Consider the following 57,671-nt stretch of genomic DNA (forward strand, 5'->3'; position numbering starts at 1 on the left):
CTCAGCATGTCCCTGGATTGCGACGCTGAACGTGGCCGGGAATGACCTCTCGACCCTGGACGTAGCCGGCCGCACGGAATTACGCGACCTCTTCTGCTACGAGAACCGCCTCACGCAGCTCGACCTCTCCGGGTGCGAGTGGCTTTACCTGGTCAACTGCGGAACGAACCTATTGACCGAACTCCATGTCACCGGATGCAGTCGTCTTACGGATCTCTATTGTTACGACAATTGTCTCGAACAACTCGACCTCGAACCGCTCACCGCAATCCTCGAAGGACTCTACTGTCCGGGCAACCGCCTTACGGAACTCGACCTGAAGGATTTCCGGCAACTCACCCAGCTGGATTGCTCGGACAACGCCTTACAAAGGATCGACCTGACGGGCTGTTCAACCCTGCAGGTCTTCGCATGCCCCCGGAACGAACTTCAGGCACTCGACCTCACCACGTGCGAAATGCTCTCCCAGCTGGACTGCACGTCGAACCGGCTGACGGAACTCGACCTGACGAATGCCCCCTCGCTGTGGAAGCTCTATTGCCGGGACAATCCGATTCTGGCGGAGATCCCCGAGGCGTTCGACCGTCTGCAGGTATTCGAGCACGATGCCCGTTACGAATACCGTATCGAGACGGACCCGACGACTGGCGAGGAGCGCACCACAGCTACCGACATGGGCCGCGGTTGGTGGTATCCCGGCGAACCGGAGAAAGGGGCTCACGAACGTTAATGAGCAGTCCCGGATAAATTGACAATATCGGGGAACAGCCGTTCTGTCGGTTGATTCAATCAATAAGAGCTACTTGTGTACAAACTTATAGTCATAATACTGAAAATCGAAATTCTCATCAAGATCCCACGAATGCCCGTACAGTTGGAGATAGGTGTTGTCGGCACCCGGCAAGACCTCTACAAGACCATACTCTGCCAGTAGGGCACGTAACTTCGGAAGCGTAAGTGTTGGAAGCATCCGGTCAATAGCAGCGGAGAGGACGGCTTGTTGCTGATCGTCGATCTGCAAATGAACCGTGGTAATGCTTGGAGGCACAACCACCTTCGCCGATTCGAATTTCAGCTTATCTTTCGGATGCTCCTCAAAATACGTTTCAATCCGAGCCAATTGCTCTTTGGATACCGGAGAACATAACGACACATCACAAGAGTCGAACGCGATACCGAACTTGAAGGTCGAACCGAATGCTTTCTGCAAGACCGCATAGTATCCCTGCCAGTCCCCCTTGTGAACCGATCCCACTTCGAAGGGCGAAAACTTTGGATGCAGTTCTTTGACCATCCAATAACCCGTTCTGTATTGAGTAACCCAATCTCCGACCTTAATGTTTCCCATAACGTCTGTCAATCTAAAATTTCTACAAAAATAACATTCCGGAACGTTTCCCGGCGCGAGACAGGATTTCCGCCACCAATCACTTACTCGGCCTGTGCCGGGTAAGTAGTTTGCCCGAACTATGACACTATTCCGGTTGTCTACATGGACGGTGTAACGAGCGGATAAATTACGTTCACGGCAACCACTAATGCCGCAATAACTGTCCAATAGATCACTATCGCCCATTTCCAGTAACGGGGCCGTTCCCGAAGTTCCTGACGGACTTCCTTGCATATTTTCTTATCGTCAAAAAATCCCAAAGGGATGGCCGACAGCAGCACCGCCAGACCCACCAGACCGTAGATGACAATCTTTTGCGGCACATTTACCAGATGTACATACCCGTCATACTCCCTTGCCGCCAGGAAAGTGCCGGCTAACAGGAAAAATTCCGGGAGGATACTCAGGAAGTAGATTCCGGTTGCTAATGCCTTGTGCTTCCTCTTATTGTTCCATTCCGTGAAGTGCGCATAGGGAATTTTATGCAACATCACCAGTACGCGGAAAGAACGGCTGAATATGTTCGTTTCTTCTGTCATTTGAGTATTTCAGTTATCCATTTCGGTATGGTTGCTAATAAAACCATTTCGGGAATACCCAGCAAATAGAGGGAGAAAAAGAACAGGTTACGCCGGAAGGGACTGAACTTGCAGCCCGCATAATGCTGCATAACCGCTTTCCGTCGGGAAGGCGGGTATATTTTGCCGAACAGACGTTCTGTCATGAAGACAGAAATGGAAAACACGATTACAAGAATGGCTCCAAACACCTCGAATGCCAAGTCATGAAGGAAATAACCGGCTATGGTCAGAACCGGTATGAATATAAAAAATACGATACAGGCCCACAGCATATCACTTCCTCGGGGTTGTTTGAAATTGACCTTGTGATAATTCTCCCATGTTATTTCTCCCAACCAGAACAGATAGTCGAAGAAATAGTAACGACGTTGCCGTTCTTGCTCATTATATTCCTGCTTTTTCATTCAAATGTATATCGTATGAATTATGTTCAGTAGCCAACCAAGAATCTTTTCAAGAAAGTTGAGCCGCTCGTTATGCATTTATTCTTCGCCATTTATGAAGAAATATTTTTGTAATTTGCTGTGTTGAGGATGTTTACTGCCGATGAAACCGTTTTTTCTCCATTCAGACACCTCGCTTTAATGGATTCGAACTTATTCAGTACGCACGAAAAGATAAAGGACGAGTGCAAGCATCACAACAAGGAATACTCCAAGTACCAGACGATAGGTTTTCGGGCCCAATAGATCCAACAAGAAATTACCCCTGTAACTACCTGGTCGTGAATAGGTCCATTTCCAACCACAGATAACACCAATGAGCCAGAATAGCAACACGGCAGCGGCTATCAGATAGCCATAGTGAGGATTCTCGGGCATAATACCCGAGAGCAACTCATTCGGGTAATTTGATGTCTGGCTCATATCAATTTGAGTTTGGTCTTCTCAAAAATAGTAAAATTCCAACTCAGATTCTTACATTACACATCCAAAAGACGGATATAGTAATTTTATCAGTTTTGCTTTGTCTTCATAAATCAAGCAGGACTGGAAAACAAACGATAGCCGCCAGACCCCATCAAAAACAGCGCACCGGTTTGCGCCCCAGTTCCAGCCCGCAGAGGACGTCGAGCGAGCTGGGGCAGCCGTCCGAGCGGAGGGCGTAAACACTCTCCTCAGCCATCGCAGCAATAGTATAGTTGCGGGTCTGGGCGGTCTGCTAACCGGTGCGGCGGGCGTTGCGGACGGCAAAGATCAGGATGCGCTGCTCGGCTAGGGCCTCTTCGACAGCGGGAGGGTAGCGACGGTAGAGAGCTCGTCCCAAGGCCCAGATTACCGGGTGGCGGGCTTTCAGCAGGAGTTCAAAGACGGATTTTTCGAGCGGCGACTGGAAACCGCTGATTACGACGCGATCGGTTGCGCAACACGCCTTGGCCCAGCGCATGGCCTGCTCCTCGACGGCCGGAGAGACGACGCGCGAGGCAAAGAAGGCGACCTTCCGACGATCGAGCAGGGCGGGATTTCCGGTGTAATCGTAATCGAAAGCCATAAAAAACGTGGGTTGCCGCATTGACTTACCACGCATTCAGGCCTTCGCTGCCCCCAACAGAAATAAGCAACACGGACAGCCCACGCGAAACGTGTATCGTGCACATAGCAAGCCAAAGGCCTGCGGGCACAATACATGCGTCCACGAGGCGTCCAGTTACATCTCTTTCTATTGGTCAAAGTTGCGAAGTTTGAATGCGAAAGAAAACGTAACGAAACGTTCGTAAATATGTCCGGCTCCGTCCGCAGAGGCACGGAACCAATTACAAAAATAGGAAATTAAATCGGAAAACTGCCAACGGCTGCCGATTTTTGCGGTGAAATCTCATTGACTTGTGAGTCATGGAGGCTCTTTTTTCAGTCTGATATAATCCTTCCGGGAGTTTGGTATTGATTGAGTTCCGGTCGAAAAACGACCTTGGCATAAAGATGTGCTGATTCTGGGACGGAACCGTTGAAGATCGACTTAATGAAGGGGTGCGAGTATCAGAATCAGCGTGTAAATTTGGCGGAAACAGAAATACATCTTATTTTTGCATTCGAGATGCGTTCTTTCCAGCTATGCAGAATCGAGTGATTCAAAGAATGTCGCTCGTCTCCAAATCGTTAGTTCTCAACCGGCTGACTTCTGTAAATATCTATCATTCAGCAAGTACTTCTGATGCCAATGCCTTGCGCAATGCGTAGTCAGATGCTTGGGAATCTGGCAGATATCTGCTATCTCCTTTAGGTAGGCGTTCATCTTCGTATTCGACGGGACAGGCAGCAGCTTGCCCCGCGCCCGACAGTTGGCATCGTCGCGGTACTTCTCCAGCAGGGCCGCTGCCTGCGGAAGTACCGGAACACGGCTCATCACCGCAGTCTTCTCCCGCGGTTTATGGATCCACAGTTGTCCCTCCTCGTCCGTTGTGAAGTGTTCCCGCCGCAGGTGGTCGACATCCGTGAAGGCCAATCCCGTCAGCGCGCAGAAGCAGAAGACGTCCCGAATCCGGTCCAGACGCTCGTTGGGCATCGGCCGCTTCAACAGCAGATCCAGTTCCGCCTTCGTCAGCGGCACCTTGACATTCGTCTTGTCGATCTTCATCTTGTAGTAGCGAAAAGGATTCTTCTCGATCCATTCGTTGCGGATGGCATAGAGCAGAAAGTTTTTCAAACAGCAGAGCAGATTGACCGCTCCGTTGTTGTGGCAGTTGCAGGCCGTCTGCATGTAGGTATTCAATCCATCGACGTAGGCATAATCGACCGCCTCCAGCGGAAGGTCCTCCTTGCCGTACATCTGCCGGATATATTCGGTCATGTAGCGCAGCAGGCGGTGGTACTTGTTGGCCGTGAGCTGCGTGATGCGGGTGCCGACCTCCTGCTGGCGTTTCTCGCAGTATTTGCCGAACTCCGCCAGCACCATCCTACTCGATGAGGCGGAGCCCAGCAGCTGTTTGACGGCAAAGCAGGTCGGTGTCCTGTTCTCCTGGATCAGCCGATCGTAGGCGGCAAGGATCGAGGCCCGGTAGCTGGCGATGATGCGGTTGATCTGCTGGTCGACCTCATCCTTGTAGAGCGAGCGTTCGAGGCGCTGGTTCCAACGTTTGGGCTCGATCTGGCACTGCGTGTAGACTTCGGTCGACTGGCCGGTCGTGGTGATGCGGGCATAGATCGGGGCCTTGCCCTTTTTCGTGATTTTGGTCTTCTTGCAGAAGAAGACGACGCTGAAGGTGGTTCGTGGCAACATGGCTGTTTGGTTTTTGAGTAAATAAAACGTCTTCAGCACCGGAATGTTGCAGAGTAAAATAATGCAAATCAGCGAAATAGAGCTAAATCGTGACCTGTTTTCGGTCCGAGCAAAAAAGGTCACGATGAAGGCGTGAAATACTTGCTGCCTTTTGCGTCAACAGGAGTAGGGAAATACAAGAAAAAGCCTCGTATATCGCTGATATACAAGGCTTTTTGCTTTCTATCGGGGTTTCTTTCTGCCCCCTCTGGAGCGGAAAACGGGACTCGGACCCGCGACCTCAACCTTGGCAAGGTTGCGCTCTACCAACTGAGCTATTTCCGCATTGCATGATGGCTTATTGCGAGTGCAAAGATAGCTAAAAATTCTGAATCTCCAAATTTTTCCTCCTTATTCTGAAATTTTTTTACAATCCCCGACCCGAAAACCATCCCCAAACATCCGTCCAAACCGTAAATCCTTCTCCACGGACCGACCATTCGTCCATACTCCGAGCCCTTTCGTCGAAAGAATCGCGCGATTCGTCTATTTAAATTGTGCGCACAGGAAGTCTTGCGTAGCTTTGCAGCAAAGAAAAAATCAATGAAACGAATCGTACTGACATATTGCACCGTATTGCTGGGGATTCTCGCAGCTGCGGCTCAAACCGAGGCTCCGGCCGGGACCCGAACGCCAGAAGCGGCCCCGATGTCCCGGCAGGTTCCGGAAATTCCGGGAAATCAAACACCCGGAACAGCCCCGACACCCGGGGAGATCGCCGATAGGACCCGGGACACCGCAACCCTCGCAAAGACCTGGACACTGAACGAATGCCTGCGGTATGCGCTGGAGAACAATATCCAACTGCGCCAGAGCCGCAACGACTACCTCTCGGGACTCGAAGACACGAAAGAGGCCAAAGCGGCGATGCTGCCGTCGCTGACCGCCTCAACGACCCAGGGATTCACGAACTACCCCTCGACGAACGTCTCCGACCGCAACACCTACACCGGGACCTACGGCATCGACGCCGGGCTGACCCTCTACGAGGGCGGCAAACTCCGCACGGCGGTCAAACAGCAGCAGGTGCAGAACCGGATCGACAAACTGTCGGTCGCAGAGGCCGAAAACGACATCCGCATCGCCATCGTACAGGCCTACATGCAGGCACTCTATGCCGCGGAAGCCGTGACGGTTGCCGACAATACGGCCGCAGTATCCCGGGCGCAGCGCGACCGTGCCGCGGAGTTGTGGAAAGCCGGCTCGATCAGCCGGGTCGATCTCGCGCAGCTCGAAAGCCAACTCGCGAGCGATCTCTACCAGGCCACCACGGCCCGGACGTCGCTCGACAACTACCGGCTCCAGCTCAAACAGCTGCTGGAGCTCGACATAACGGAGGAGATGAACCTTGCCACGCCTGTCATCCAAGAGAGTGAGGTGTTGTCAGCCCTTCCTGCCAAAGCCGCAATCTATGCAACGGCACTGGAGGCCATGCCCGAGATCAAGCGGGGCGAACTGGCCGTAGAATCGACGGAACTGGGCATCCGACAGGCTCAGGCAGGGTTCTATCCCTCCGTTTCCCTGACCGCCGGGATCGGAACGGGACACATGTCCAACGGCGGATACGAAAGCGGCAGCCAGATCTGGAACCGCTTCAACGAGAATGTGGGACTTACGCTGAGCGTCCCGATCTTCTCCAATCGCCGCAACCGCACGGCGGTGAACAAGGCGCGGCTCGAAGCCGAGAACAGCCGCCTTACGTGGCAGGATCTGCAGAAAACGCTGCTGCAGGAGGTGGAGTCGGCCTATCTGGATGCCCTGTCAGCGCAGGCGCAGTACCGGGCCGCGGCGGAGAAGGAGCGTTATGCCCGGGAGAGTTTCGACCTCACGCAGGAGCAGTTCAACATCGGGGCGAAGAACACCGTCGAACTGATCACGGCCCAGAACGAATGGTCGTCGGCACGGCAGGAGGTGCTGCAGGCGAAATACATGGCGCTGCTGAACATCGAGCTGCTGAACATCTACCAGGGGCGCGACACGACTACGATCAACTAAAATCTGAAACATAAGATGAAACGGAAGAAAATCCTGATCACGGCGGCGGTCGTCGTGGCAGCCGCAGGATTGTGGCTGCTGCTGCGGCCCGCGAAGGAGGCGGAGATCACGCTGGAGACCACACCGACGAGCCGCATCACGATCCGCAATTCGGTGACGGCGACCGGGACCGTGGAACCCGTCACGGAGGTCGAGGTCGGTACGCAGGTCTCGGGGATCATCGACAAGCTCTACGTCGACTACAACGACGTGGTGAAGGCCGGGCAGCTGATTGCCGAGATGGACAAGGTGACGCTCCAGGCCGAACTGGAGTCGGCGCAGGCCGAGCTGGCGAACTGCAAGGCCGAATACGACTATCAGTCGAAGAACTACGCACGGACCAAGTCGCTCTACGAAAAGGAGCTGGTCAGCGACCAGGAGTACGACGATGCCGTCTACCTTTACGAGAAGTCGCGGGCTGCCTACGACCAGGCGCAGGCGGCGATGGTCAAGGTCGAGCGCAACCTGGGCTATGCGACCATCACGTCGCCGATCGACGGCGTGGTGATCAGCCGGGCCGTGGAGGAGGGCCAGACCGTGGCGGCGGGATTCGAGACCCCGACGCTCTTCACCATCGCCAACGACCTGACGCAGATGCAGGTCGTTGCGGACGTCGACGAGGCCGACATCGGGCAGGTGGCCGACGGACAGCGCGTGGAGTTCACCGTGGATGCCTATCCGGACGACACGTTCGAGGGGACGGTGGAGCAGGTGCGGCTCGAAGCCACGACCGAATCGAGTGTCGTGACCTACGAGGTGGTCATCACGGCCTACAATCCCGAATTGAAGCTCAAACCGGGCCTGACGGCCAACGTGACGATCTTCACGCTGGAGAAAGACAACGCACAGGCTATTCCGACCAAGGCGCTGCGGTTCGTACCCGATGCGGAGCTGCTGGGTGAGCTGGAGTTGACGCTCGCACCGTCGGCCGCAACCCAGGCGGGCAAACGCGAGGTATGGGTCTTGCACGGCCGGGAGTTGCAGCCGCGCCTCGTCACGACGGGAGCCACGAGCGGCGATCTGACCGAGATCATCGAAGGGCTCTCCGACAGCGATACGGTAGCCGTGGGGCTGACCGCCGCGAGCAGCGAGCCGCAGGCCGCCACGATGGAACGCAGTCCCTTCATGCCGTCGCCTCCGGGCGGAAACGACAAAAAGAAGTAGGCCATGGAGCGGGAAGTGATCCGGCTGGAGAATATCCGGCGTGATTTCCGGGTCGGCGACGAGACGGTCCATGCCCTGCGCGGGGTGTCGTTCACGATCCACGAAGGGGAGTTCGTGACGATCATGGGGACGTCCGGCTCCGGGAAATCGACCCTTCTGAACACCCTGGGATGCCTCGACACACCGACAGCGGGGGAGTATTACCTCGACGGCGTTTCGGTGCGCACGATGGACAAGAACCAGCGGGCGACGCTGCGCAACCGCAAGATCGGCTTCGTCTTCCAGAACTACAACCTGCTGCCGAAGACCACGGCCATCGAGAACGTCGAGCTGCCGTTGATGTACAATCCGCAGTGCACGGCCTCGGAGCGGCGGCGCCGGGCCATCGAGGCACTGGAGGCCGTAGGTCTGGGCGACCGCCTGCTGCACAGGAGCAACCAGATGTCCGGAGGTCAGATGCAGCGCGTGGCCATCGCCCGGGCGCTGGTCAACGACCCGGCGGTGATCCTCGCGGACGAGGCTACGGGCAATCTCGACACGCGGACGAGCTTCGAGGTGCTGGTCCTCTTCCAGCAACTCCATGCCGCGGGGCGCACGATCATCTTCGTGACGCACAACCCCGAGATCGCACAGTACAGCAGCCGCAACATCACGCTGCGTGACGGACACATCACGGGCGATACGCGCAACGAACACATTTTGAGTGCGGCCGAGGCGTTGTCTCGGCTGCCCCGACAGGAGGATTAGACCATGAATTTCGCAAACCTTTTCAAGATTGCCGTCAAGGCGCTGAGCAACAACAAGCTGCGTGGATTCCTGACAATGCTGGGCATCATCATCGGCGTGGCGTCGGTCATCACGATGCTGGCCATCGGACAGGGTTCGAAGCGCAGCATCCAGGCCGAAATCAGCGAGATGGGTTCGAACATGATCATGATCCACCCGGGCGGCGACCGCCGGGGCGGCGTTCAGCTGAGCGCCGACGACATGGAGTCGCTCAAACTGCAGGACCTCGAAGACATCCAGACCAAGACGCGCTACGTGACCTACGTCTCGCCGTCGGTCAACAGCGCCGGACAGGCCATTTACGGGGCCAACAACACCCCGACGACGGTCTACGGCGTGAATCTCGACTACCTGGAGATCCGCCGCTACCGGGTCGACGACGGCGACACCTTCAGCGAACAGGACATCAAGACCGCGGCCAAGGTCTGCCTCATCGGGAAGAGTGTTGTCGACGAACTCTTCCCCGACGGCGAGAAACCCGTCGGGAAGGTGATCCGTTTCGGGACGATTCCGTTCCGCATCGTGGGGGTGCTCGAAAGCAAGGGCTACAACAGCATGGGCATGGACCAGGACGACCTGATCATCGCCCCCTACACGACGGTCCAGAAGCGCATCCTGGCCATTACCCACCTGCAGGAGATCGTCTGCTCGGCGCTGACCGAGGCCTACACCGACCAGGCCATCGACGAGATTACGGCGATCCTGCGCGAGAACCACCGGCTCAAGGAGTCCGATGACGACGATTTCTCGATCCGTTCGCAGCAGGAGATGGCCTCGATGCTGACCTCGACGACCGACATGATGACCGTGCTGCTGGCTGCCGTGGCGGGGATTTCGCTGCTCGTGGGCGGCATCGGGATCATGAACATCATGTACGTCTCGGTAACCGAACGGACACGTGAAATAGGCCTGCGCATGTCGATCGGCGCCAAGGGGATCGACATCCTGGCACAGTTCCTCATCGAGTCGATCCTGATCAGCGTCACGGGCGGCGTGATCGGGGTGCTGGTCGGGGTCGGAGCGGCCATTGCGGTGAACGTCTTCGCGGCCTTCCCGATCTACATCCAGCCGTGGAGTGTCTTCCTGTCGTTTGCGGTCTGCACCCTGACGGGGGTTTTCTTCGGATGGTATCCGGCACAGAAAGCCGCGATGCTCGACCCCATCGAAGCCATCCGCTACGAATGAAAGGGGAGGGGCTTTGGGGGGTCGGCGAAAAGCCCCGCACAAACCGGCCGGCACGATGAAAAAAGCCGGAGGCCACCAACGCAAAAACCTCCCTAACAAAAAGGGATTCCGCGTTTCGACCCCATATTTTTTATATCTTTGCAGTATGACCGCATCGCAATCGAAACATACAAGCTGGCTGATTCATGTCACGGTATGGGCAGTAATCTTCGGAATGCCGCTCTTTGTCATCAACCCGGACCGACCGCTGATGACGTGGTCCCAGTACCTCCATTTTCTGATTGTCCCGATCTCCTTCATGGTGGTCTTCTACACCAACTATTTCCGGCTCATCGACCGTTATCTCACCACCCGACGATTCGGACGTTTCACGGGTTACAACCTCCTGCTGATCGGAACCGTCATGCTCAGCGTACACGTGATCTTCAGATATATCCTGCCGCCCAACACCACTCATCCACCCATGGAGCGCCCGGTGCAGGATACCGTGCGCTTCTTCTCCAGCAACGCCTTGCTCTACCTGCTGGTGACGGGAGTCAGTGTAGCCATCCGAATGACGAGCGGCTGGTACCGCGCCGAAGCGGCCCGCCAGGAGCTCGAACACAACCGCACACAGGCCGAACTGCAGAATCTCAAAAGCCAGTTGAACCCCCATTTTCTGTTCAATACGCTCAACAACATCTACTCGCTCATCCAGCTCGACACCGAGCGTGCCCAACAGGCGGTCCACGACCTGAGCCGCATGTTGCGTTATGTGCTCTACGAGAGCAGCCGACCCGAAGTCCCGCTCGCGGCGGAAATCCGTTTCCTGAGCGACTACATCGAACTGATGCGCATTCGCCAGCCGCGCCACGTGCAGGTTTTCGTGACGCTGCCCGACGCTCCGTCGCAACGGCCCATCGCACCGCTGCTGTTCATCTCGCTGGTGGAGAACGCCTTCAAGCACGGGGTCGACAACGACCGGCCCTCCTGCGTGAGCATCGACATCCACGAAACCGACGAGCAGCTGGTCTGCCGGATCAGGAACAGCTACTTCCCCAAATCGGCCGACTCGGACCGAAGCGGTTCGGGCATCGGGCTTTCGAACCTCACCCGACGCCTGGAGATGATCTATCCCGGGCGCTACATCTTCGAACATGGACAAAGCGGAGACTCCTATACGGCGCTGCTCTGCATCAAACTTACCGACGCATGAAACTACGCTGCCTGGTAATCGACGACGAGCCGCTGGCCGTGGAATTGATGGAAGGATACGTGCGCAAGACGCCGTTTCTGGAGTTGGCGGGTTCCTATGAGAGCGGCACGGCGGCCTTTACGGCGCTGCGCGAACACCCGGTGGACCTGCTTTTCTGCGACATCCAGATGCCGGGACTGAACGGCATGGAACTCTCGCGGATGCTCCCCGAGGCGACGCGGGTGATCTTCACCACGGCCTTCAGCCAGTATGCCGTCGAGGGGTTCCGGGTCCAGGCGGTGGATTACCTGCTCAAGCCGATCAGCTACACGGACTTCCTCTCGGCGGCGAACAAGGCGCTCCAGTGGTTCGAACTCAAGCGCCGGGCCGTGGAGGCCGGGCGCACGACCGCCCCCCCGAAAGGGGATGAACGGAAGCCGGGCAAGGCGCCCCGGAGCATCTTCGTGAAGACGGAATACCGCCTGCAGCAGATCGATCTGGAGCGCATTCTCTACATCGAGGGGTTGAAGGACTACGTGAAGATCCACGTCGAGGGCGAAGCGCACCCGGTCGTGTCGCTGTTGAGCCTCAAGGCCCTGGAGGAGCAGTTGCCGACCGACCGTTTCATCCGGGTGCACCGCTCCTACATCGTGCAGCCGTCGAAGATCCACACGATCGAACGCAACCGGATTGTTTTCGGGTCGGAGCGCATTCCCGTTTCGGAGAACTGCCGGCAGCCCTTCTACGATTTTCTGGCACGCCACGCGCTGCTTCCGGCGGGCTTTTCGGACAAGGAGTAGGGTGGCCGCATCCGGAGCCATGGCCGCACCGTGACCGAGCGTGATCGGAAGCGATGATCGGAAAAAAGAGCGGAAAACCGGAAATTTTTTGCCCGAACCCATCATATTCGGCCGAAAAATCCGTTTCTTATAGAAAAATTAGTACTTTTGTACCCCGAACCGGAAACATACCAGGCAAACATTCCGGAATTTTTGATTGGAACATGGAATTTTCACGCGAGAAAATCGTCCGGCAGGCAGCTCGTGCCGGGCGCCGTACCTTTGAGCTTGGCAAGGAAGCCGGAGGACGTATCCGCCGTTTTTCCAAACGGACCTGGGGCATTCTGGGTGTTTGCGCCATCCTGGTAACCGGAGGAGTCTGGTGGTTCTTCCGCCCGGAGCCTCCGAAACCCGTCTATCCCGTCGTGGAGGTCGAACCCGTCGGGACGGACGACATCGAAATCTACGGCGAATACGTCGGCCGCATCCGTGCCCAGCAATTCGTCGAGATCCGTGCCCGGGTGGAGGGCTTCCTCGAAAGGATGCTCTTCGAAGAGGGTACCTACGTCCGCCGCGGACAGCCCCTTTTCATCATCGACCCCAAGGTCTACCAGGCCCGCGTCAACAAGTCCAGGGCTCAGTTGAACAAGGACAGGGCCCTGGCCCAGAAGGCCGAACGCGACCTGCAGCGCATCCGCCCGCTCTACGAACAGAATGCCGCCAGCCAGCTCGACCTGGACAATGCCGTCGCCTCCTATGAAAGCGCCACGGCCGCCGTGGCGATGAGCGAAGCGGACCTCACGCAGGCCGAAACCGCCCTGAGCTACACGACCGTCAGTTCGCCCATTTCGGGCTATATCTCCGAGCGCAACGTCGATATCGGGACGCTCGTCAGCCCGAACGGCAAGTCGCTGCTGGCCACCGTGGTCAAGAGCGACACCGTGCGTGTGGACTTCAGCATGACGGGCCTCGACTACCTGAAGAGCAAGGCCCGGAACGTCAACCTCGGACAGAAGGACACCACCCGCAAGTGGAACCCCTACATCACCATCACGCTGCCCGACAATACGCCCTATCCGCTGCGGGGACTGGTGGATTTCGCCGACCCGCAGGTCGATCCCGAAACGGGAACCTTCTCCGTGCGGGCCGAGATGGCCAACCCCGACCGGATCCTGCTCCCGGGACAGTTCACCAAGGTGCGCCTGCTGCTCGACGTGCGCGAGCACGCCACGGTGATCCCGACAAAGGCCGTGATCATCGAGAAGGGCGGGGCCTACATCTTCGTGATCCGGCCCGACAGCGTGGCCGAGCGCCGCATGATCGAACTCGGGCCCGAAGTCGGCAACCGGGTGATCATCGAGCGCGGCGCCGTCCCGGGCGAGAAGATCGTCGTCGAGGGCTTCCACAAGCTCACCCACGGCGACAAGGTCGAACCCGTCACGGCTCCCGTGCCGCAACCGGCCGCCGCAACCGAATCGGAAAACCCCGAAAAGTGACCCGCCCATGAAATCGGATTTCTTTATCGACCGGCCGATATTTTCGACCGTTCTCTCGATCGTCATCGTCATCGTGGGCCTTCTGGGGTTGGTGCTGCTTCCCGTGGACCAGTACCCGCAGATCGTGCCCCCGGTGGTGAAGATCTCGGCTTCCTACCCGGGCGCGAGCGCCCAGACCGTGACGCAGGCCGTCGCCACACCCATTGAACAGGAGCTGAACGGTACGCCCGGAATGCTCTACATGGAATCCACGAACTCCAACTCGGGCAGTTTCTCGGCCACGGTGACCTTCGACATCTCGACGGATGCCGACCTGGCGGCCGTGGAGATCCAGAACCGCGTGAAGCAGGCCGAATCGCGCCTGCCGGCCGAGGTGGTGCAGAACGGCATCTCGGTGGAGAAGCAGGCATCGAGCCGCCTGATGACCGTCACGCTGCTGTCGAACGACCCGAAGTTCGACGAAATCTACCTTTCGAACTACGCCACACTCAACGTGCTGGACATGCTGCGGCGCGTGCCGGGCGTGGGCAGCGTCTCGAATGTCGGCAGCCGCTACTACGCCATGCAGATCTGGGTGCAGCCCGACCGTCTGGCCAACCTCGGGCTCACGGTCCAGGACCTGCAGAAGGCCCTCAAGGACCAGAACCGCGAATCGGCCGCCGGCGTGCTGGGCCAGCAGCCCATCACGGACCTCGACGTCACTACGCCGATCATCGCCCAGGGGCGCCTCTCGTCGGTGAGCGAATTCGAGGAGATCGTCATCCGCGCCAACCCCGACGGGTCGCTCATCCGCCTGCGCGACGTGGCCCGCGTCTCGCTCGAAGCCGCCTCGTACAACACCGAGAGCGGCATCAACGGCGGGAATGCCGCGGTGATGAACATCAACATGCTCCCGGGAGCCAACGCCATGGAGGTGGCCCAGCGCGTCAAGCAGACCATGAAGGAGATCAGCCGCAACTTCCCCGAAGGCATCTCCTACGAAATCCCCTTCGACATGACGGCCTACATCTCGCAGTCGATCAAGGAGGTCTACCATACGCTCATCGAGGCGCTCCTGCTGGTGATCCTCGTCGTGTTCCTCTCGCTGCAGAACTGGCGCGCGACGCTCATCCCGACGATCGCCGTGCCGATCTCGCTGATCGGTACGTTCGGCGTGATGCTCGTCTTCGGTTTCTCGCTCAACATGATGACGCTGCTGGGTCTGATCCTCGCGATCGGTATCGTGGTCGACGACGCCATCGTGGTCGTGGAGGCCGTCGAGCGCACGATGGACGAAGAGGGGCTGTCGCCCTACGAGGCTACCAAGAAGGCCATGAGCGGCCTGGGCAGCGCCATCATCGCCACGTCGCTCGTGCTGTGCGCCGTGTTCGTCCCGGTGAGCTTCCTCTCGGGCATTACCGGACAGCTCTACCGGCAGTTCACCATCACGATCGCCGTTTCGGTGCTGATCTCGACCTTCGTGGCCCTGACACTCTCCCCGGCGCTGTGCGCCCTGATCCTGCGGCCCGATTCAGGCAAGAAGAAAAACCGCATCTTCCGCCGCATCAACTTCTGGCTGGCCCGCGGCAACAAGTTCTACGAGAAGATGATCCGCAGCGGCGTGCGCCACTCGAAACGGATGCTCGCACTCTTCGGCATGACGCTCGTGGCGCTGTGGCTGCTCAACAAGGTCGTACCGCAGAGCTTCATGCCCCAGGAGGACCAGGGCTACTTCACCGTGGAACTGGAGCTCCCCGAGGGGGCGACGCTCGAACGCACGCGCCGCGTCACGGACCGCGCCATGGAGTACCTGATGTCGCTGCCCGACGTGGAGTATGTGCTCAACGTCACGGGGTCGAGCCCGCGCGTGGGCACGAACCAGTCGCGGAGCCAGATGACCGTGATCCTCAAGCCGTGGGAGGAGCGCAAGAGCTCCGACATCCGCGAGGTGATGGCCGCCGTGCGCCGGGAGCTGAACCGCTACCCGGAGAGCAAGGCCTATCTGTCGACGCCGCCGGTGATCCCGGGCCTCGGGGCTTCGGGCGGTTTCGAGATGGTGCTCGAAGCCCGCGGCGACGCCTCCTACAACGACCTCCAAAGAGCCGTCGACACGCTGATGCACTACGCCTCACAGCGCAAGGAGCTCACGGGGCTCTCGTCGTCGATCCAGAACGACATCCCGCAGCTCTATTTCGACGTGGACCGCGACAAGGCCCAGATGCTGGGCGTCCCGATGTCCGACATCTTCTCGACGGTGAAGACCTTCACGGGCTCGGTCTACGTCAACGACTTCAACATGTTCAACCGCATCTACCGGGTCTACATCCAGGCCGAGGCACCGTACCGCGCCCAGCGTGAGAACCTCGGGCTGTTCTTCGTGCGGGGCGCCGACAAGGCCATGATTCCGATCACGGCTCTCGGCACCACCTCCTACACGACGGGCCCGGGAACGATCCGGCGCTTCAACATGTTCAACTCGGCCACGATCTCGGGCGAAGCGGCCCAGGGTTACAGCTCGGGACAGGCCATGGCCATCCTCGAACAGATCGCCCGCCGCCACCTGCCCTCGACGATCGGTGTCGAGTGGAGCGGCCTTTCCTACCAGGAGAAGCACGTCAGCGGACAGACGGGCTATGTGCTGGGCCTGGCCTTCCTGTTCGTCTTCCTGTTCCTCGCGGCGCAGTACGAGAGCTGGCTGATTCCCGTTTCGGTGATCCTCTCGCTGCCCATCGCGGGCATCGGCGCCTACCTCGGAAACTGGGCCTGCGGGTTGGAGAACAACATCTACTTCCAGATCGGTCTGGTGATGCTCGTGGGTCTGGTGGCCAAGAACGCCATCCTGATCGTGGAGTTCGCCAAGGACGAGATCGAAAAGGGCCGCGATACGTTGTCGGCCGTGATTCAGGCCGCACACCTGCGTTTCCGCCCGATCGTGATGACCTCGCTGGCCTTCATCCTCGGCATGTTGCCGCTGGTCTTCGCCAGCGGCCCCGGCTCGGCCAGCCGTCAGGGAATCGGTACGGGCGTCTTCTTCGGAATGCTCGTGGCCATCACCGTGGGCATCGTCTTCGTGCCGCTGTTCTTCGTCTGGGTCTACAAAGTAAAAGAAAAATGGTCAAAACGATGAAACGCGCCACCATCATATATATCCTGTCGTGCGGCGTGCTGCTCCTCACGGCGGGGAGCTGCTCGGTCCAGAAGCGGTGCAAGGCCCCGGAACTGGACCTGCCTTCGGAGATCGTCGCCGGAGCGAACGACTCGCTCTCGATCAGCGACCGCAACTGGTGGGAGATCTACGCCGACACGACGCTCTGCCGCCTGATCGACCGCACGCTCGAACGCAACCGCAACCTGCTTTCGGCCGAAGCGCGCGTGCGCCAGCTCGAAGAGCTCTACCGCGTGAGCAAGGCGGCCCGGCTGCCGTCGATCGACGGATCGGCCTACGCGAACCGCGAAACGAACGACTACGCCGATTCGAAATACTCGAACGATCCGGAAATCGGCATCAAGGCACGCCTGAGCTGGGAGGCCGACCTGTGGGGGAGCCTGCGGTGGGCCAAGCGCAAGGGCGGGGCCGAATACCTCGCCTCGGTCGAGGGGGCCCGGGCGCTGCAGATGGCGCTGGTGGCCGAGGTCGCCACGGCCTATTTCGAGCTGGTGGCCCTCGACCACGAACTGGCGATCGTGCGCCGCACGGTAGAGACCCGCGAGGAGAGCGTCCAGCAGGCCAAACTCCGCTTCGAAGGGGGTCTGACCTCCGAGACGAACTACCAGCAGGCCAAGGTCGAACTGGCCAGTGCCGCGGCGCTGATCCCGAATCTGGAGATGCAGATCGCCCAGAAGGAGAATCAGATTTCGGTGCTTGCGGGCGGCTACCCGGACCGGGTGGAGCGTGCGGAGATGAACCTGAACGTCGTGATGCCGGAGGCGCTGCCCATCGGGCTTCCGTCGACGCTGCTGCAGCGGCGCCCCGACGTGCGGCAGGCCGAACAGCAGCTGCGGGCGGCGATGGCTGCCGTAGGCATCGCCTATGCCGACCGTTTCCCGCGGCTGACCTTCACGCTGACGGGCGGTGTGGAGAACGGCCACTTCAAGGGGCTGCTCGAATCGCCCTTCACCTACATGGCCGGGAACCTCGCCTCGCCGCTCTTCGCCTTCGGGTCGAAGCGCGCGAAGTACCGCGCGGCGCTGGCGGCCTACGACCAGGCCCGGCTGGAGTATGAGCAGAAGGTGCTGGAGGTCTTCCAGGAGGTGAACGACGCCGTGGAGGCCTACCGCAACATGCGCCGCACGGCTGAACTGAAATACAACCTGCGGGAAGCGGCCCGGCAGTATGTCGTACTGGCCAAACTGCAGTATATCAACGGAGTGATCCGCTATATCGACGTGCTGGACGCGCAGCGGAAGTTCTTCGACGCACAGATCGAGGAGAGTACGGCGGTGCGCAACGAGCACCTGGCGCTGGTCCGGCTCTACAAGGCGCTGGGCGGCGGCTGGAATGTCAGCCGCGAGGCGTTCCGGACACAGGCCGAAGCCGCACAGGGGACGGCGGAGGATTCGTCCGGAAGCGACAACCCTTCATAATCTTACAAGGGTAGGGTGATCCGCGGGTCGGACACACCCGATCCTGAGACACGAAAAGGCCTCCGGTCACAGCCGGAGGCCTTTTCGCATGCAGGCGGATGGCAAGCGGGAGATGCGGAGCGCAGGTGACTCACGACTTCTTGCGAAGAATCCGGGCGCGGATGCGGCTCAACGACTGGGGCGTGATCCACAGATAGGAAGCGATGCGCTTCAGCGGCACGATGCGCAGCAGTTCGGGATTCTCCTCCATCAGCGCCCGGCCGGCCCACAGACGAAAAATCCCTCCCGGAACCGGGAGGGAGGAGTTCATAAGGCCGCTCCGCCACAACGGACCGGAGCCTGCCGGCCTCAAAGCGTATCCTGCTTGAGCTGCTCGACAAAACGGTCGATGCGCCGCAACTGCTGGGGAATCTTGATCGACTGCGGGCAGTGCTCCACGCACTGGTTGCAGCCGATGCAGTGGCTGGCCTGACGCAGCCGCGGCACCGAACGGTCGTATCCCACGAGGAAAGCGCGCCGTGCCTCCCGGTAATTGGGATCCTGACGGCTTTTGGGCACGTTGCCCTCGTTGACGCACTTGTTGTAGTGGGCGAAAATCGCCGGGATGTTCAGCCCGTAGGGGCAGGGCATACAGTACTGGCACTCGGTACAGGGTACGGTCGGGTATTTGAGCATCACCTGCGCCGTATCCTCCAGCAGTTCGTAATCGGATTCGGCCAGCTCTTCGAGCGGCGAATAGGTGCGGATGTTGTCCTGGAGGTGCTCCATGTAGGTCATGCCGCTCAGCACGGTGAGGACATCGGGGAACGAACCCACATAGCGGAAGGCCCACGAGGCGGTGCTCTGCGTCGGACGCAGGGACTTGAAACGCCCCACCAGAAAGTCGTTCAGCCGCGAGAGGCGCCCGCCGAGCAGCGGTTCCATGATGACGGCCGGGATGTTTCGCTTCTCAAGCTCGCCGTAGAGATACTCGGCATTGAGGTTACGCCCCGAAGCGTGGCGCCAGTCGACATAGTTCATCTGGATCTGCACGAAATCCCAGCGCGCCTCGCCGCGGTCGTGCATCTCCATCATGTGCTCGAAGAGCTCCTGCGTCCCGTGGAACGACCAACCCAGATTGCGGATCCGCCCCGCCTCGCGCTCGCGCTGCAGGAACTCCAGCACACCGTTGTCGACGAAACGCTTGTTGAACGAATCCATGTCGCCGAGCGAGTGCAGCAGGTAGTAGTCGATGTAGTCGACCTGCAACTCCTTGAACGACTGCCGGTACATGGCCAGCGAGTTCTCACGCGAGAAGTTCGAGAAGTTCGACATCTTCGTGGCGATGAAGTAGCTCTCACGCGGATGGCGCCTGAGGGCAATTCCCGTCGAGCGCTCGGAAAAGCCCTGCATATAGACGGGGGCCGTATCGAAGTAGTTGACACCGTGGGCGATGGCGTAGTCGACCAGGGTGTTGACCGTCTCCTGGTCGATGGGATTGCCGTCGGCGGCGGGCGTCGGCAGCTGCGGCCACCGCATGCACCCGTAGCCCAACAGCGACACCCGGTCGCCCGTCGGACTCGTCCGGTAGGTCATGCTGCCCGCGGGGAGCTCTCCCGCCGGGGCCGAAACCGCGCTTCCGCCCTTCGGACCGCAACCGTAAAGCGCTGTGGTCGTGACTGCCGCCCCGAGACCCAGCGTCGTCAGGAATTCGCGGCGATCTATCTTTTTCTTCTCCATTTCTTCGGGATTTTTCAGAGGGTTTTGTGACGTTCGTGTCCTTCGACGACCATGGCGCTGAAGGGCCGGGCCGGACAGAGGTTCTCGCACGCCCCGCAACCGATGCAACGCTCCTCGTCCACGGTGGGAATACACAGCGACTGTTTGTTGTCGGGATCGCTGGGAACCAGATGGATGGCTCCTGTGGGGCAGTGGCGCTCGCAGTTGTTGCACGACACGCCGTCGGTGTTGACCACGCAGTTTTCGGGGATCCATACGGCATGGCCGATCTGGATGGAGGACTTTTCGCAAAGCTCCGTCAGATGGATCGCACCCGTGGGGCATACCTCCGCACACTTCGTGCACTCCGGGCGGCAGTATCCGCGTTCGTAGGACATTTCGGGCTTCATCAGCCGCATCAGATCGCCCGACGGGCGCAACACCTGGTTCGGGCAGACCGTCACGCAGAGCTGGCACGCCGTGCAGTGGGCGAGGAACTCCCTCAACCCGCGGGCACCGGGCGGTACGAGCGGGGTCGAACGCTCCGGAGCGCGTTTCTTCTCGATCAGGGCCAGTCCTCCGTCGACCTTCTTCTCCTGGGCGTGGACTGCCGCTCCGACCATCAGCCCCACCACGCCGAGAAAACGGCGGCGCGACGCATCGACCGGCGTGTCGGCGGCTTCGTCCTCCTTCGGCGCAACCGCCGCTGCAGGCGCCGCAACGGGCTTTTTCTCCGGCTTCTCCGGCCCGGCAGCCGGTTTCGGGGCCGGTTCCGCAGCCGGTTTCGCGGTCTGTTTTGCGGTCGGCTTCAGGGTCTCGGTCGGTTTCGAGCGCCGCCACGTGTAGGAGATAGCCCCCTGACGGCAATGCTCCAGGCAGTCCATGCAGGCCACGCAACGGCTGTAATCGATCGTGTGGGCCACGGGATCGATGCACGAAGCCTTGCAGTTGCGGGCGCAGAGTTTGCAGCCGTTGCATTTCGCCGTGTCGAAACGCGGCTTGAAGAGCGAGAAACGCGCCAAAGCCCCCAGCACCGTGCCAACCGGGCAGATCGTATTGCACCAGGTGCGGCCGCCGCGCCAGGCCAGCACGAAGAGTACCGCAAAGGTTATGACGGCAATCAACAGCGTCGGGAGGCTCTTCAACCAGACATCGACCGAATAGAAGGCGTAGCTATCAATCCGCTCGGCCGCCCAGGCCAGGAGGTTGTTGCCCCAGGCGTAGAGGGGCGCCAGCAGGCTCTGCACGATCCGCCCGTAGGCGCTGTAGGGGGCGATCAGGGCGCCGAGGCTCCCGAGCCCGGCCGCCATGACGGCGACGAAAAGCACGAGGACCGTCCATCGCAGCCACGTGCGGGCCTTCGTCCAGGCGAAGCGGTTGCGGTGTTTGCGCCGCCGCCCGGAGAACCACGAAACAAGGTCCTGCATCACCCCGAGGGGGCAGATCACCGAGCAGTAGATACGGCCGAAAAGCAGCGTCAGGACAACCAGCCCGACCACCACACCGACATTCAGCGCCAGCACGGCAGGCAGGAACTGGATCTTCGCCATCCAGTCGAACCACGCATGGATCGTCCCCGTAAAGTCGAGGAACAACAGCGTGATCAGAACGAAGAAGAGGATCGCCAGCACGATCCGGATTTTTCGAAGCATGGGTATTTTCGAGTTTGTGTGTGTCGTCAACCGCGTCCGCAACCGGATTCCGGGCTGCGGAAGCAGGCCCAAAGTTACGGAAAATTTTCCGCCCCTCGGGGCTTTTCACCCCCGAAATCGGGTCTTTCACCGGACTTTCGAGGTTTTCGAGGTTTTCGAGGTTTTTTGAGGGCTTTCCATCGATCTTCCACGGGTCTTCCACAGGCTTTTCGACGGTTTGCCACCGGGAAACGCCGCATTTTACACCTCCCGCCCGCCGTTCCCAAGTCCCGATACAAAAATAGGCCTTTCCCGGCAAACCGGCCATACCCGTATTCCGGTTCTTCCTACCACGATCACCGCCGCCCCGCAAAAAAGGACGGGCCCAGCACCCCTTCCGAGTTTCATGTACGAAATGGCCACGCCGCCGATCATCCGACGCGTGTGTCGGTAGCCGGAAGCCCTGTCTGTCGCCAATCAAAGCGGGCTTCTTATTTATTTATTAAATAAATCCGCGCGAGGGGCGTGACTCGGACAGGAAACCGAAAACCTGTCTGTCGCCAACTAAAGCGGGCTTCTTAAGCCCGTGCGGTATTCGGTGGGGGACTCCCCGGCATGCTTCTTGAAGAAGCGGCCCAGATAGGACTGGTCGGGGAATTTCAAACGGTAGGCGATCTCCTGCACTGACAGGTCCGTCGAACGGAGCATCATCCGAATCTCCAGCATCACCGCCCGGTCGATAAACTCCTTGGCCGAGGTGTGCGCCACGGTCCGCACAATGGTCGAAAGGTAACGGGTCGAAATACAGAGTTTGTCGGCATAGAAGGAGACCTCCCGTTGCTGAGCACAATACTCGTGCACGAGCTCCGCAAAACGGTGGAACAACTCCATTTGCCGGGTGGTGTTCTCGAAGACCCGGGACTCTTTGCTTCCAAAGCGCTGCATCTTGTCGTAAATCTCCAGCAGGACATTCTGCAGGCGGTTCTTGATGATCGTGTTGCGGAATAGATTCTGCCGGTCGCGGTAGGTGTAGGCGGCCATCTGGAACCAGATATCGGCTCCATCGATACGCCGCTGCGGAGGTTTGGAAATCGGATTGCGGTGCACGGATTCGAAAAACGTCGGCTCCAGGCGGAATGCAGCCTCCGAAAAGAGATCGCGCGAAAAGGTACAATAGGAGGCCCGGAAATCCTCCGAACGGTCCATGAATAAAAGGTATGTCCCGGGCAGCAGCAGGATCAGCGTATTACGGGTAATCCGGCTTTGGCACTGATCGATCATCACTTCGGCCTCGCCGTTCCGGCAGAAGAGGATGGCACACCCTTCGAGCCGATAAGCGTACTGTTCGAAACAGGAAAAATCGGATTCGCCGACAATAAACTGCTCCTCGGAAGTTGTCATTAACGGATTGATCTGAGCCATTGTATTTCTTTTTTCGAACAAAAATAGTGAAAAACCGGTGAATAGTCCTATTTTTATTCCGAAAAGTACCAATACTGTTCGCAATATAAGGCATATCGTCAACGTTTTTAAGATACTTTTGCACCTGAAAAAGTTTTTTAGTTAAGAAAAAGGAAAGTTATGAAGCAAACATTTGTGAAAGCGGCCGTTTGGGCATGTTGCCTGGCTGCCGTTGCGTGTGGACAGGCCCCGACGGCAATGGGCCCCGGCGAATACGCCGTGATGACCGTTGCCACGACCGACCGCGAAATCCCGACGAACTACTCGGCTACAATCCGCGGACGTCAGGACATCGACATCTACCCGCAAGTCTCGGGCACCATCTGGCAGCTCTGCGTGAACGAAGGCCAGAACGTCTCCAAGGGCCAAACCCTGTTCATCATCGACCAGGTTCCCTACAAGGCAGCCCTGCAAACCGCCGAGGCCAATGTCGCGGCCGCCGAAGCCAGCGTCGCTACGGCCCAACTTACTTATGACAGCAAAAAAGAACTTTTCGCCCGCAACGTCGTCTCGCAGTTCGACCTCTCGACGGCCGAAAACAGCCTGCTGACGGCCAAAGCCCAACTGGCCCAGGCCGAAGCCCAGCGCGTCAACGCTGCCAACAACCTCTCCTATACGGTCGTCAAGGCCCCCTCGGACGGTGTCGTAGGTACGCTTCCGTACCGCGTCGGCGCCCTGGTGAGCGCCTCGATGCCGCAGCCGCTGACCACCGTATCGGACAACTCGACGATGTACGTCTACTTCTCGATGGCCGAAAACCAGCTGCTCGCACTGACGCGCCGCTACGGCTCGATCGCCGAAACGCTCAAGAACATGCCCGACGTGCAGCTGCTGCTCAACGACGGCTCGATGTACGACCAGTCGGGGCGCGTGGAGTCGATCAGCGGTGTGATCGACACCTCGACGGGCAGCGTTTCGCTGCGTGCGGCATTCCCCAACCCCAACGGACTGCTGCACAGCGGCGGTGTGGGCAATGTCGTCCTGACCAGCGCCTTCAAGAACTGCATCGTCGTTCCGCAGTCCGCCACGTTCGAACTCCAGGACAAGATATTCGTCTATAAGCTGGTGGACGGCAAGGCGTCGTCGACCATGATCGGCGTGGAGAAGATCTCCAACGGCAAGGAGTATATCGTCACCTCGGGCCTCGTTCCGGGCGATGTGATAATCACCGAGGGTGTAAGCCGCATGCGTGAAGGTACGCCCATCGTACCCAAAGGCCAGGCCGCAGCCAACGCCGACGAGGCCGCACCCGCAGCTGACGACAAACCCGGGAGCGAAGCTTCCGATGCCGCTCAAAACCAAACCACAAAGGAGGAATAATCCATGACACTCAGACATTTCATTGAACGACCCGTATTGGCGTCGGTCATCTCCATTATCATCGTAATCGCCGGTATCATTGGTCTGGTAACGCTGCCCGTGGAGCAATACCCGAGCATCGCGCCCCCGACGGTCATGGTGCGCGCATCCTACCCGGGTGCGAGCGCCGAGACGGTGCAGAAATCGGTGACCATCCCGCTCGAACAGGCCATCAACGGCGTGGAGAACATGGACTACATCACCTCTTCGTCCGCATCCGGAAGCGCCTCGCTGAACATCTATTTCAAACAGGGCACCGACCCCGACATGGCGGCCGTGAACGTCCAGAACAAGGTATCAACGGCTACCGGTATGCTCCCGGGCGAGGTGACCTCGATCGGTATCACGACGATGAAGCGCCAGTCCTCCATGCTGAAGGTCTTCGCCCTCGTCAGCCCCGACGACACCTACGACCAAACCTTCCTGTCGAACTACGCGAAAATCAACATCGAGCCCGAGCTCAAGCGTATCCAGGGCGTCGGCGAGGCCTTCGCAATGGGCGCCGACTACTCGATCCGCATCTGGCTGAAGCCCGACGTGATGGCCCAATACAAGCTGATGCCCAGCGACATCACGTCCATCCTCGCCGAGCAGAACATCGAGGCCGCCACGGGTTCGCTGGGTGCCGACTCGGAGAATGTCTACCAGTATGAGATGAAGTACCGCGGCCGCTGGAACACCCCCGAGGAGTTCGGCAACCTGGTTATTCTCTCTAACGAGGACGGTACAGTGCTGCGGCTCAAGGATGTGGCCGAAATCGAGCTGGGCCAGGAGTCCTACTCCTTCGAGGGCCGCGTGAACGGCCACCCGGGCGTGACGACCATGGTCTTCCAGACAGCCGGCACGAACGCCACAGCCATCGTCGAGGACATCGACGCCCTGCTCGACGAGGCCCGCAAGGACCTCCCGAAAGGGGTGGAGATCGTGGACATGATGAGCGTCAACGACTTCCTCTTCGCCTCGATCAACGAGGTAATCAAGACGCTGATCGAGGCCATCATCCTCGTGATACTTGTGGTCTACGTCTTCCTGCAGGATATCCGCTCGACCCTCATCCCCACGGTGTCGATTCTCGTTTCGCTGATCGGTACGTTTGCCTTCCTTTCGGTGGCCGGCTTCACGATCAACCTGCTGACGCTCTTCGCCCTGGTACTTGCGATCGGTACGGTCGTCGACGACGCCATCATCGTCGTCGAGGCGGTCCAGGCCCGCTTCGACGCCGGGTACAAGTCCTCCTACATGGCTACGATCGACGCCATGTCGGGCATCACGTCGGCCATCATCACCTCGACGCTGGTCTTCATGGCGGTGTTCATCCCCGTGTCGATGATGGGCGGTACATCGGGAACGTTCTACACCCAGTTCGGTGTCACGATGGCCGTGGCCGTAGGTATTTCGGCCATCAACGCCTTGACGCTGTCGCCGGCCCTCTGCGCGCTGATCCTGAAGCCCTACCTCGATGAGAACGGGGAGATGAAGGACAACTTCGCCGCCCGTTTCCGCAAGGCCTTCAACACCGCATTCGGGGCGCTGCTCAACAAGTACAAGCACGCCGTGCTGCTCTTCATCAAGCACAAGTGGCTGATGTGGTCGACGCTGTGCCTCGGTCTCGCCGCGTTAGTCTTACTGATGAATACCACCAAGTCGGGTTTGGTTCCCGACGAGGATCAGGGCGTCATCATGATCAACGTGTCGACGGCCCCGGGCTCGACACTGGCCGAGACGAACGAGATCATGGAGCAGGTCTACGACCGTCTGAATGGCATTCCGCAGATCAAGAACCTGATGACGACGGCCGGCTACGGTCTGATCTCGGGCCAGGGCACCTCCTACGGTATGGCGCTGATCCGACTGAAAGACTGGTCGGAGCGTCCCGACAAGGAGGATAACGTGAACGCGATCATCCGCCAGGTCTACGCCCGCACGGCCGACATCAAGGATGCGCAGATCCTCGCTATCGCCCCGCCGATGATCTCGGGCTACGGTGCGACGAACGGCTTCTCGATGCACCTGCAGGACCGTGCCGACGGCTCGATCGACGACTTCTTCCAAGTGGCCCAGCAATATATCGGCGCCCTGAACCAGCGCCCGGAGATCGCCATGGCCTACTCGTCGTTCAGCCCGCGCTTCCCGCAGTATATCGTAGACATCGACCCGGCCAAGGCCAAGCGGGCCGGCGTGTCGCCCACGACGATCCTCTCGACCATCTCGGGTTACTACGGTGGCCAGTACGTATCGTACCTGAACCGTTTCTCGAAGGTCTATCGCGTGATCGTGCAGGCCGACGAGAAGTACCGCCTCGACATGGAGTCACTCAACAACGTCTTCGTGCGCACGAACAGCGGCGAGATGGCCCCCGTAAGCCAGTTCGTCACGCTGACCAAGACCTACGGCTCGGACGTGCTGAACCGCTTCAACCTCTACAACTCGATTGCCGTGACGGGTTCGTCGAACGACGGCTACTCGTCGGGTGACGCCATCAAGGCCATCAAGGAGACCGCCGCCGAAGTGCTGCCGCGTGGCTACGGATACGACTTCGACAGCCTGACCCGCGAGGAGAATGCAACGGGCAGCAACTCGATCATCATCTTCGGCATCTGTATCCTGCTGATCTACCTGATCCTCTGCGCCCTCTACGAGAGTTTCTTCGTACCATTCGCCGTGATCCTCGCCGTGCCGTGCGGTCTGATGGGTGCCTTCCTGCTGGCCAAGGCGATGGGCATGGAGAACAACATCTACCTCCAGACGGGTATCATCATGCAGATCGGCCTGTTGTCGAAGACGGCCATCCTGATTACGGAGTACGCCGGCGACCGCCGCCGTGCGGGCATGAGCCTCGCGCAGGCCGCCGTCTCGGCCGCCAAGGTACGTCTCCGCCCGATCCTGATGACAGTGCTCACGTGTGTCTTCGGTATGCTTCCGCTGATGTTCTCGACGGGTGCGGGCGCCAACGGAAACTCGACCCTCGGTACGGGCGTCGTCGGCGGTATGATCGTCGGAACGCTGGCCCTGCTGTTCCTTGTACCGGGCCTGTTCATCGCCTTCCAGACGCTGCAGGAGAAGTTCAAACCGATCGAATTCGACACCGATCCGCAGTGGGCCGTACGCGCTGAAGTGGAAGAGGTTAAAAACGAGAAAGAGGAGGAGTAACACCATGAGAAAAACCATCATCATACTTGCGGCAGCCGCCATGACGGGCTGCGGCATCTACAAACCCTACACTCGTCCGGAGGTGATGACCGACGGACTCTACGGCACGGCCGAAACGGCCGATTCGACGACGCTGGGCGATCTGAGCTGGCAGGAGATGTTCACCGATCCGCAGCTGCAGGCGCTCATCGAACAGGCCCTGGAGAGCAATACCGACCTGCAATCGGCCGGTTGGCGCGTCAAGGAGGCCGAGGCGACGCTCAAATCGACGCGCCTGGCCTACCTGCCGTCGTTCAACTTCGCACCGCAGGGCTCGCTGAGCAGTTTCGACGGCGCAACCCCGACGAAGACCTACTCCATCCCGGTTCAGGCAAGCTGGCAGATCGACATCTTCAACGGTCTGACGAACGCCAAGCGTAAGGCCAAGGCGCTCTACCTGCAGAGCCAGGAGTACGAGCAGGCCGTCAAGACACAACTCATCGCCAGCGTGGCAAACCTCTACTACACGCTGCTGATGCTCGACAGCCAGTACGACGTGACCGAAGAGACGGCAGCCAAATGGCGCCAGAGCGTCGAGATGATGCGTGCCATGAAGGATGCCGGACTGACGAACGAGGCGGGTGTTGCCCAGTACGAGGCCAACACGCTCTCGATCGAAGCCTCGCTGCACGACCTGGCCTACCAGCGTACGCAGACCGAAAACAGCCTCTGCTCGTTGCTGGGCGAGGCTCCCCACACGATCACCCGCGGGGAGCTTGCCGACCAGCAGATGCCCCAGACGCTGGCCGTCGGCGTGCCCCTGCAGATGCTCGCGAACCGTCCCGACATCCGGCAGGCCGAATATTCGCTCATGCAGTCCTACTATGCGACGGCCAGTGCCCGTTCGGCCCTCTATCCGTCGATCACGCTGAGCGGTACGCTCGGCTGGACCAACAGCAGCGGTGTCGGAATTGTCGATCCGGGCAAGATGATCTGGAATGCCGCCGCATCGCTTCTGCAGCCGATCTTCAACGCCAATGCCAACCGCGCACAGGTGAAGATCGCCAAGGCCCAGCAGGAGGAGTCGCGCCTTGCGTTCCAGCAGGCGCTGCTCAACGCCGGGGCCGAGGTCAACAACGCCCTGACGCAGAGCCAGTCGGCACGTGCAAAGGCCGACCTGCGGATGCGTCAGATCGAGGCGCTGGAGCGTGCCGTGGAGTCCACGGAACTGCTCATGCAGCACGGAACGACGACCTATCTGGAGGTTTTGACGGCCCAGCAGTCGCTGCTGTCGGCGCAGTTGTCGCAGATTTCCGATCAGTTCGACGAGATCCAGGGTGTCATCAACCTCTACCAGGCTCTCGGCGGCGGACGTGACCTGACAACCGGGGAGGAGAAGTAATGAAACGGGGAGCGACCAGGGAAGAGATTATCCGCACGACGCAGGAGTTCATCGCCCGCAACGGCATTCGAGCCGTGCGGGTGGATGAGATCGCGCAGACGCTGGGCATCTCGAAACGCACCCTCTACGAAATGTTCGCGGACAAGAACGATCTGATCGGAGCGTGCCTCGATGCCATGCAGACTCAGCAGCAGGAGCGGATCGTCGCCTGTCGCAAACGCCGGAGCGGGAATCCGCTGCAAAAGACCGTCCGTCTGATGAACGAGTACATCGAGAATCTCTATCGGGTGGATCACAGTTTCCTGTCGGACCTGCGCCGCAAGGTGGTCTTCGCGGAGCATTACGACGAACAGCGCGAATTCTGGCACAAGGAGCTGGCCCTGCATCTCGACACCTGCCGCAAGCAGGAGCTGCTCCTGCCGGAGATCGACGCCACGGCATTCGCCGACCAGTTGATGGGAGCACTGCTCGACCTGCGGCTGAACGGCGCTTCGCAGGAGGAGGTGAGTCTCTTCTGCCGCACGATCCTGCGCGGTGCGGCAACCCGCCAGGGCATCGAGATGATCGACCGCCGGGCATGAAGCCCCCCCAAACGTCCGAAACGGAAACTACGCATGAAGAAAAGCTCCGCACACTGTAATGTGCGGAGCTTTTCTTTGGGGATTTGCCCGGAGATCTTGCATTTCTTGAAATCTTTTCCTATATTTGCACCTGTCGAGCACGAGAAAATCTCGGAACATGGATGCACGGACCACATATCGGATGAACACCGGCATGGTCTCCTTCGGGACGATGATGATGGTCATGTGCATGTGCAGCCGAATTTGCCGGGTGTAGTTTTTTCGTGTGCAGAAACAAGACGATCCGGCTTCCCGAGAAGTCGGATTTTTTCATGAACGAACGCAACAGAAACCGAAAAATGGATACCAGAGATTACCGATTCGAAACGCGGCAGATCCATGCCGGACTCAACCCCGACGAACCTACGGGTTCGCGCGGCATCGCGATCTGGCCTACGGCGGCCTATCGCTTCCGGAGCTGCGACCACGCCGCACGGCTCTTCGACCTGAGCGAGGCCGGAAACATCTATACGCGGCTGCAGAACCCCACGACCGCAGCCTTCGAGGAGCGCATCGCCGCACTCTACGGAGCTGTCGGAGCGCTGGCCGTCTCGTCGGGGATGTCGGCGATCCTCGTGACGACGCTCTCGCTGGCCGCCGCGGGCGACAACATCGTCGTCTCGCCCTACCTCTACGGCGGCACCCACAACCTGCTGCGCACGACGCTGCGGCGCCTGGGCATCGACTGCCGCATGGCCGCAAGCGAACAGGCCGCGGATTTCGAACCGCTGATCGACGACCGCACGCGAATGATCTACGCCGAGAGCATGGGAAACCCGACCTGCACGGTGCCCGACCTGGAGGCGCTGGGCGAACTGGCACAACGGTATGACGTACCGTTTGTGGTGGACAACACGTTCGGGGCCGCAGGCTACCTGTGCAACCCCTTCGAGTGGGGGGCGAACATCGTCGTGGACTCCGCGACGAAGTGGATCAACGGCCACGGCACGACGCTGGGCGGCGTGATCGTCGACGGCGGCAACTACAACTGGAGCAACGGCAAATTCCCGCAGATCGACGGGCCTTCGGAAGGTTACCACGGGTTGAATCTCTACGAGGCATTCGGCGATGCGGCCTTTATCGTAAAGTGCCGGGTCGACGGGCTGCGCGACCTGGGGTGTGCCCCCTCGCCGTTCGACTCCTACCTGATGCTGATCGGGCTGGAGACGCTCTCGCTGCGCGTGCGTCAGGAGGTGGAATCGACGCGGCGCCTGGCCGAATACTGCCGCCGCCATCCCAAGGTCCGCAACGTCAGCTACGTGGGATTCGACACCCACCCGAGCCACGACAACGCCCGGAAATACTATCGGTTCGGGGCCTCGGCGGTCTTCACCATCGAACTGGAAGGGACGCTGGAAAGCACCGTACGCTTTGTGGAGTCGCTGCATCTGGCCGCCAACATGACGATGATCGGCGATTCGATCACCGTGGTGACACACCCGGCCTCGACGACCCACAAACAGCTGAGCGACGAGGACCTCGCGGCTGCGGGCGTGACGCCCACGATGCTGCGCATCTCGCTCGGACTGGAAAACGTCGAGGACCTGATCGACGATTTCGAACAGGCGTTCGCCCATGTAAAATAGCCCCAGAACTCCCGTATCATGGATCCGCAGATCTACACGGCCCCCGGGCCCTTCGAACTGGAGACGGGACATACGCTGCCCGAATTGCGCATCGCCTACCACACCTACGGGCGGATGAATGCCGCACGGGACAACGTGGCGTGGGTCTGCCACGCCCTGACGGCCAATTCGGAGGTCGCCGACTGGTGGCCCCACACGGTCGAGAAGGGGCGATTCCTCGATCCGGAGCGCTGGTTCGTGGTCTGCGCCAACATCCTCGGCTCGCACTACGGCACGACGGGGCCGCTGCACGTCAACCCCGCAACGGGACGTCCGTGGTACGGAACGTTCCCGTCCTTCACGATCCGCGACATCGTGCGGGCGCACCGCCTGCTGGCCGAGGCGCTGGGGGTGGGGCGGATCGCCCTGCTGGTGGGGAGTTCGGTCGGGGGATTCCAGGCCGTGGAGTGGGCCGTCATGGAGCCCGAACGGATCGAACGGCTGGCGCTGATCGCCACCGATGCCAAGGCCTCGCCCTGGAACATCGCCATCGACGAAACGCAGCGCATGGCCATCGAAGCCGATTCGACCTATGGCGAGGAGCGCCCCGATGCCGGCATGAAGGGCCTTGCGGCGGCGCGCGCGCTGGGGCTGCTGAGCTACCGAGGCCCCGAGGGCTACAACCTCACGCAGCAGGACCGCGAGGAGAACCCCGCCCTGCACCGCGCCTGCACCTACCAGCAGTATCAGGGCGAGAAGCTCTGCCGCCGCTACAACGCCTATTCATACCATGCGATCCTCGACGCCTTCGACACCCACGACGTGGGACGCGGGCGCGGCGGCGTGGAGGCGGCCCTCCGCCGGATCCGGGCCCGGACGCTGGTCGTGGGGATCACCACCGACATCATCTTCACCCCTGCGGAGATGCGGCGCCTGCACGGGCAGATCCCCGGCAGCCTCTATCGCGAGATCGACTCGCCGTTCGCCCACGACGGATTCCTCGTCGAATACGAACAGCTCAACGCCCTGCTGCTTCCGTTCCTGGAGGAGAAGGCCTGACCCCCAACCCGGTCAACAAACAACAAACGCATACAGCTATGACGAAAATCAAAATCGGACTGTTCGGATTCGGCGTCGTCGGACAGGGCATCTACGAGGTGGTGCGCAAATCGAAGAACGCCCACGCCCAGATCGTGAAGATCTGCGTCCGCGACCCGAAGAAGCCCCGGAAGATCGAGGTCGACCCGTCGTTGTTCACCACCTCGGTGGACGAGATCCTCGACAACCAGAATGTGAATCTCGTCGTCGAGGTGATCGACGATGCCCGTGCGGCCTACGACATCGTCAAACGCGCCATGCTGCGCGGAATCCCCGTCGTGTCGGGCAACAAGACCATGCTGGCCCACCACCTCCCGGAGCTGATCGAGATCCAGAAGACCCGCGGCGTGGCGCTGCTCTACGACGCCTCGTCGTGCGGTTCGATCCCCGTGATCCGCAACCTCGAAGAGTATTACGACAACGACCTGCTGCTCGAAGTGAAGGGTATCCTGAACGGCTCGTCGAACTACATCCTCTCGCGGGTCTTCGACCACAAGGACTCCTACGCCAATGCACTGGCCCAGGCGCAGGCCCTGGGCTTCGCCGAGAGCGACCCGTCGTTCGACATCGAGGGATACGACTCGCTCTTCAAGCTGGTGATCATCACCGTGCACGCCCTGGGAACCTACGTCGCCCCGGAGCGGATCTTCACCTACGGCATCTCGACGATCCACGACTCGGACATCCGCTACGCCCGCGAAAAGAACGTCAAGATCAAACTCGTGGCCCAGGTCGTCAAGGTCAGCGACGAACACTTCACGATGTTCGTCATGCCGGAGTTCGTGACCCCCTCGAAATACATCTACAGCGTCGACGACGAGTACAACGGCGTGGTGATCCGCGGCGAGTGCTACGACCGCCAGTTCATGTTCGGCAAGGGTGCCGGAAGCCTGCCCACGGCCTCGTCGATCCTGAGCGACATCATGGCGCGGCTGAACAACTACCGCTACGAGTACAAGAAGATGAACTACATCGAGAAGCCCGACTACACGACCGACATCACGCTGAAAATCTACGCCCGCTACCGGGAGACCGACGTGCAGCAGATCCTGCACTTCTCGAAGATCCACGAACAGTTCATCAGCGAGGAGAGCAACTATGTGATCGGCGACATTCTGCTGAGCGAGCTGCTCGAAAAGCGGTCGCAGCTTTCGGGCAAGGATGTCTTCCTGGCCAACATTCCGATCTTCTTCCTGAACCGCGACTGATCGGCGGGCCGGAGGACCGGAGGACCGGAGGACCGGGGGACCAGGGGCCGGGAGACCGGAGGGCCGGGGACCGGGAGACCAGGGAACCGAGGGACCAGGGGACCGAGGGACCGGGAACCAGGGACCGGGAACCAGGGACCGGGAACCAGGGACCGGGAACCAGGGACCGGGAACCAGGGACCGGGAACCAGGGACCGGGAACCAGGGACCGGGAACCAGGGACCAGAGAACCCGGAAAAGCCGGAGAACAAGCACAAAAACAGGGACAGGGTTAACCCCTGTCCCTGTTCGGTATCGTCCGGCACGGATCAGTCCTGCACGCAGCGGAGCGAAATGCCGTAATTGACGGAGATGCTCGTCAGGGAGGGCTCGGAACCGGAGGTATAGACCAGGCAGACGCATTTCTCCGACTCGGGGCACTCGCTGCCCATCAAATAGCCCGTCGCCGAGTCGCCGTAACGCTGATTCATGTCAGTCACGATCCAGTATCCGGCACATTTCAGAAAATCGCCCGGGCGTTCGGCACTTTCGGCCAATGCCTGCAACTCCGCCGTATCGGGAATATGCCAACCGTCGGGGCAGATCCCCTGCACACGCCCGCCGTCTCCCGAAGCCCCGTTCATCGCCGTGACGTAACTGTACAGCAAACCCAGTTCCGGATCGGTATCGAACCCCTCCTGGGGTGTCCAGAAATCGGTATCGGGCGTCAGGCCGGCAGGCTCATAGCGCAGGTTGGAGGCCATCCACACCCGGTCGCCGATGCGGACCGTAGGGTAGGTCACCCCTTCGTAAACGAGGTCCGCACTCCCGGAACCACCCGGGTTATCGGTTTCCCCGGAATCGTCGGTCGCTTCGAGCGAGCCGCCGTCCACCCAGTCGCTGATCTCGCCGCTCAGCGTCACTTCGATATCGGCCATCGAAACCTTGATCGACAGATCGTAACGCTTGCCGCTTTCGAGCAGGGCCTGCGGAACGCTCTTACGCCGGACCTCGCCGTCGGAGGTTGTGACCGTGACGCTCAGATCGCCCTGCTGCGGCACGAGAATCGCCCGGTAGGAGGTGCCGGGTACCACCTCGAAAGTCCGGATCTCGGAGGCTTGAACCCCGGGTTTGGCGGAAGCCGTCGGTACGGAGAAGTCCACGACGGCCGTCGCGGCAAAGCCGCCGATAACGACCTCCGTCACCTCGGTATCGGTGGTGTTGTCGACAATGATGGTGAGCTGCGACATCAGGTGGTAGAAGAGCATCCCCACAGGCGTACTTACGGGAAGGGCATCCGCCACCACGGCTCCCAACAGGTCCGAAGACTCGCACCCGGCGCCCTGGTCCGCAGCCACGGAGAACTCCTCGGGAGTACCCGACTCCATATAGGGGTAATAGGCCGTCAGGGTTGCCGTCTGTTGCGGGTCGTCGTACCAGACGAGCCCCGGATCGGTGAAGACCGACCCGTCATAGGTCATGGGGAAGTTCCGGACATAAGGCTCCGCCCCTTTCAGGATCGTCAGACCGATCCGGTCGCCACGGTCAAAATAGAGTCCCGACACCCGGGTCCGGACGGTCGGAAAAATCTCGACCCGAGGCGCCGAATCCCGCTTCTCGGAACAGCCTCCCACGACGAAAAGGCCCGTCAAGAACAGGCCGATAAAATAGATCTGTTTCATCTTTCGGTTTATTTTTACGACTGTATGCAGTACAAAAATAAACTTTTTCGTCCAGATTGGACCGTTCCGGCCAACTTTTATTTTATTTCCTCATAATCGAATTTTTCGACGACCACGGGACCGAGCAATCCGGACGGCTGCAGTTCCGAGGAAGCAGTCCACGGGTTGACAGGAGTCCAGGTCTTTCGTTGCCCGGACGGCAGCCGCTGGTCACCGATCAGCCGGTTCATCCAATTGTTAGCCACCTCGATCTCCAGCGTATTCGTACCCTCTCGGATCAGACCGGTCACGTCGACACGATACGGCGGAGTCCACGTTCCCCCAGCACAAGTTCCATTCAGGAAGACCTTGCCCATGACCATCACTTTGCCCAGGTCGACACAGACGCACCCCGAACCGAGGCTGTCGATCTCGAAAGAGTGCCGGTAACGGGCCGTTCCGGAGAAATAGCGGATACTGGGATCGTCCGAAGTCGTCCAGTCGCGGAGCGAGTCGAAAACAATCGGGTTTTCGGGGGCATCCAGCCCCTCGAAGGTGACGCTCCACGGGCCTTCGATCCGGGCCAGCATCGTCGATTCAGGAAAATTCTTCGCAGAAGAGTGCTGTGCCTCTTTCGTCCGGTCGAAGACCACAAACGCGCTGCCATAAGGTTCGAGCTCCATCGGGATGGAGGTAACCCCGTCCCGCCGCGAAAACTCGGGGAGGCGGCGAATCTGTCCGGTCAGTGCATCCCACAACTCCGGCGCACCCTGGTCCGTCCGGAAAAGGGCGTCAAACGTGACCTTACGCTCCTGCTGGTTCGACAAAAAGTAGACCTCGCCCTGCTTCGTCGTTCGATGAATGAAACGGACTTCCGTATTCTCACCCTCGATACGGCAGTCGGGACGCATCGATAGTGCGGCAAAGACCTCTTCCAGCGAACAGCCGTCATCAAAGATCCGTCCCTTGCCATAGGCGTGGCAGGTCTCTCCGGGCCCGAAGCGCCACATCCGTGCCGCCGTCTCTTTCACCCGTTCATCCGCCCCGGGATATCCAGCCAGGCTGGGAGAACGTTCCGGAGCAGGGCCGAGTACGATCAGGCCGTCACGGACCATCCGTTCGATCGCAGCGAGCAGCTCGGGCCGCATGGTCCGGAGTTTCGGCAACACCAGCACGCGGTACTCCATCCCACCGTCAAGCACCAGCCGCCCGTCACGCACCTTCGCATGCTCCAGCAGCACTTCGGCATTGATATAATCGAACGAATAGCCGTCCGGAAGCGCGGGATCGCACACGCCCGTCATCTTGGGCGCATCCTCCCCGATGAAATAGGCCGCATCGGCCACATAACGGCCCTGCTGCAACAGGTAGCCGCAGCGCTTGAGGTAGTCGATGAAAACATCCAACTGTCCGAACCAGGTATTTTTCCTGTTGAACTCGTTCCCGAACCAGGAACTCATGCCCGGGAACCGCTCCTCGTAGGGCTGATGGATATAGACATGGAGCAGCGTGCTGTTGATACCTTCGGCGAAAAAACGGTCCCCGCGCTGTTTCATTCGGTAAGGGTAGCGGCTGAAACCCGGCATCCCGGCCGTGAACGATTCTGCCCAAACACGGCGTTTCCCGTAAATATGCGCACAAGATGAGGCCGCACGATTCTCGATGTCGCCCAGCGAGCCCTCGCTCCAGAACTCCCCGGCCACCTCGTCGGACTGTCCGCCGTATTGCAGGAATTCGCCCGGGAATCCCCAATGGCCGTAATTTTCCAGCCAGGTTGTCAACCCGTGCTTGTGGCACTCCTCCCGCAAACAGCCGACGTAGTCGTAGGAGACCCGGTCGGCGATCAGGCGGCGGAGATCCCACAGGAACCGGTCGGAAAGGTCCTGGCTTCCGACGACCGTACCGTGAAGCACCGGGAGGTAGGGCAGCGGATCGTAGCCATAGGTCTGCTCGAAACGCTCAGCCATGTCGTCGGTCCAGTTCTGCCCGCCGGTCTCATAGCTGTCCTGTACGACCACCTTGAATGTCCGGCGGTCTTCTGCAGGGATCCGGCGCATGATCTCGCCGATGAAAGCATCGAAATGGCTCACCACATGTTTCCTGCTCATCTTGTCGATCTCGAGTCCCAACCCTTCGGGACTTGCCGGGCCATTGGTCACGGTCGTGGAACGCATGGCCAGGCGCTCTATCCGCCATTTTCCGGGAGGCACCTCCCAATGCAGCACCCCGCCGCTGAAATGCGAGGTAATGTCCATCACGTCAGCCGGATCGACCGAAAGCGACGCCGGCACAGCGGGCTGCGGCTCCCAAAGATAATCATGCCACATGGGGAGCGGGGTCTGGAACATCTTGGCCAGTGTCTTTTCCGGGAAGCGTTCCACCAGCGGAAGCGAGGAAAGCGTGGCCTCGACATCGAAACCGCCCGGAGCCGGCACGACCAGCTGGTAATCCGACGCATCCGTTTCGGGGAGGGATACCACAATCGGAGCCAGCGGATCGAACCCCACATTCATCTGCAGGTTGGAGCGGTCGATGGAGAACTGCTTCAGCAGCCTCCATTCGCCCGCCTCGCGGCAATAGAGCTCCGCGGATGTCAGGACCGGTCGGTCCACCCGGATCGTAAGGCTGCGCATCGGCTGCTTCCCCGACACGCTCCAGTCCAGAAGGAGCTCCCGACCGTCGATCTTTTCAATCCGTTTCGTATGACTCTCTGCCTCCTCCGGCAACGGATACGCGATAACCCGTACGTCTTCCGCATCGGGGCCTACATCCGGAAGCGGTCCCTCGAACCGGACTGGCCCTTCGACAACGGTCTGCACCGAAGCCAGATAACGCATGCTTTGCTCCGGTTTGACCCACGGGCCGCCCGACTGGCTCCACCCCGGGCTGTTGAAAATGCCGATCTCAATACCAAGTTCACCGGCCCGCTTCAATGCGGCGTGCATCACGCGCCACCACTCCGCAGAAAAGAGCGTATGCTCCCCGTAAGGCTGGTCACCGATGCCGATATTGCCGATAAAAGCGCGGTTGATCCCCACCGCCTTCATGGCCTCGAGATCACGAACCACCCCTTCCTCGGAGATATTGTCGGATACCCAGTACCAATACACCGCAAATGGTATCTCTTCCGGTACGTTTCGGAACGCATCCCGCATCCGGGCCATCGAAGGGGTATCGCAGGCCATTCCGCAACACGACACCAAAAAAACCGCCGTAGCCAGCCATATCGGCAACAAGATTCGCTTCATAACACGCATGTTTCAGATCAGACCATCCAAAATAACATCTTTATCCGAAATAGGTACCACATCAACTCTTTGCAAGTAGGAATCTCCACCTCCAGCCTGAAATGCAGCGCCAACCGGTCCCCTTACGGTCGGAACCAAAATAGAAGCATGGTCAAAGGATACTGGATCGGGTCTTACAATGAATTCACGCCGTCCAGCGGAAGAGGTGATATACCCAAACAGTTTTGGGGCAATGACGGTTAGAGCGCCACCACTCCATGCATGGTTTGTGGCCCCCCAACCGAACCGGTCAAAAAACTCCTGTTCCCGTTCAAATCACAGATTGCGGGTCGAAACCCGCCGTATCCAGCCTCATCACGCCTCCGCCCGGACAATCGCAATGCTTCGGTCCCGGCACACCGTACCCGCCTACTCGGCCTTCACGCAACGCACCGGAAGAGCTCCGGCACGCCGCAGCCCATAGTTGCTCTGCACGGCCGACGCATCGCCGTAGTAGAAGTAGACCGCCGTAGCGAGCCGGTCGGCAGCCTGCACCCCGGACGTCCAGTAGAGTCCGACCCAGGGCTGCGCCTCATCGGCCCGCGTACTCTTGGGATCATACCCTGCGACATGGACGTTCTGATACTTTCCGTCGAGGTAGGTCCGGCGCCCGGCACCCATGAAGAGCGACGAAACGCCATCCTTGGCAAGCGTCACGCTGTATTTCGTATTGGCCCACGCCAGGCTCTCCGCATCGGGGGTCAGCCCTTCGAATGCTGCGGCCGGAGCCACGCGCCACCCCGCCGGACAGGGATCATAGAGGCTTTTGGCCGTGCCGGGAGCGCTCCACAGGGCATCGGAACCCGCACTCCACAACCAGTCATACCCCGACTCCTCGACCCCCGTGATGAAAGTCATCGGATTGAGCCGGGCATACTCCACCGTTCCGGTTGCGGCATCCGAAGCCACCGGCGTGGCGGTCACGCTCGAATTGTTGCCGTTGTACATCGTGGCGGCCGTACCGCTGGAGAAGTTGTAGGTTCCCGGGCCGATGAAGGGGTCCTTGCGGCCCCACTGGTAATAGAGCCCGTAGGAGGCGAGGATCTCCTCGTCCGACGCATTGGACGACGCGAGGGCTCCGAGGTTGCGGTCCATCATCGTATAGCCGTTGAACGAACGCTGGTTTGCAGCGTCCGACGGGTCGTAATCCGCCGCCCAGACGTGCCAGCTCCAGAGCAGCGTTCCGGCGGCATCGTAGGCGCCGATCAGGGCATTTCCCGACTTGACCTTCGTCCCGTCGTCGCTGTCCGCGCCCACGTAGAACGAAGCCTTTCCGTTCTGCAGCGTCAGGTACTGGATCAGGCTCGAAGCGCTCTGCCAGATGATCCCCACCGATGCCGTTGCCAGCGACGTTCCGTCGCTGCAATGCTCGACATCGAACAGGTAGTGGGTCTCCTTCTTGTTGGCGATGTAGCTGTTGGCCGCCTCCGAGGAGAAGTCCTTACGGTCGACCACCCCGACGAAGAGCGAGGCCGAGCCCGAAGCACCGCCGCCGCCCGTACCGCTCAAGGTCACCGTGCCGGTTTTAGCCTCCCCATCGTCGAACGACGAGGGCGGCGTCACCCGAACGGTCTGCGTCGCGGCATCCACCGTCACGTCATCCCACCCGGCGGGTTTGCTGGAGACCGTGAAGCTGTTGAGATTCGAGGCCGTGAAGTGGACCGACACCGAAGCCGTCTCGCCCTGCGTGAAGAAGACGGCGGGCGAATCGAAGGCGAGCGAACCGGTCACATCGTCGTCGCCGCACGAGATGAAAAGGGCGGCGGCAAGAACCGAGCACCACCCAGCGAGTCTTTTCATATCCATCGTGTATTACTGAATTTCAATTCCAAAAACCGTTGCAAAGATACCAAAAAGCGGGACAATTCCTATAACGTACTTTCGAATTTTGCATCCGGAGGGCAATTATTGCCGCTTCTTTCCTAACGAATTATAAACGCATATAGTATATGTCCGACGGGAAAATTGAAACGGGGAACGGCACCCACGCCGCCGTCAAGTGCCAGGACGGGCTCGGCAGCATCCCTGCCGCCGAAGCGCTGTCCGATGAGGCCAGCGAAGAGAGCTACCGAGCGGTGTGCGTGCGGAAATAACGGTCGAAGAAGACCAGTTGCGAGGGGAGCGAAATCGACCAATAGGCTCCGTTGTGCGCACCGGGCCGCACCTGGAAATCGTGCCCGACGCCCTGCTTGAGGAGTTTGTCGTGCAGGTTCAGGTTCACCTGGTAGAAGAAATCCTCGTAACCGCAGTCGAAGATCAGGGCCAGTTCGCCGTTTTTCAGGCTGTCGACCTGTTCGATGACCGTATGGGCATCCCAGCGTTCGGGGTTCTCATCGCGCTCGCCCAACTGGTTCTTCATGTGCCACGAATCGGGGAAGGGCCGGATATCCACGCCTCCGGAGGTCGATCCCGCAGCCCCGAAGCGGTCCTTGTGTCGCAGGGCCACCCACAGGGCGCCGTGTCCGCCCATGCTCAGGCCCGTGATGGCACGTCCCTCACGGGCCGGGATCGTCGGGTAGCGGGCATCCACCCAGTCGACGAGTTCCGTCGAGACGAAGGTTTCGAACTGCGACCGGGGATCGAGCGGGCTGTCCCAGTACCAGCTGTTTTCGCCGTGGGGGCAGACGAAGATCATGCCGTAGCGCTCGGCCAGGGCCCGCAGGTCGCAGATATGGAGCCACGAAAGGTACGAACCGCCATGCCCGTGCAACAAATAGAGCACCGGAAAACGCTGCTGTCCGGCAGCGGAATCGTCGGCAGCGGCCGCCGCATCGGGAACAACCACAACGGCCGGAATGTCACGCTGCATCTTGGGGCTGAAGACCGCCACGGTATCGATCCGTGCGGCAAAAGCCGATACGCTCAGCAAGAGGACGGAGAGCAGAAGAGTGATCTTTTTCATGATTCGTGTTTTTTTCGAGATTTTTCGGGAGTTTTCGGGAGCTCGGGAGTTTTCGGGAGCTCGGGAGTTTTCGGAGAGCCCGGGAATTTTCGGGGCGTCCGGAAGTTTCGGGGAACCCGGGAGTTTTCGGGGTGTCTTCGGGAATCCAGAGGCCTGGAATTCAGAAGTCCGACAGCTCGGACGTCCAAAAAGCCGGACGTCCAAATCCCGGGAGCCCGGGGTTTGAAAAAAGGGGCGTTGCAACAACGCCCCGGGTGGAATGGTCCGGAAAAGCTACTTCTTTTCCGGTTTGGCGATGGTCTCGCGCATCTGCGTGTCGGCCATGATGTTCTTCATCCTGTAATAGTCCATGATTCCGAGGTTTCCGTTACGGAAGGCCTCGGCCATGGCCAGCGGCACCTCGGCTTCGGCCAGAATCACCTTGGCACGGGCATCCTGCGCCTTGGCCTTGTTCTCCTGTTCCAAAGCCACGGCCATTGCACGCCGCTCCTCGGCCTTGGCCTGGGCGATGTTCTTGTCGGCCTGTGCCTGGTCCATCTGCAGTTGGGCGCCGATGTTCTTGCCCACGTCGATATCGGCGATGTCGATCGAGAGGATCTCGAACGCCGTTCCGGCATCGAGGCCCTTTTCGAGCACCACGCGAGAGATCGAATCGGGATTTTCGAGCACGATCTTGTGCGAGTCGGCCGAACCGATCGACGAGACGATCCCCTCGCCGACACGCGCCAGCACGGTCTCCTCACCGGCTCCGCCGACCAGCTGCTTGATGTTGGCACGCACCGTCACGCGGGCCTTGGCGATGAGCTGGATACCGTCCTTGGCCACGGCAGCCACCGGCGGTGTATTGATCACCTTTGGGTTGACCGACATCTGCACGGCCTCGAAGACGTCGCGGCCCGCCAGGTCGATGGCCGTGGCCATCTTGAAGTCGAGCAGGATATTGGCCTTCTGGGCCGAGACCAGCGCATGGACCACATTGGTGACGTTGCCGCCAGCCAGATAGTGGGCTTCGAGTTCGTTGGGGTTGAGCGTCAGCCCGGCCTTCGTGCTCTCGATCATCGACGAGACGATGGTCGAAGGCGGGACCTTGCGCCAGCGCATCAGCACCAGCTGCAGCAGACTGATCCTTACGCCCGACACCAGGGCCGAGAACCACAACCCCACGGGGATGAAATAGAAGACGAGCCAGATGGCGAAGAGGCTCACGAAGACGATCAACACGATCATTCCTACCTGAAGATCCATACGTTCGAAGTTTTATTGGAGGGTTTTTACGATGACGCTGAAATTTTCGAAGCCCACGACCTCGATCTCCTGCCGGGGATCGACGTAGGCTCCCGTGGACTTGGCCTCATAGACCTTGCCGTCGATCTCGACCTTTCCCATCGGGGAGAGGCGCGAGAGGGTTACGCCGTGCTGGCCGATGCGGAGTTCCTCGGCGGGCAGCACGGGCATGCTCGACGAGCGGATCTCCTGCTTGAGGGAGAAGCGCTGCCAGGTCTTGGCCCGCAACGACACGACCACCGCGACGAGCGACAGCAGCAGGATCACGACGATAACCGTAACTCCGGCCGCGGTTCCCAAATCCCGGAAGGCGAGGTAGATCGAGCCTCCGTAGCAGGCCATGGCCAGGATGGCCCCGACCGAGACGCCGGGCAGCAGCACCAGTTCGGCCACCAGGAACAGCAGGCCGAGGAAGACGAGCAGGATGATATAGAAGAGTTCCATAAGCGGGTCCTTTGGGCGGGTTTATAAGGCTAAAGGTAGGAAAAAAATCTCAAGGTTGGGAGATTTCGACGACTTTTATTTCAAGGGCGGGGTCCGCCAGCCGGACGGCATTGGCCAGCCGGTCGGCCACGGCCCGGTCGGTGAAGCCTCCGACGACGAAGATCTGCTGCCCGACCCGCGAGAGTTCATGCCCGGAGGCCGTCTCGGCGATCACCTGTTTCACGGCATCCGACAGGGCGTCGGTCCCGGTGATCTCCACCCGGTAGGCGAGGTCCTGCGCCACGGGATCGCGCGAGAGGTTGCGCATCACGCCGTCGGTCCAGACCACCACTTCGGGACGGACGAAGCCATGCTCCTTCAGGAGTTTCTGCGCCGTTTCGGCCTCTTCGAGCGTGGCGAAACCTCCGGTATAGTAGTTCCACTTGCCCGCCTCGTCGATCAGGTAGAAGAGCGGGTAGGCCCCGCGGAAGGTCGCGGCGGCACGCTTCGTATTGAACGTCCCGAGCAGGATCCGGTAGATCGTGCCGTTGGCGTAGACCTTGCACTCCGGGATCGGGTTCTGGTACGTGTATTTGGGTTTCGACGAGAAGGCCACGCTGTCGTAGTCGAGGAAGTAGCGTTCGGCGACATCGATGCGCGGCAGGCGGAAATCCACCGCACCGATCTGCTCCGCCACGCCACGCAGCGAATCGCGCGCGGCATCGAGTGCCAGCTCCCCGGCCACGGCGCCCTCGTAATCGACCATCACGCGCTTGCGCAGGAAGTAGTCCGCCACGGCGTCCGAAGCCGTTGCGCCGCGCAGTTCGGTGAGCTGCCGCGCGGCCCGGGCCAGTTCCTCCTCCTCGCGGGAGAGGATCTCCTCACGCCCCAGTTCGTCGAGGATGTACCCGTAGGCGTAGTTCTTGTTGTCGAAGATGTAGTTCCAGACCTCGGCAAGCGAATCCCCCAGCATGCGGTTCACCCCCTGCAGGGCCGTCAGACGCCCGAAAATATCCATCGCTTCGGCCTCGTTCTGCACCGTGCCATACGTCTCGGCGAGTTCGGTCAGCGTGGCATGGTTGGCGAAATAGCGGTTCACGTACTCCGCAGCCCGGGTTTCGAGGCGTTGCGCCTCGCACAGGGCCGCATAGTCCGTTTCGGCCAGGTGCTCGCGGAAATAGAGGTTGTCGACCAGGTTGCGGACCTTCAGCGAATCGGGAATCCCCGACACCGGCGTGTTGCGCACGGCGCCCGACCCGGAAACCGCACCGTCCAGATTGGCCAGCACCCACTCCTGCTCGATGGTGTTGATCCGATCGATCAGACGCCCCTTGGCGTTGCGGATCTCGAAGATCCGGCTTTCGAGCTGCAGGATCTCCTGCGAATAGCGCTGACGCTGCACCGGATCCTCGCGCAGGCGTTCGCGCAGGACCGCCACGGCATTCACGATCGAATCCTCGCGCTCCTGCAGCCGGGCATCCTCCCGCAGCAGCGACATATACTCCTCGTTGTTCTCCAGACCGGCAATGCGGGCCTCCACCGGGGGTTGTTGGGCCAACAGACCGCCCGCCGTCAGAAAGAGCGCACCCAGCACATATATGAAATTCCTGCGAAACATAGGCTTCGGATTATCTCCACCATTTAATCAAAAAGATCTGAATCAGACCGAAAATCTCCAGACGCCCCAGCAGCATCAGCAACGTATTCGTCATTTTGAAAGCCGACGGCATCGCCGACCAGTTGTCCATCGAACCGACCTCGCCGAATCCCGGTCCCACGTTGCCCATCGAAGCGACCGACCCGGTGAAACTGGTCGTCAGGTCGACGCCGAACAAGGCCCCCGCAATCGTCCCCAACAGCAAAAACATCAGATAGGCCACGATGTAGATCATCACGGAGTGCAGCACCTCGTTGTCCTGAATGACGCCGTCCAGCCGGATGCGGATCACGGCGTTGGGATGCTGCTGGAGTTTCAGGCGCGCGCTCATCATCTTTCCGGCCAGGACCATGCGGTTGACCTTGATGCCGCCGGCCGTGGAGCCCGCACAGGCGCAGACGATCGACCCGAAGATCAGGATGATGACCGCAAACGGCGTCCAGGTGTTCGAATCGGCCGTGGCAAACCCCGAGGTGGAGACCACCGAGACGAACTGGAACATGCCGTGGCGGAACGAGGCCGAGAGCGTGGGGTAGAGGTCCGCGGCATAGAGGCTGATGGCGATGAGCAGCCCCCCGACGAACAGCATCCCGAGATACCAGCGCGTGACCTCCGAGCGGAAGATGTTGTTGCGTTTCCCGGTGACCGTGGCGTAGATCAGCCCGAAATGGATACCGGCCGCAGCCATCGTAAAGATCAGAATCGTATCGATGGCCGGGCTGTTGAAGTAGGCGACGCTGGCATTCTTGGTCGAGAAGCCGCTCGTGGCGCAGGCCGACATGGCGTGGCACAGGGCGTCGAACCAGTTCATCCCGGCCATCTTGAGCAGCACGGTCGACAGGACGGTCAGCCCGACGTAGACCACCAGCAGGATCTGGAGGATGATCTGCGAACGGTAGCGGTAGTTGTCGCGGGCCATCGACGAGAGCTCCACGTTGGAGAGCATCATCTTGCTGCGGCCCATCGAGGGGAGGACGACCAGGGCGAACATCACCACGCCCATACCGCCGATCCAGGTCGTCGCAAAACGCCAGAACTGCAGCCCGCGGGGCAGGGCCTCGACGTCATTCAGGACCGTCGAACCGGTTGTCGTAAGGCCCGAGACGCTTTCGAACCAGGCGTTGACCAGCGTGAACTCCCCGCCCCAGATCAGGTAGGGGAACATCGACACGACGCAAGCCACGAGCCACGCCCCGACGACGATGCAGAAACCCTCCTTGTTGGTGATCTGCTCGCAGCGCCCCACGAAGATCAGCGGGAAGGCGCCCAGCAGGGCCGTAAGCAGCGACGACAGCAGCAGGGGATAGAATGCCGAGTCCACGCCGCTCACGTAGGAGATCCCCGCGGAGATCAGCATGAAGAGCGCCATGAACAGCATCACGACTCCGACATATCGCAGGACCACTTCGACGCGCATCGCTTCAGGCTTTGGGTTGTTTCGACTGGTTGATGAGCGTTTCGATGCGCTCCTTGAGTTCGAGGACCTCGTCCTTGAGGTCGCCCTTCACGTTGAAGGGGGTGCGGAAGGAGAGCCAGTCGCCGAGGCTCTTGTTCATGCGCTCGATGGGCGAGACGCAGTAGATCGACAGGAAGTAGAGCAGCATCAGCACGATGGCGATCATCACGGTCACGGAGATCAGCACGGGCGTCACGGCCCGGTAGGCATTCTTCTTCATCTGCTCGGCACGCGGGGCCAGGGAGCTCTGCGTCGAGGTCATGTAGTTCTTGATGGCGGCCGTGAGGCGGCCGTAGAGGGCGTCGTACTCCTCGTTGTACCACCGGATGCCCAGCGAATCGGGCCGTCCGGCAAGGGAATCCGCGGCCAGCGAGTCGCTCCGGCTGCGGAGGTCGCCGAAAGCCAGGTAGTTGTCCGTGACGATGCGGAGTTCGGTGGTGGCGAAGGCCAGCGAATCGAGGAACGACTTGTCCAGCGCCTCGTTCTGGGCCACGAGCAGCGTATTTTCCAGACGGTCCATGCTGGCGCGGCAGAGGCTGTCGCGCGAACGGTCGCCGAAGACCGACATACGGATCAGCGCCATGTTCTGTTCATGGGCGGCATCGAGCATCTCCTTGGCCAGCTCGATGTTACGCGCATTGGCCTTGAGGATCTCGCCCGTATCGCGGCTCAGGTGGCCCAGTTCGAGCAGCGAGATCATCCCGGAAAAAAACAGCAGGCAGACGATGCTCAGAAAGCCCACCGTCACCCGTTTACGCAAACCCGTCATATCCTTTCATGCAATTACTGTTGTGCAAATATACGAAAAGCGGCGTGCAGAGACAAATTGAAAAGGCTCTTTTTTCGGATTTGGCGCGATTGGGGCGTATTTCGGCTCCGCCAACCGCGAAATACCGTGCCCCAAAGCTCCGTCCGGCGGGGATTTCCACGCAACGGACCTACCGGGTCGGCACCTCATCGAGGATTTCGCCCGCCAGGTCGTGCGCCGCGTCCATCTCCCCGAGCCGGACGCGGCAGATGGTATTGACGCGCGAAGGGTCGTAGGGGGCCTTCACCCGGCGGTAGTTGCCCGTAAACCCGAACATCATGCCGCCGCGGCGCGTACTCTCGAAGAGCACCGTATCCTCGGTCCCGACGGCCCGGGCGCAGAAGTCGCCGTGGAGCCGTTCGCAGAGCGTTTCGAGTTCGGCGACGCGCCGTGTGGCCACCGACGGCTGCACCTTGCCGGGGAGTTCGACGGCCGGGGTGCCGGGGCGTTCGGAGAAGGGGAAAATATGCAGGAAGGAGGGCTGCAGCCCGGCCAGAAAATCATACGTCGCCCGGAAGTCGGCCTCCGTTTCGCCGGGGAATCCGACGATCACGTCGATTCCGATGAAGGCATCGGGCATCGCCTGCCGCACGGCGGCGATGCGCCCGGCGAAACGCGCCGTGGTATAACGGCGCCGCATAAGCCCGAGGATGCGGTCCGAACCGCTCTGGAGCGGGATGTGAAAGTGGTGCATCATTTTGGGCTCCCGGGCGCAGAACCCGATGATCTCGTCGGTCAACAGGTTCGGTTCGATGGAGGAGATGCGGAAGCGATCGATCCCCTCGACCTCGACCAGTGCCCGCAGCAGGTCGATGAAGCGCTCGCCGGTCGTGCGGCCGAAGTCGCCCGTATTGACCCCCGTAAGGACGATTTCGCGCTGGCCCGCCGCGGCGATCTGGCGGGCTTCGGCCACCAGGTCGGCGATGGGCATGTTGCGGCTCGCACCGCGGGCGTAATGGATCGTGCAGTAAGAGCAGCAGTAGTCGCAGCCGTCCTGCACCTTGAGGAAGGCCCGCGTGCGGTCGCCGCTCGAAAAGGCCGCGAAGAACGATGTCAGCGAATCGGTATCGCAACTGTACACCTGCGCCCGGCCCTTGCCCGAGAGTTCAACCACCCGTTTATATAATTCGCCCTTGTCATTGTTGCTCAGCACAATATCGACGCCTTCGATTTCGGCGATCTCCTGCGGTTTCAGCTGTGCGTAGCAGCCCGTCACGGCGATGATCGCCTGCGGGTTGCGGCGGTGGAGCCTGCGGATCAGGTTGCGGCACTTCTTGTCGGCGTGCTCGGTCACCGAACAGCTGTTGATCACGCAGATGTCCGCCTCGGCCGTGGGCGGCACCCGCACGAACCCGCCCCGTTCGAACTCCCGGGCCAGGGTCGACGTCTCCGAAAAGTTGAGCTTGCAGCCCAGGGTATGGAAATTGACTCTTCGCGCTTGCATGGGATTTTCTTTTTCGGGGACGAAATTACGAAAACTGTGCGAAAGGAGGAGGCTTTTCCGATAAAAAAGCGTAAATTTGCACGCAATAGCGACAAAGCATGGAATTTTTCAGCGACGTCTTCCAATACGGTTATCTCTCAAACGCACTCGCCGCCTGCGTACTTTCGGGCATCACGTGCGGACTGATAGGCACATACGTCGTATGCCGCCGCATGGTGTTCCTCGCCGGGGGCATCACCCATGCCTCGTTCGGGGGCCTCGGCATCGCTTTCTGGGCCGGAACAAACCCCATTGCCGGAGCGATGATCTTCGCCGTCCTCTCGGCCCTCGGCATCGAGTGGGCCGGCAGCCGCGGCCGCATCCGCGAAGACTCCGCCATCGGAATCATCTGGTCCGTGGGCATGGCCCTCGGGGCACTCTTCATGAGCCTCAGGCCCGGCTACACCTCCGGCGACCTCGCAGCCTACCTCTTCGGCAGCATCATCACCGTCACCCGAGGCGACGTCACGGCCCTGGCCCTGCTGACGGCCGTCGTCGTCATCGGGGCCCTGCTGTGGCTGCGGCCCGTGATGTACGTCGCCTTCGACCGCGAATTCGCCCGTTCGCGCAACATCCCCACCCGCGTGATCTCCTACCTGATGGCCGCACTCATCGCCGTGACGATCGTCCTCTCGATCCGCATCATGGGAATCGTGCTGCTCATCTCGCTGATCACCATGCCCGTCGTCATCGTCAACACCCTCGCACGGTCGTACCGGACCCTCGCACTCGCGGCCCCCGTCGTCGCCGTCGTCGGGAACATCGCCGGGCTCCTCGTCAGCTACCACCTCGAGGTCCCACCCGGCGCCGCCATAATATTTACACTCACCCTGGCGCTCGTATCGGTAAAACTCCTATCTTTGTCGCAGAAAAAACCGAAACCCCGGCATGAAGACCATTCATAAACTCGTCCTGAAAGCCTACCTGGGGCCTATGGTCCTCACGTTCTTCATCGTCATGTTCGTGCTGATGATGAACTTCGTGTGGCGCTACATCGACGAACTGGTCGGAAAGGGCCTCAGCGCCGGGATCATCATCGAGCTGATGTCCTACGCCATGGCCAACATGATCCCCATGGGACTGCCGCTCTCGATGCTGCTCGCCGCGATCATGACCATGGGCAACCTCGGCGAGAACTACGAGCTGCTGGCCATGAAGTCCGCCGGCATGTCGCTCGTGCAGATCACCAAACCGCTGATCATCGTCGTGGGATTCATCGCCGTGGGGAGCTTCTTCATCTCGAACAACCTGGTGCCGTACTCCAACAAGAAGATGTTCAGCATCATCTACGACATCCGCCAGCAGAAACAGAGCCTCGAATTCCAGGACGGTCTCTTCTTCAACGGCATCGACAACATGTCGATCCGCGTCGGACACCAGGACCCCGAGACCCATCTGCTGACCGACGTGCTGATCTACGACAACCGCTCGACGAAAGGGGACATGAACACCATCGTCGCCGATTCGGGCTACATCCGCCTGTCGGACGACAAGAAGTACCTGCTCGTGACGCTCTACCACGGCGAAACCTACGAGCAGACCCGCAGCAGCCAGTGGTTCACCAAGAGCGTCCTGCGCCACCACACCTTCGACCTCCAGAAGCAGGTCATCCCGATGGACGGCTTCGCCATGGGACGCTCCGACGCCGACATGTTCTCCAACGCCCAGACCAAGAACATCAACGAGTTGCAGCACGACATCGACTCGCTCGAAATCCGGGTCAACGACGCCACGACAACCTCCTACGAACCGCTGCTCAAGGAGCAGATCTTCGCCCGCGACAACACCGTGCTGCCGCTGCCCGACAGCCTGCAGGTCGACAAGAGCAACTACCGCGACCTGCTTGCCACGGATTCGCTCCCCGGGCTCCCGACCCGCGAGAAGGAGAAGGTATGGAACCAGGCCCGCACGCTGGCCAAGAACTCGCGGAACATGTTCGCCTTCGACGAGTCGACGGCCAAGGAGGCCCTGAACCAGCTCTACCGTTCGAAAATCGAGTGGCACCGCAAGATCTCGCTCCCGGTGTCGATCCTGATCTTCTTCCTGATCGGCGCACCCCTCGGGGCGATCATCCGCCGCGGCGGTCTGGGACTCCCGGTCGTCGTGTCGGTGATCTTCTTCGTGATCTATTACGTCATCAGCCTCACGGGCGAGAAGATGGCCAAGGAGGGGACCTGGGATGCCATCTACGGCATGTGGATCTCGACCATCATCCTCACGCCCATCGCCATCTACCTCACCTACAAGGCCACGAACGACTCCGCGCTCCTCGATACGGACTGGTATGCCGGCAAGATCAAGGCCTTCCGTGAAAAAATCGCGGCGAAGACAGGCCCGTGGTTCGGGAAATTGAAAAACACGATAAAATTCAAAAAACGCAATAAACGCAATGGCTAAAGAAACGATATTGAACAGTGTCGAGGAGGTCATCGAGGACTTCCGCAACGGCAGGATCGTGATCGTCGTCGATGACGAAGACCGTGAAAACGAGGGCGATTTCATCGTCGCCGCGGAGAAAATCACCCCCGAGATCGTCAACTTCATGCTCAAGGAGGGTCGCGGCGTCCTCTGCGCCCCGCTGTCGGAGAAACGCTGCGAGGAACTGGGCCTCAACATGATGGAGGAGAACAACACCTCGCTCCTGGGCACGCCCTTCACCGTGACGGTCGACCTGCTGGGCCACGACTGCACCACGGGCGTGTCGATCCACGACCGCGCCGCCACGATCCGGGCCCTGGCCGACCCCACGACGAAACCCACCGATCTGGGACGCCCCGGACATATCAACCCGCTGCGTGCCCGGGAGAAGGGTGTGCTGCGGCGCCCGGGTCACACCGAGGCGACGATCGACCTGGCACGCCTGGCAGGGCTGCAGCCCGCCGGTGCCCTGATCGAGATCATGAACGAGGACGGCACGATGGCGCGCCTCCCGCAACTCATCGAAAAGGCCCGCAAGTTCGGCCTGAAGATCATCTCCATCGCCTCGCTGATCGCCTACCGCCTCAAGGAGGAGTCGATCATCGAAAAGGGCGTCACGGTGCCGCTGCCCACGGCCTGGGGCGACTTCAAGATCACGCCCTTCCGCCAGAAATCCAACGGCGTGGAGCACGTGGCGCTCACGAAAGGGGAGTGGTCGGAGGACGAGCCCGTGCTGGTGCGCGTCCACTCGTCGTGCGCCACGGGCGACATCTTCGGGTCGTACCGCTGCGACTGCGGCGAACAGCTGCACCGCGCCATGCAGATGATCGACAAGGCGGGCAAGGGTGCCATCGTCTACCTCAACCAGGAGGGGCGCGGCATCGGTCTCTGCAACAAGATCCACGCCTACAAGCTCCAGGACGAGGGGCTCGATACGGTGGATGCCAACCTCAAGCTGGGATTCAAGGCCGACGAGCGCGACTACGGCGTCGGTGCCAGCATCATCCGCGAGCTGGGCATCCGCCACATGCAGCTGATGACCAACAACCCGCTCAAACGCGCCGGGCTGGAGGGATACGGGCTGCAGATCGACGAGATCGTACCCATCGTCATCGCCCCGAACCCCTACAACGAGCACTACCTGGAAACCAAGCAGGAGCGGATGCACCATACGCTGGGTCTGAAGAAGTAGGGGATTCCAACCATGAAAATCGCACATCTCGCCCTCTGGACCCTCCACCTGGAGGAGTTGCGGACATTTTACATCCGTTACTTCGACGGGGTAAGCAACGACAAATACACGAATCCGGCCAAAGGGTTCGAATCCTATTTCATCCGCTTCGGAGAGGGGTGCGCCCTGGAACTGATGCGGAGGTCGGACATCAGCCGGAAGGCCGAGAGACCCCATACGGGCTATTGCCACATGGCATTCGAGTGTGCTGGCCGGGAGGAGGTCGACACGAGGACCGAACGCCTGCGGAACGACGGATACCGGATCGTCGGAGAGCCCCGAACAACCGGAGACGGCTTTTATGAGAGTGTTATTGCAGACCCGGACGGGAATCTAATCGAATTGACTTATGACAATGGACGCTAAAAAGTTGCGCATCGTCTTCATGGGCACGCCGGAATTCGCCGTGCCGTCGTTGCGGGCGCTGGTCGCCGGGGGCTACCAGGTCGTCGGGGTCGTCACGGCACCCGACAAACCCGCAGGCCGCGGGCAGCGGATGCACGAGAGCGACGTGAAGATCGCCGCCCGGGAGCTGGGGCTTCCGGTCCTGCAGCCCGTGAAGCTCCGCGACCCGGAGTTCATCGAAGCACTGCGGGCCTGGCAGCCCGACCTGGGGATCGTGATCGCCTTCCGGATGCTGCCCGAGGTGGTCTGGGCCATGCCGCGGCTGGGGACCTTCAATCTCCACGCCTCGCTGCTGCCCCAGTACCGGGGTGCCGCGCCGATCAACTGGGCGATCATCAACGGCGAGACCGAAACCGGCGTCACGACCTTCCTGCTGAACCACGAAATCGACAAGGGGGCCATCATCGGGCAGCTCCGCGTGCCGATCGGCGCGGAGGATACGATCGGCACGATGTACGAACGGCTCATGGAGGTGGGCACCGGGCTGGTCCTCGATACCGTGGAGCGGATCGCCTCGGGGAGGATCGAGCCGATCGAGCAGCAGGGGATCGACGAGTCGACCTTGCGCCCGGCGCCGAAGATCTTCAAGGAGGATTGCCGCATCGACTGGAGCTGGCCGGGCAAGCGGATCGTGGATTTCATCCGCGGGCTGTCGCCCTATCCGGCCGCCTGGACGGCGATGTACCGCGAGGGTTCGGGCGAAGAGGCGCTGACGGCCAAGATCTTCGCGGCGAAGTTCGAGGCGGCAGACCATGCGGGAATCGCCTGCGGCACGGTCGAAAGCGACGGGCGGAGCTTCATCCGCGTGGCGTGTGCCGACGGTTGGGTCCGGCTCGAAGAGCTGCAGATTGCCGGGAAGAAGCGCCTTGCGGTGCGGGAACTGCTTTTAGGCTGGCGCGACGTTCTGCAGTATTATTTTGAAAAACAATAAAAAAACGGTATATTTGTTCAATCACCAAAACCGTTTTGCCTATGGATAGATAAAAAGAAGATTGTAACCCTTTAAACTTTCTCCGTACCGTCACCGCACGAAAAGCGCCGGTACATACATATAAAAAGCGTTAGCTTTATCTCTTGCTTTTCGAAATCTGGAAAATCTGAAATTAGCGTAAGTTTTCTATACATAATCCACTTATAATCAATTTATTTATATCTTTACATCTTTGATTAAGAAACAACACAGAAACAAAACCATCGATTAAAGCAAATTCAAGCCTTTTCTATTTTCATTAGGTTTCATTCCTTTCACTTGTTTGCACAAGGAGTCCGTGTTCTACAGTGAGCAGTTATTCTCTCTGCTCCAAGAGCCATTTATTGATGAACATACTTGCAGCCAAAAAAGAAAAACATCCAATCTCTCTTCTGTCTGCGCTTCCTTTTTTTTGTCAGCAAACTGCTCTTACAATAATAGTCATAGGCATACTGACAAGCAAATATGCCTATCTAAATATAGTTTACTTTGGTTTAGCTTATATATAGAGCTAATAAACTAAAGTAAACTGAATTTTCGTAACCGTTATCTGTTTTCAACAGAGTCGCGCCAAACGAAAAAATAGCTGGAGTCAATAAGTTACTTGGCGCAGACATCTCCTTTCTTCCACTCGTTTGATTTTACTTTAATGAACGTATGTATGAAACGGAAATAAAGTAAAGCTCATATTTCTCTTTTCGCTGTAATCAGAGTCCTGGCGTAATTAACACTTCTATACCATACATGAACAACTGAAAATCCTTGTGTCTCCGGTTTGATTTCTGGTGGTACAACTTGAAAGACAACCGCTTGCAGCAACACAGGCGGCTGTTCCGTTTTCGGCGGGTACACAATTTCGACACAAATACGGGGTTTTTCCTGCTCCGGCTATTGAATAGAATGGCCGCAACTATCACCAGCGTATCATTGCCCACCTATTTCTTTTTCACCGTTTCCTTTATCTATTATAAAATAATCTCTACCCAATTTACACCTGTCGTCCATCGTGAATTTCACATCCACAACAGTATGGGCTGGTTTTGAGGAAGATAACTGCATTGGTTGCATATCAAGCACAGGGAACCAAGAACGAAGGATATCCAAAAAGAATTGATATCTTGCCTTGGTAGTAAAACTATATCTGTCCTGCGAAGAAAATGGAACAATAAACATATAGCGCACATTGGCTATATTAAGTGAAGCCCAACAATATGGATACCTGTAGTCTTGCTCCTTACGGATACATAAAGAGAACAAAGGAGTTGTATAATCCACGGAACAGGATGCAACCATAGGCAACCTCCGATAATTCGCAGGTGCATTGATCCAATCTATTGTTTTCTGGAAAAAGCCGATTTGATTTTGGGGCAGGCAGCTCACCGCATATTTACAGAAACATTTATATACATTTTGCGGAATGTACTTTAGGGATGACGTATCCAAAGGCGGCAGATTCTGAATGCCTGTTCTGATATCTCCATTCTCGATATGCAGATCCTTTAATTGCATCATAAATGTCCCCTGAGAATTATATTGGCGACTTGAACGATCCAGCCAAAACTTAAAATTCTCGCCACATGTTTTTCGTATTCCCTTTTTTCCTGAAATACCGCACAAAGAAAGCAGGAAAGAGTGCATATTCACGACATCGGGTTCAATAGTCCGGCTAAAATATTCGTTGCATTCATCACATTCTTCATGGCAAACAAGGCTTTTATACCCCAAGGACTCAGATATGGCATGGGATTTATGAGTAAATGAGGTTAACGGAGCAGAGCGATGGCAGAAACGGCATACTCTTTTCGATTTGTCAGCTTCTCCGATGTATTGCATTCGACCTTGCCCATTGAATATACACACCGAATAGTTGGATGAAAACTGTTCCATCCTTTCTGCATAAGGCTGAATAAAATTTTCTTTCCCGTTGAACTCATATACGACTCCTTTCAAGCGATATAATATGATTTGGTCTGTTTGATAATCCCTTCCGACAATAACGATAAACTTTGAATTGACGGGGATGTTGTTTAGTTCATATCTTATCGTCTCGGGAAAGCCATTTTTTCCTAATATATCCAACTGTTTCAAACGGGATCTAAATTCCTCATCCGCTATTTGGACCGGCAATATCGCACCGGTTTTGTCTATCTTAAATATCGAAGAAACAAGCCGACACATACGAAGCGTATGAGCCTCCAAATATATAGCACAATCTCTTAATGAAACAATTGTAATTTTCATCCTTTACGTTCTGAAAACATCAATAAAAATACACAAATTTATAATCATTTCAGATGTATCGTACTAAACTGTATCAACTTTTACCAAGTGTAAAACTCTCATCATAACCAGAAAACATCTGCCATTCGCAAAATAAGCACAAGTTTATCCGTTATACACTGAATCCATTTCGGGGTAGCCTAATACCCCGTCAGCCGTTCGTCGGCGGGAGGAATGCCACACAATCTGCAAGCAGGGGCGATCTCGTTGTCCAATGCCGGACTGATTATTTAGTGGCAAACAGGTTGGTATGGTTAGACATAGTATTGCCATCGAAATTTCTCCAGCGACACGCACAGCAGTCAAGCGACAAGAGGGAGAAAGAAGATGTAAAACGAAACAATTATATCCGAATCAAACAACCTATCCCCGCAGCCTATTCAGAGATATTTTTCATTGGCGGGAGGTCAATCCTATCGACGACTTGTCCCTTTTATACAGGATGCCCAAAGCCCGTATTTGACTCAAACTTTCACCACCGATTTTCTTTCAGTTGTTTATCTGGAAACGGTTTACTTTAGTTTTTCTCCCTTATATATAGATACTAAAGTAAACTAAAATATATATGACCGCTTCGGTACAAAGAACAATCCATGTTTCAGTCGAACAACCCGTTCACCAGATTGACTGCATCGTCCTTTTTCTGATTGATGATTTTGGCGTATACCTGTGTCATCTTCACGTCGGCATGACCGAGCAACTTCGAGGTTGTATAGAGGTCAGCGCCAAGCGTCAGCATCATCGTCGCAAACGTGTGACGGGCGGTATGAAATGAGAAACGTTTGTCTATGCCGGCCGCTTTCGCCCATGGTTTGAGCAGCAGGTTTATCATCGTTGGACTCGGTAAGTCGAAGACGTGGTCTTCCGCCATCTTGTCTCCTCGCTCCGGCATCCACTTTAACGCTTCTGGTGAAAGCGGCAAATAAATCGGCTCTTTGGTTTTCTGCATGGACACAGCAAGGCGATATTGACCTCTATCCACAAAAACATCTTTCCATCTCAAACCGATAATGTCGCTTATTCGCAATCCACAGAAGCAAGAGAACAAATAAGCCTGTTTTACGGCCTTATTCTTCATCGGAGTAGCAATCAGTGCCCGGACCTCTTCAATGGTCATATACGAGCGTTTGCTCTCCGGCAAGCGTATCTTATCCGAGTTGTTGATCTTCGTAAACGGGTTGGACTTGATAATATCCGCACGAACGGCGGCATTCAAAGCTCCGTTCAGAATACGGTAATAAGTGTGAAGCGTAAAGTTTGACACCCGTTTTCCTTTGGGGCGATACTCCGTCTGCAGATAGTCGATATACTCTTGGCAGAATGCCTTGTCAATCTGATCCATTGTCATGCGTTCACCCGCATAATCCTTCAGTATGCGGATAGTTACCATTATTTGGTTCCCGTCCTTTTTACCACGCTTCGCCTGATTCTCTTTGTAGGTCTTCATCCAGTCTAAAAGAAAAACCTTTTCCCTGTGTTCGATTCCGGCCTCGCCATTGGTAAGTTGGATTATGCGCTTCGATTTGATGGCATTGGCGGCATTCATGGTCGCCTGATTCTGCAGACGGGCATTGTTGTCCGTTTCCGGAATGAGGTACAACTTAAGATATTCGTATGTTCGTTTGCCGAAACGGTATATATCAAGATACAGACTTTGGCTTCCATCTGCCAGCTTCTTTGTCCGAAGGCGGACAGGCTCTTTTACTTTTGTAGGCTTCTTTATTCGTGGCATATCAATCCCTTCATAATTTTGTTTCTGTTGCAAAGATATGATAAAGGTCGATATTGAGAAACAAACGAGGAACAAAATTGTACCGAAAAAGAACCAATCAACTGAAAAGAATGAAAA

General features: G+C 58.9%; 43 protein-coding genes, 1 tRNA gene and 1 pseudogene (1 of these 45 running past the window's edge). 22 read left to right on the top strand and 23 right to left on the bottom strand.

Annotated features, from left to right (window positions below; translation table 11 throughout):
- Nucleotides 1-730: the 3' portion of a BACON domain-containing protein gene (locus tag ABGT65_RS13145; protein ID WP_346702786.1), read on the top strand. Its footprint begins 782 nt before the window's first position; the window shows 730 of its 1,512 coding nt (coding positions 783-1,512); its start codon lies off the left edge, out of view; it ends in the stop codon at nt 728-730.
- 69 nt (nt 731-799) lie between these two features.
- Here the strand turns inward: ABGT65_RS13145 and ABGT65_RS13150 are convergent, their stop codons facing one another.
- The 7 genes from ABGT65_RS13150 to ABGT65_RS13180 all read right to left on the bottom strand — a co-directional run bounded on the left by ABGT65_RS13150 (nt 800) and on the right by ABGT65_RS13180 (nt 5,511).
- Nucleotides 800-1,294, bottom strand: a complete 495-nt coding sequence (locus tag ABGT65_RS13150) for a hypothetical protein (protein ID WP_295879733.1) — start codon at nt 1,292-1,294, stop codon at nt 800-802.
- Nucleotides 1,295-1,488: 194 nt separating this feature from the next.
- Nucleotides 1,489-1,929, bottom strand: coding sequence for a hypothetical protein (locus ABGT65_RS13155; RefSeq protein ID WP_232044758.1), 441 nt, complete (start codon nt 1,927-1,929; stop codon nt 1,489-1,491).
- Nucleotides 1,926-2,375, bottom strand: a complete 450-nt coding sequence (locus ABGT65_RS13160; protein ID WP_141418264.1) for a hypothetical protein — start codon at nt 2,373-2,375, stop codon at nt 1,926-1,928. The genes ABGT65_RS13155 and ABGT65_RS13160 overlap by 4 nt, the downstream gene beginning before the upstream one ends.
- A gap of 192 nt (nt 2,376-2,567) precedes the next feature.
- Entirely contained in the window at nt 2,568-2,837 is a 270-nt protein-coding gene (locus ABGT65_RS13165; RefSeq protein ID WP_122120575.1) for an immunity 17 family protein, read from the bottom strand.
- A gap of 295 nt (nt 2,838-3,132) precedes the next feature.
- Nucleotides 3,133-3,462 (bottom strand): hypothetical protein, encoded by a 330-nt coding sequence (locus ABGT65_RS13170; protein ID WP_346702788.1) that lies wholly within the window; start codon nt 3,460-3,462, stop codon nt 3,133-3,135.
- 612 nt (nt 3,463-4,074) lie between these two features.
- Complete coding sequence (locus ABGT65_RS13175; RefSeq protein WP_346702790.1) at nt 4,075-5,187, bottom strand: site-specific integrase; 1,113 nt, start codon at nt 5,185-5,187, stop codon at nt 4,075-4,077.
- Between the two features lie 248 nt (nt 5,188-5,435).
- Nucleotides 5,436-5,511: transfer RNA gene (locus ABGT65_RS13180), tRNA-Gly, on the bottom strand.
- A 258-nt stretch (nt 5,512-5,769) separates the two neighbouring features.
- Between ABGT65_RS13180 and ABGT65_RS13185 the strand changes: the two genes are divergently transcribed.
- The 9 genes from ABGT65_RS13185 to ABGT65_RS13225 all read left to right on the top strand — a co-directional run bounded on the left by ABGT65_RS13185 (nt 5,770) and on the right by ABGT65_RS13225 (nt 18,407).
- The gene (locus tag ABGT65_RS13185) at nt 5,770-7,221 is read left to right on the top strand and encodes a TolC family protein (RefSeq protein ID WP_346702792.1); all 1,452 of its coding nucleotides are present in this window, start codon (nt 5,770-5,772) and stop codon (nt 7,219-7,221) included.
- A 15-nt stretch (nt 7,222-7,236) separates the two neighbouring features.
- Nucleotides 7,237-8,424 (top strand): efflux RND transporter periplasmic adaptor subunit, encoded by a 1,188-nt coding sequence (locus ABGT65_RS13190; protein WP_346702794.1) that lies wholly within the window; start codon nt 7,237-7,239, stop codon nt 8,422-8,424.
- Nucleotides 8,425-8,427: 3 nt separating this feature from the next.
- Nucleotides 8,428-9,171, top strand: coding sequence for an ABC transporter ATP-binding protein (locus ABGT65_RS13195; protein ID WP_346702795.1), 744 nt, complete (start codon nt 8,428-8,430; stop codon nt 9,169-9,171).
- Nucleotides 9,172-9,174: 3 nt separating this feature from the next.
- A complete protein-coding gene (locus tag ABGT65_RS13200) occupies nt 9,175-10,395 on the top strand; it encodes an ABC transporter permease (protein WP_346702797.1) in 1,221 nt (406 codons plus the stop codon).
- Nucleotides 10,396-10,540: 145 nt separating this feature from the next.
- On the top strand, nt 10,541-11,590 hold the full coding sequence (locus ABGT65_RS13205) for a histidine kinase (protein ID WP_346702799.1): 1,050 nt from the start codon (nt 10,541-10,543) through the stop codon (nt 11,588-11,590).
- The gene (locus ABGT65_RS13210; protein WP_346702801.1) at nt 11,587-12,369 is read left to right on the top strand and encodes a LytTR family DNA-binding domain-containing protein; all 783 of its coding nucleotides are present in this window, start codon (nt 11,587-11,589) and stop codon (nt 12,367-12,369) included. Before ABGT65_RS13205 ends, ABGT65_RS13210 begins: the two co-directional genes overlap by 4 nt.
- Before the next feature lie 203 nt (nt 12,370-12,572).
- Nucleotides 12,573-13,844, top strand: a complete 1,272-nt coding sequence (locus ABGT65_RS13215) for an efflux RND transporter periplasmic adaptor subunit (RefSeq protein WP_346702802.1) — start codon at nt 12,573-12,575, stop codon at nt 13,842-13,844.
- 7 nt (nt 13,845-13,851) lie between these two features.
- Nucleotides 13,852-16,950 (top strand): multidrug efflux RND transporter permease subunit, encoded by a 3,099-nt coding sequence (locus ABGT65_RS13220; protein ID WP_346702804.1) that lies wholly within the window; start codon nt 13,852-13,854, stop codon nt 16,948-16,950.
- Entirely contained in the window at nt 16,947-18,407 is a 1,461-nt protein-coding gene (locus tag ABGT65_RS13225; protein WP_346702806.1) for an efflux transporter outer membrane subunit, read from the top strand. Before ABGT65_RS13220 ends, ABGT65_RS13225 begins: the two co-directional genes overlap by 4 nt.
- A gap of 130 nt (nt 18,408-18,537) precedes the next feature.
- On the opposite strand, the pseudogene ABGT65_RS13230 reads toward ABGT65_RS13225, so the two are convergent.
- The 4 genes and pseudogenes from ABGT65_RS13230 to ABGT65_RS13245 all read right to left on the bottom strand — a co-directional run.
- Nucleotides 18,538-18,660 (bottom strand): annotated as a pseudogene (locus ABGT65_RS13230) (cAMP-binding protein); the annotation flags it as partial.
- 95 nt (nt 18,661-18,755) lie between these two features.
- On the bottom strand, nt 18,756-20,126 hold the full coding sequence (locus ABGT65_RS13235) for an aldo/keto reductase (RefSeq protein ID WP_346702808.1): 1,371 nt from the start codon (nt 20,124-20,126) through the stop codon (nt 18,756-18,758).
- 14 nt (nt 20,127-20,140) lie between these two features.
- Nucleotides 20,141-21,757, bottom strand: coding sequence for a 4Fe-4S binding protein (locus ABGT65_RS13240; protein WP_346702810.1), 1,617 nt, complete (start codon nt 21,755-21,757; stop codon nt 20,141-20,143).
- A 543-nt stretch (nt 21,758-22,300) separates the two neighbouring features.
- The gene (locus ABGT65_RS13245) at nt 22,301-23,158 is read right to left on the bottom strand and encodes a helix-turn-helix domain-containing protein (RefSeq protein WP_346702812.1); all 858 of its coding nucleotides are present in this window, start codon (nt 23,156-23,158) and stop codon (nt 22,301-22,303) included.
- Between the two features lie 159 nt (nt 23,159-23,317).
- Between ABGT65_RS13245 and ABGT65_RS13250 the strand changes: the two genes are divergently transcribed.
- From ABGT65_RS13250 to ABGT65_RS13280, 7 genes are all read left to right on the top strand, one after another.
- Complete coding sequence (locus ABGT65_RS13250; protein ID WP_346702814.1) at nt 23,318-24,517, top strand: efflux RND transporter periplasmic adaptor subunit; 1,200 nt, start codon at nt 23,318-23,320, stop codon at nt 24,515-24,517.
- Nucleotides 24,518-24,520: 3 nt separating this feature from the next.
- A complete protein-coding gene (locus tag ABGT65_RS13255; protein ID WP_346702816.1) occupies nt 24,521-27,706 on the top strand; it encodes an efflux RND transporter permease subunit in 3,186 nt (1,061 codons plus the stop codon).
- Nucleotides 27,707-27,710: 4 nt separating this feature from the next.
- A complete protein-coding gene (locus ABGT65_RS13260) occupies nt 27,711-29,087 on the top strand; it encodes a TolC family protein (RefSeq protein WP_346702818.1) in 1,377 nt (458 codons plus the stop codon).
- Nucleotides 29,087-29,668: a TetR/AcrR family transcriptional regulator gene (locus tag ABGT65_RS13265; RefSeq protein ID WP_346702819.1), complete on the top strand. Its 582-nt coding sequence runs from the start codon at nt 29,087-29,089 to the stop codon at nt 29,666-29,668. The genes ABGT65_RS13260 and ABGT65_RS13265 overlap by 1 nt, the downstream gene beginning before the upstream one ends.
- A 338-nt stretch (nt 29,669-30,006) precedes the next feature.
- Nucleotides 30,007-31,293 (top strand): aminotransferase class I/II-fold pyridoxal phosphate-dependent enzyme, encoded by a 1,287-nt coding sequence (locus tag ABGT65_RS13270; protein ID WP_346702821.1) that lies wholly within the window; start codon nt 30,007-30,009, stop codon nt 31,291-31,293.
- An 18-nt stretch (nt 31,294-31,311) separates the two neighbouring features.
- Complete coding sequence (gene metX, locus ABGT65_RS13275) at nt 31,312-32,331, top strand: homoserine O-acetyltransferase (protein ID WP_346702822.1); 1,020 nt, start codon at nt 31,312-31,314, stop codon at nt 32,329-32,331.
- Between the two features lie 38 nt (nt 32,332-32,369).
- Nucleotides 32,370-33,578, top strand: coding sequence for a homoserine dehydrogenase (locus tag ABGT65_RS13280; protein WP_346702824.1), 1,209 nt, complete (start codon nt 32,370-32,372; stop codon nt 33,576-33,578).
- A 308-nt stretch (nt 33,579-33,886) separates the two neighbouring features.
- Here the strand turns inward: ABGT65_RS13280 and ABGT65_RS13285 are convergent, their stop codons facing one another.
- From ABGT65_RS13285 to mtaB, 10 genes are all read right to left on the bottom strand, one after another.
- Entirely contained in the window at nt 33,887-35,239 is a 1,353-nt protein-coding gene (locus tag ABGT65_RS13285; protein WP_346702826.1) for a fimbrillin family protein, read from the bottom strand.
- 77 nt (nt 35,240-35,316) lie between these two features.
- Nucleotides 35,317-38,466: a glycosyl hydrolase gene (locus ABGT65_RS13290; RefSeq protein ID WP_346702828.1), complete on the bottom strand. Its 3,150-nt coding sequence runs from the start codon at nt 38,464-38,466 to the stop codon at nt 35,317-35,319.
- Between the two features lie 408 nt (nt 38,467-38,874).
- A complete protein-coding gene (locus ABGT65_RS13295) occupies nt 38,875-40,305 on the bottom strand; it encodes a hypothetical protein (protein ID WP_346702830.1) in 1,431 nt (476 codons plus the stop codon).
- Between the two features lie 265 nt (nt 40,306-40,570).
- Nucleotides 40,571-41,407 (bottom strand): alpha/beta hydrolase family protein, encoded by an 837-nt coding sequence (locus tag ABGT65_RS13300; protein ID WP_346702832.1) that lies wholly within the window; start codon nt 41,405-41,407, stop codon nt 40,571-40,573.
- 273 nt (nt 41,408-41,680) lie between these two features.
- Entirely contained in the window at nt 41,681-42,652 is a 972-nt protein-coding gene (gene floA / locus ABGT65_RS13305; protein WP_346702834.1) for a flotillin-like protein FloA, read from the bottom strand.
- 12 nt (nt 42,653-42,664) lie between these two features.
- Nucleotides 42,665-43,135: an NfeD family protein gene (locus tag ABGT65_RS13310; RefSeq protein ID WP_346702836.1), complete on the bottom strand. Its 471-nt coding sequence runs from the start codon at nt 43,133-43,135 to the stop codon at nt 42,665-42,667.
- Nucleotides 43,136-43,184: 49 nt separating this feature from the next.
- Complete coding sequence (locus ABGT65_RS13315) at nt 43,185-44,732, bottom strand: SPOR domain-containing protein (protein ID WP_346702838.1); 1,548 nt, start codon at nt 44,730-44,732, stop codon at nt 43,185-43,187.
- Nucleotides 44,733-44,742: 10 nt separating this feature from the next.
- Nucleotides 44,743-46,188 (bottom strand): TrkH family potassium uptake protein, encoded by a 1,446-nt coding sequence (locus tag ABGT65_RS13320; RefSeq protein ID WP_346702839.1) that lies wholly within the window; start codon nt 46,186-46,188, stop codon nt 44,743-44,745.
- A 4-nt stretch (nt 46,189-46,192) separates the two neighbouring features.
- The gene (locus ABGT65_RS13325) at nt 46,193-46,996 is read right to left on the bottom strand and encodes a hypothetical protein (protein WP_346702841.1); all 804 of its coding nucleotides are present in this window, start codon (nt 46,994-46,996) and stop codon (nt 46,193-46,195) included.
- A gap of 169 nt (nt 46,997-47,165) precedes the next feature.
- Nucleotides 47,166-48,479 carry a tRNA (N(6)-L-threonylcarbamoyladenosine(37)-C(2))-methylthiotransferase MtaB gene (gene mtaB / locus ABGT65_RS13330; RefSeq protein ID WP_346702843.1) on the bottom strand — a complete coding sequence of 438 codons (1,314 nt, stop codon included), beginning with the start codon at nt 48,477-48,479 and terminating at the stop codon, nt 47,166-47,168.
- A 98-nt stretch (nt 48,480-48,577) separates the two neighbouring features.
- Between mtaB and ABGT65_RS13335 the strand changes: the two genes are divergently transcribed.
- Genes ABGT65_RS13335 through fmt form a run of 5 tightly spaced genes read left to right on the top strand, consistent with a single transcriptional unit; the run spans nt 48,578 to nt 53,503 of the window.
- Complete coding sequence (locus ABGT65_RS13335; protein ID WP_346702845.1) at nt 48,578-49,423, top strand: metal ABC transporter permease; 846 nt, start codon at nt 48,578-48,580, stop codon at nt 49,421-49,423.
- Nucleotides 49,407-50,915: an LptF/LptG family permease gene (locus ABGT65_RS13340; protein WP_346702846.1), complete on the top strand. Its 1,509-nt coding sequence runs from the start codon at nt 49,407-49,409 to the stop codon at nt 50,913-50,915. The genes ABGT65_RS13335 and ABGT65_RS13340 overlap by 17 nt, the downstream gene beginning before the upstream one ends.
- A complete protein-coding gene (locus ABGT65_RS13345) occupies nt 50,908-52,128 on the top strand; it encodes a bifunctional 3,4-dihydroxy-2-butanone-4-phosphate synthase/GTP cyclohydrolase II (RefSeq protein WP_346702848.1) in 1,221 nt (406 codons plus the stop codon). The genes ABGT65_RS13340 and ABGT65_RS13345 overlap by 8 nt, the downstream gene beginning before the upstream one ends.
- Nucleotides 52,129-52,140: 12 nt before the next feature.
- Entirely contained in the window at nt 52,141-52,533 is a 393-nt protein-coding gene (locus ABGT65_RS13350) for a VOC family protein (RefSeq protein ID WP_346702850.1), read from the top strand.
- Entirely contained in the window at nt 52,523-53,503 is a 981-nt protein-coding gene (gene fmt, locus ABGT65_RS13355; RefSeq protein ID WP_346703100.1) for a methionyl-tRNA formyltransferase, read from the top strand. Before ABGT65_RS13350 ends, fmt begins: the two co-directional genes overlap by 11 nt.
- A 963-nt stretch (nt 53,504-54,466) precedes the next feature.
- Here fmt and ABGT65_RS13360 read toward each other — a convergent pair.
- Nucleotides 54,467-55,783 carry a hypothetical protein gene (locus ABGT65_RS13360; RefSeq protein WP_346701129.1) on the bottom strand — a complete coding sequence of 439 codons (1,317 nt, stop codon included), beginning with the start codon at nt 55,781-55,783 and terminating at the stop codon, nt 54,467-54,469.
- Nucleotides 55,784-56,420: 637 nt separating this feature from the next.
- The gene (locus ABGT65_RS13365) at nt 56,421-57,554 is read right to left on the bottom strand and encodes a site-specific integrase (protein WP_346701114.1); all 1,134 of its coding nucleotides are present in this window, start codon (nt 57,552-57,554) and stop codon (nt 56,421-56,423) included.
- Between the last annotated feature and the right edge of the window lie 117 nt (nt 57,555-57,671).

The organism is uncultured Alistipes sp., assembly GCF_963931675.1.
Classification (GTDB): Bacteria; Bacteroidota; Bacteroidia; order Bacteroidales; family Rikenellaceae; genus Alistipes.

What these genes read in the sequence shown, in the direction of transcription:
- ABGT65_RS13150 (WP_295879733.1), bottom strand. Translation starts at nt 1,294, where the DNA reads ATGGTCAAAGAACTGCATCCAAAGTTTTCGCCCTTCGAAGTGGGATCG.
- ABGT65_RS13155 (WP_232044758.1), bottom strand. Translation starts at nt 1,929, where the DNA reads ATGACAGAAGAAACGAACATATTCAGCCGTTCTTTCCGCGTACTGGTG.
- ABGT65_RS13160 (WP_141418264.1), bottom strand. Translation starts at nt 2,375, where the DNA reads ATGAAAAAGCAGGAATATAATGAGCAAGAACGGCAACGTCGTTACTAT.
- ABGT65_RS13165 (WP_122120575.1), bottom strand. Translation starts at nt 2,837, where the DNA reads ATGAGCCAGACATCAAATTACCCGAATGAGTTGCTCTCGGGTATTATG.
- ABGT65_RS13170 (WP_346702788.1), bottom strand. Translation starts at nt 3,462, where the DNA reads ATGGCTTTCGATTACGATTACACCGGAAATCCCGCCCTGCTCGATCGT.
- ABGT65_RS13175 (WP_346702790.1), bottom strand. Translation starts at nt 5,187, where the DNA reads ATGTTGCCACGAACCACCTTCAGCGTCGTCTTCTTCTGCAAGAAGACC.
- ABGT65_RS13185 (WP_346702792.1), top strand. Translation starts at nt 5,770, where the DNA reads ATGAAACGAATCGTACTGACATATTGCACCGTATTGCTGGGGATTCTC.
- ABGT65_RS13190 (WP_346702794.1), top strand. Translation starts at nt 7,237, where the DNA reads ATGAAACGGAAGAAAATCCTGATCACGGCGGCGGTCGTCGTGGCAGCC.
- ABGT65_RS13195 (WP_346702795.1), top strand. Translation starts at nt 8,428, where the DNA reads ATGGAGCGGGAAGTGATCCGGCTGGAGAATATCCGGCGTGATTTCCGG.
- ABGT65_RS13200 (WP_346702797.1), top strand. Translation starts at nt 9,175, where the DNA reads ATGAATTTCGCAAACCTTTTCAAGATTGCCGTCAAGGCGCTGAGCAAC.
- ABGT65_RS13205 (WP_346702799.1), top strand. Translation starts at nt 10,541, where the DNA reads ATGACCGCATCGCAATCGAAACATACAAGCTGGCTGATTCATGTCACG.
- ABGT65_RS13210 (WP_346702801.1), top strand. Translation starts at nt 11,587, where the DNA reads ATGAAACTACGCTGCCTGGTAATCGACGACGAGCCGCTGGCCGTGGAA.
- ABGT65_RS13215 (WP_346702802.1), top strand. Translation starts at nt 12,573, where the DNA reads ATGGAATTTTCACGCGAGAAAATCGTCCGGCAGGCAGCTCGTGCCGGG.
- ABGT65_RS13220 (WP_346702804.1), top strand. Translation starts at nt 13,852, where the DNA reads ATGAAATCGGATTTCTTTATCGACCGGCCGATATTTTCGACCGTTCTC.
- ABGT65_RS13225 (WP_346702806.1), top strand. Translation starts at nt 16,947, where the DNA reads ATGAAACGCGCCACCATCATATATATCCTGTCGTGCGGCGTGCTGCTC.
- ABGT65_RS13235 (WP_346702808.1), bottom strand. Translation starts at nt 20,126, where the DNA reads ATGGAGAAGAAAAAGATAGATCGCCGCGAATTCCTGACGACGCTGGGT.
- ABGT65_RS13240 (WP_346702810.1), bottom strand. Translation starts at nt 21,757, where the DNA reads ATGCTTCGAAAAATCCGGATCGTGCTGGCGATCCTCTTCTTCGTTCTG.
- ABGT65_RS13245 (WP_346702812.1), bottom strand. Translation starts at nt 23,158, where the DNA reads ATGGCTCAGATCAATCCGTTAATGACAACTTCCGAGGAGCAGTTTATT.
- ABGT65_RS13250 (WP_346702814.1), top strand. Translation starts at nt 23,318, where the DNA reads ATGAAGCAAACATTTGTGAAAGCGGCCGTTTGGGCATGTTGCCTGGCT.
- ABGT65_RS13255 (WP_346702816.1), top strand. Translation starts at nt 24,521, where the DNA reads ATGACACTCAGACATTTCATTGAACGACCCGTATTGGCGTCGGTCATC.
- ABGT65_RS13260 (WP_346702818.1), top strand. Translation starts at nt 27,711, where the DNA reads ATGAGAAAAACCATCATCATACTTGCGGCAGCCGCCATGACGGGCTGC.
- ABGT65_RS13265 (WP_346702819.1), top strand. Translation starts at nt 29,087, where the DNA reads ATGAAACGGGGAGCGACCAGGGAAGAGATTATCCGCACGACGCAGGAG.
- ABGT65_RS13270 (WP_346702821.1), top strand. Translation starts at nt 30,007, where the DNA reads ATGGATACCAGAGATTACCGATTCGAAACGCGGCAGATCCATGCCGGA.
- metX (WP_346702822.1), top strand. Translation starts at nt 31,312, where the DNA reads ATGGATCCGCAGATCTACACGGCCCCCGGGCCCTTCGAACTGGAGACG.
- ABGT65_RS13280 (WP_346702824.1), top strand. Translation starts at nt 32,370, where the DNA reads ATGACGAAAATCAAAATCGGACTGTTCGGATTCGGCGTCGTCGGACAG.
- ABGT65_RS13285 (WP_346702826.1), bottom strand. Translation starts at nt 35,239, where the DNA reads ATGAAACAGATCTATTTTATCGGCCTGTTCTTGACGGGCCTTTTCGTC.
- ABGT65_RS13290 (WP_346702828.1), bottom strand. Translation starts at nt 38,466, where the DNA reads ATGAAGCGAATCTTGTTGCCGATATGGCTGGCTACGGCGGTTTTTTTG.
- ABGT65_RS13295 (WP_346702830.1), bottom strand. Translation starts at nt 40,305, where the DNA reads ATGAAAAGACTCGCTGGGTGGTGCTCGGTTCTTGCCGCCGCCCTTTTC.
- ABGT65_RS13300 (WP_346702832.1), bottom strand. Translation starts at nt 41,407, where the DNA reads ATGAAAAAGATCACTCTTCTGCTCTCCGTCCTCTTGCTGAGCGTATCG.
- floA (WP_346702834.1), bottom strand. Translation starts at nt 42,652, where the DNA reads ATGGATCTTCAGGTAGGAATGATCGTGTTGATCGTCTTCGTGAGCCTC.
- ABGT65_RS13310 (WP_346702836.1), bottom strand. Translation starts at nt 43,135, where the DNA reads ATGGAACTCTTCTATATCATCCTGCTCGTCTTCCTCGGCCTGCTGTTC.
- ABGT65_RS13315 (WP_346702838.1), bottom strand. Translation starts at nt 44,732, where the DNA reads ATGTTTCGCAGGAATTTCATATATGTGCTGGGTGCGCTCTTTCTGACG.
- ABGT65_RS13320 (WP_346702839.1), bottom strand. Translation starts at nt 46,188, where the DNA reads ATGCGCGTCGAAGTGGTCCTGCGATATGTCGGAGTCGTGATGCTGTTC.
- ABGT65_RS13325 (WP_346702841.1), bottom strand. Translation starts at nt 46,996, where the DNA reads ATGACGGGTTTGCGTAAACGGGTGACGGTGGGCTTTCTGAGCATCGTC.
- mtaB (WP_346702843.1), bottom strand. Translation starts at nt 48,479, where the DNA reads ATGCAAGCGCGAAGAGTCAATTTCCATACCCTGGGCTGCAAGCTCAAC.
- ABGT65_RS13335 (WP_346702845.1), top strand. Translation starts at nt 48,578, where the DNA reads ATGGAATTTTTCAGCGACGTCTTCCAATACGGTTATCTCTCAAACGCA.
- ABGT65_RS13340 (WP_346702846.1), top strand. Translation starts at nt 49,407, where the DNA reads ATGAAGACCATTCATAAACTCGTCCTGAAAGCCTACCTGGGGCCTATG.
- ABGT65_RS13345 (WP_346702848.1), top strand. Translation starts at nt 50,908, where the DNA reads ATGGCTAAAGAAACGATATTGAACAGTGTCGAGGAGGTCATCGAGGAC.
- ABGT65_RS13350 (WP_346702850.1), top strand. Translation starts at nt 52,141, where the DNA reads ATGAAAATCGCACATCTCGCCCTCTGGACCCTCCACCTGGAGGAGTTG.
- fmt (WP_346703100.1), top strand. Translation starts at nt 52,523, where the DNA reads ATGGACGCTAAAAAGTTGCGCATCGTCTTCATGGGCACGCCGGAATTC.
- ABGT65_RS13360 (WP_346701129.1), bottom strand. Translation starts at nt 55,783, where the DNA reads ATGAAAATTACAATTGTTTCATTAAGAGATTGTGCTATATATTTGGAG.
- ABGT65_RS13365 (WP_346701114.1), bottom strand. Translation starts at nt 57,554, where the DNA reads ATGCCACGAATAAAGAAGCCTACAAAAGTAAAAGAGCCTGTCCGCCTT.